This is a genomic window from Acinetobacter sp. YH12151, from assembly GCF_013418355.1.
GTDB lineage: Bacteria > Pseudomonadota > Gammaproteobacteria > Pseudomonadales > Moraxellaceae > Acinetobacter > Acinetobacter pseudolwoffii.
Genome location: NZ_VPCG01000017.1, coordinates 1 through 56,921 on the forward strand (window position 1 = coordinate 1; position 56,921 = coordinate 56,921).

The 56,921-nt window shown below is 42.8% G+C and carries 62 protein-coding genes and 2 tRNA genes (1 of these 64 running past the window's edge); 35 read left to right on the forward strand and 29 right to left on the reverse strand.

All coding sequences use genetic code 11. The features are described 5' to 3' along the window. Positions 1 to 288: 288 nt before the first annotated feature. Positions 289 to 2,031 (reverse strand): FAD-dependent monooxygenase, encoded by a 1,743-nt coding sequence (locus FTU82_RS08030; RefSeq protein ID WP_180086499.1) that lies wholly within the window; start codon positions 2,029 to 2,031, stop codon positions 289 to 291. A 171-nt stretch (positions 2,032 to 2,202) separates the two neighbouring features. On the opposite strand from FTU82_RS08030, the gene FTU82_RS08035 reads away from it, so the two are divergent. The 3 genes from FTU82_RS08035 (at position 2,203) to FTU82_RS08045 (ending at position 5,035) form a co-directional block, all read left to right on the forward strand. After that, positions 2,203 to 3,078 carry a LysR substrate-binding domain-containing protein gene (locus tag FTU82_RS08035; protein ID WP_100329052.1) on the forward strand — a complete coding sequence of 292 codons (876 nt, stop codon included), beginning with the start codon at positions 2,203 to 2,205 and terminating at the stop codon, positions 3,076 to 3,078. A 29-nt stretch (positions 3,079 to 3,107) separates the two neighbouring features. Beyond that, a complete protein-coding gene (locus FTU82_RS08040) occupies positions 3,108 to 3,425 on the forward strand; it encodes a hypothetical protein (protein ID WP_005097590.1) in 318 nt (105 codons plus the stop codon). A 140-nt stretch (positions 3,426 to 3,565) separates the two neighbouring features. Beyond that, positions 3,566 to 5,035 (forward strand): carotenoid oxygenase family protein, encoded by a 1,470-nt coding sequence (locus tag FTU82_RS08045; protein ID WP_180101222.1) that lies wholly within the window; start codon positions 3,566 to 3,568, stop codon positions 5,033 to 5,035. A 226-nt stretch (positions 5,036 to 5,261) separates the two neighbouring features. On the opposite strand, the gene FTU82_RS08050 is transcribed toward FTU82_RS08045, so the two are convergent. Continuing rightward, entirely contained in the window at positions 5,262 to 6,065 is an 804-nt protein-coding gene (locus tag FTU82_RS08050) for a nitroreductase family protein (RefSeq protein ID WP_074383348.1), read from the reverse strand. Between the two features lie 73 nt (positions 6,066 to 6,138). Next, entirely contained in the window at positions 6,139 to 6,939 is an 801-nt protein-coding gene (locus FTU82_RS08055; protein WP_180086503.1) for an enoyl-CoA hydratase-related protein, read from the reverse strand. A gap of 101 nt (positions 6,940 to 7,040) precedes the next feature. Here FTU82_RS08055 and FTU82_RS08060 point away from each other — a divergent pair, with 101 nt between their 5' ends. Then, complete coding sequence (locus FTU82_RS08060) at positions 7,041 to 7,610, forward strand: nicotinate-nicotinamide nucleotide adenylyltransferase (protein WP_005097586.1); 570 nt, start codon at positions 7,041 to 7,043, stop codon at positions 7,608 to 7,610. A 5-nt stretch (positions 7,611 to 7,615) separates the two neighbouring features. Here FTU82_RS08060 and FTU82_RS08065 read toward each other — a convergent pair whose 3' ends face one another. After that, the gene (locus FTU82_RS08065; RefSeq protein ID WP_100329049.1) at positions 7,616 to 8,521 is read right to left on the reverse strand and encodes a LysR family transcriptional regulator ArgP; all 906 of its coding nucleotides are present in this window, start codon (positions 8,519 to 8,521) and stop codon (positions 7,616 to 7,618) included. Between the two features lie 103 nt (positions 8,522 to 8,624). Between FTU82_RS08065 and FTU82_RS08070 the strand changes: the two genes are divergently transcribed. Beyond that, positions 8,625 to 9,230, forward strand: coding sequence for a LysE/ArgO family amino acid transporter (locus tag FTU82_RS08070; RefSeq protein WP_005097584.1), 606 nt, complete (start codon positions 8,625 to 8,627; stop codon positions 9,228 to 9,230). Positions 9,231 to 9,682: 452 nt separating this feature from the next. After that, positions 9,683 to 10,246, forward strand: a complete 564-nt coding sequence (locus tag FTU82_RS08075) for a YceI family protein (protein ID WP_180086505.1) — start codon at positions 9,683 to 9,685, stop codon at positions 10,244 to 10,246. Positions 10,247 to 10,412: 166 nt separating this feature from the next. Here the strand turns inward: FTU82_RS08075 and FTU82_RS08080 are convergent, their stop codons facing one another. The 5 genes from FTU82_RS08080 to dapD all read right to left on the reverse strand — a co-directional run bounded on the left by FTU82_RS08080 (position 10,413) and on the right by dapD (position 13,749). Then, complete coding sequence (locus FTU82_RS08080) at positions 10,413 to 10,871, reverse strand: peroxiredoxin (RefSeq protein ID WP_005170083.1); 459 nt, start codon at positions 10,869 to 10,871, stop codon at positions 10,413 to 10,415. An 80-nt stretch (positions 10,872 to 10,951) separates the two neighbouring features. Further along, complete coding sequence (locus FTU82_RS08085; protein ID WP_005170085.1) at positions 10,952 to 11,365, reverse strand: hypothetical protein; 414 nt, start codon at positions 11,363 to 11,365, stop codon at positions 10,952 to 10,954. Positions 11,366 to 11,381: 16 nt separating this feature from the next. After that, entirely contained in the window at positions 11,382 to 12,050 is a 669-nt protein-coding gene (queC, locus tag FTU82_RS08090) for a 7-cyano-7-deazaguanine synthase QueC (protein WP_005170088.1), read from the reverse strand. Positions 12,051 to 12,085: 35 nt separating this feature from the next. Continuing rightward, a complete protein-coding gene (gene queE / locus FTU82_RS08095; protein WP_100357449.1) occupies positions 12,086 to 12,796 on the reverse strand; it encodes a 7-carboxy-7-deazaguanine synthase QueE in 711 nt (236 codons plus the stop codon). A gap of 131 nt (positions 12,797 to 12,927) precedes the next feature. Beyond that, positions 12,928 to 13,749, reverse strand: a complete 822-nt coding sequence (gene dapD, locus FTU82_RS08100) for a 2,3,4,5-tetrahydropyridine-2,6-dicarboxylate N-succinyltransferase (RefSeq protein ID WP_005097576.1) — start codon at positions 13,747 to 13,749, stop codon at positions 12,928 to 12,930. Between the two features lie 318 nt (positions 13,750 to 14,067). Here dapD and carO point away from each other — a divergent pair, with 318 nt between their 5' ends. Next, complete coding sequence (gene carO / locus FTU82_RS08105; protein ID WP_180086240.1) at positions 14,068 to 14,793, forward strand: ornithine uptake porin CarO; 726 nt, start codon at positions 14,068 to 14,070, stop codon at positions 14,791 to 14,793. A 93-nt stretch (positions 14,794 to 14,886) separates the two neighbouring features. Here carO and FTU82_RS08110 read toward each other — a convergent pair whose 3' ends face one another. From FTU82_RS08110 to FTU82_RS08145, 8 genes are all read right to left on the reverse strand, one after another. Beyond that, positions 14,887 to 15,966 (reverse strand): outer membrane protein transport protein, encoded by a 1,080-nt coding sequence (locus FTU82_RS08110; RefSeq protein ID WP_180101223.1) that lies wholly within the window; start codon positions 15,964 to 15,966, stop codon positions 14,887 to 14,889. Between the two features lie 114 nt (positions 15,967 to 16,080). Next, entirely contained in the window at positions 16,081 to 17,004 is a 924-nt protein-coding gene (locus tag FTU82_RS08115; protein WP_005097573.1) for a CysB family HTH-type transcriptional regulator, read from the reverse strand. Positions 17,005 to 17,058: 54 nt separating this feature from the next. Beyond that, positions 17,059 to 18,120 (reverse strand): sulfate/molybdate ABC transporter ATP-binding protein, encoded by a 1,062-nt coding sequence (locus FTU82_RS08120; RefSeq protein ID WP_180101224.1) that lies wholly within the window; start codon positions 18,118 to 18,120, stop codon positions 17,059 to 17,061. A gap of 11 nt (positions 18,121 to 18,131) precedes the next feature. Beyond that, positions 18,132 to 19,025: a sulfate ABC transporter permease subunit CysW gene (gene cysW / locus FTU82_RS08125; protein WP_005097571.1), complete on the reverse strand. Its 894-nt coding sequence runs from the start codon at positions 19,023 to 19,025 to the stop codon at positions 18,132 to 18,134. Then, positions 19,022 to 19,855: a sulfate ABC transporter permease subunit CysT gene (gene cysT, locus FTU82_RS08130; protein WP_005097570.1), complete on the reverse strand. Its 834-nt coding sequence runs from the start codon at positions 19,853 to 19,855 to the stop codon at positions 19,022 to 19,024. Before cysT ends, cysW begins: the two co-directional genes overlap by 4 nt. A gap of 87 nt (positions 19,856 to 19,942) precedes the next feature. Next, a complete protein-coding gene (locus tag FTU82_RS08135) occupies positions 19,943 to 20,548 on the reverse strand; it encodes an alpha/beta hydrolase (RefSeq protein ID WP_180101225.1) in 606 nt (201 codons plus the stop codon). 29 nt (positions 20,549 to 20,577) lie between these two features. Beyond that, the gene (locus FTU82_RS08140; protein ID WP_005097567.1) at positions 20,578 to 21,591 is read right to left on the reverse strand and encodes a sulfate ABC transporter substrate-binding protein; all 1,014 of its coding nucleotides are present in this window, start codon (positions 21,589 to 21,591) and stop codon (positions 20,578 to 20,580) included. Positions 21,592 to 21,769: 178 nt separating this feature from the next. Continuing rightward, entirely contained in the window at positions 21,770 to 22,777 is a 1,008-nt protein-coding gene (locus tag FTU82_RS08145) for a sulfate ABC transporter substrate-binding protein (protein ID WP_100355699.1), read from the reverse strand. A gap of 159 nt (positions 22,778 to 22,936) precedes the next feature. On the opposite strand from FTU82_RS08145, the gene pabC reads away from it, so the two are divergent. From pabC to FTU82_RS08165, 4 genes are all read left to right on the forward strand, one after another. Further along, on the forward strand, positions 22,937 to 23,749 hold the full coding sequence (pabC, locus tag FTU82_RS08150) for an aminodeoxychorismate lyase (RefSeq protein ID WP_005097565.1): 813 nt from the start codon (positions 22,937 to 22,939) through the stop codon (positions 23,747 to 23,749). 1 nt (position 23,750) lies between these two features. Next, positions 23,751 to 24,809, forward strand: a complete 1,059-nt coding sequence (gene mltG / locus FTU82_RS08155; protein ID WP_100329040.1) for an endolytic transglycosylase MltG — start codon at positions 23,751 to 23,753, stop codon at positions 24,807 to 24,809. Positions 24,810 to 24,811: 2 nt separating this feature from the next. Then, positions 24,812 to 25,423, forward strand: coding sequence for a dTMP kinase (tmk, locus tag FTU82_RS08160; protein ID WP_180101226.1), 612 nt, complete (start codon positions 24,812 to 24,814; stop codon positions 25,421 to 25,423). Between the two features lie 84 nt (positions 25,424 to 25,507). Further along, the gene (locus tag FTU82_RS08165) at positions 25,508 to 25,924 is read left to right on the forward strand and encodes a PaaI family thioesterase (RefSeq protein WP_005097561.1); all 417 of its coding nucleotides are present in this window, start codon (positions 25,508 to 25,510) and stop codon (positions 25,922 to 25,924) included. Positions 25,925 to 26,032: 108 nt separating this feature from the next. Here FTU82_RS08165 and nadB read toward each other — a convergent pair whose 3' ends face one another. Beyond that, on the reverse strand, positions 26,033 to 27,661 hold the full coding sequence (gene nadB / locus FTU82_RS08170; RefSeq protein ID WP_180101227.1) for an L-aspartate oxidase: 1,629 nt from the start codon (positions 27,659 to 27,661) through the stop codon (positions 26,033 to 26,035). A 236-nt stretch (positions 27,662 to 27,897) separates the two neighbouring features. Here nadB and FTU82_RS08175 point away from each other — a divergent pair, with 236 nt between their 5' ends. The 12 genes from FTU82_RS08175 to FTU82_RS08230 all read left to right on the forward strand — a co-directional run bounded on the left by FTU82_RS08175 (position 27,898) and on the right by FTU82_RS08230 (position 38,202). Beyond that, positions 27,898 to 29,280, forward strand: a complete 1,383-nt coding sequence (locus FTU82_RS08175) for a Do family serine endopeptidase (protein ID WP_005097559.1) — start codon at positions 27,898 to 27,900, stop codon at positions 29,278 to 29,280. A gap of 127 nt (positions 29,281 to 29,407) precedes the next feature. Beyond that, positions 29,408 to 29,863: a thioesterase family protein gene (locus tag FTU82_RS08180; RefSeq protein WP_180000175.1), complete on the forward strand. Its 456-nt coding sequence runs from the start codon at positions 29,408 to 29,410 to the stop codon at positions 29,861 to 29,863. A 249-nt stretch (positions 29,864 to 30,112) separates the two neighbouring features. Further along, entirely contained in the window at positions 30,113 to 31,930 is a 1,818-nt protein-coding gene (lepA, locus tag FTU82_RS08185; RefSeq protein WP_180101228.1) for a translation elongation factor 4, read from the forward strand. Positions 31,931 to 31,950: 20 nt separating this feature from the next. After that, positions 31,951 to 32,778 (forward strand): signal peptidase I, encoded by an 828-nt coding sequence (lepB, locus tag FTU82_RS08190; RefSeq protein WP_005097555.1) that lies wholly within the window; start codon positions 31,951 to 31,953, stop codon positions 32,776 to 32,778. Between the two features lie 24 nt (positions 32,779 to 32,802). Next, positions 32,803 to 33,174 (forward strand): DUF4845 domain-containing protein, encoded by a 372-nt coding sequence (locus FTU82_RS08195; RefSeq protein WP_005170117.1) that lies wholly within the window; start codon positions 32,803 to 32,805, stop codon positions 33,172 to 33,174. Then, positions 33,146 to 33,844, forward strand: coding sequence for a ribonuclease III (rnc, locus tag FTU82_RS08200; RefSeq protein WP_005097550.1), 699 nt, complete (start codon positions 33,146 to 33,148; stop codon positions 33,842 to 33,844). The genes FTU82_RS08195 and rnc overlap by 29 nt, the downstream gene beginning before the upstream one ends. Continuing rightward, positions 33,844 to 34,872, forward strand: coding sequence for a GTPase Era (gene era / locus FTU82_RS08205; RefSeq protein WP_005097549.1), 1,029 nt, complete (start codon positions 33,844 to 33,846; stop codon positions 34,870 to 34,872). The genes rnc and era overlap by 1 nt, the downstream gene beginning before the upstream one ends. A 37-nt stretch (positions 34,873 to 34,909) precedes the next feature. After that, positions 34,910 to 35,104, forward strand: a complete 195-nt coding sequence (locus FTU82_RS08210) for an NF038104 family lipoprotein (RefSeq protein WP_005097547.1) — start codon at positions 34,910 to 34,912, stop codon at positions 35,102 to 35,104. Positions 35,105 to 35,115: 11 nt separating this feature from the next. After that, positions 35,116 to 35,826: a DNA repair protein RecO gene (locus FTU82_RS08215; RefSeq protein WP_074383331.1), complete on the forward strand. Its 711-nt coding sequence runs from the start codon at positions 35,116 to 35,118 to the stop codon at positions 35,824 to 35,826. A gap of 13 nt (positions 35,827 to 35,839) precedes the next feature. After that, a complete protein-coding gene (gene pdxJ / locus FTU82_RS08220; RefSeq protein WP_180101229.1) occupies positions 35,840 to 36,565 on the forward strand; it encodes a pyridoxine 5'-phosphate synthase in 726 nt (241 codons plus the stop codon). A 13-nt stretch (positions 36,566 to 36,578) separates the two neighbouring features. Beyond that, on the forward strand, positions 36,579 to 37,232 hold the full coding sequence (locus tag FTU82_RS08225; protein ID WP_159138194.1) for a tRNA-(ms[2]io[6]A)-hydroxylase: 654 nt from the start codon (positions 36,579 to 36,581) through the stop codon (positions 37,230 to 37,232). Positions 37,233 to 37,368: 136 nt separating this feature from the next. Beyond that, positions 37,369 to 38,202: a DUF4198 domain-containing protein gene (locus FTU82_RS08230; protein WP_180101230.1), complete on the forward strand. Its 834-nt coding sequence runs from the start codon at positions 37,369 to 37,371 to the stop codon at positions 38,200 to 38,202. A gap of 91 nt (positions 38,203 to 38,293) precedes the next feature. Here FTU82_RS08230 and FTU82_RS08235 read toward each other — a convergent pair. Next, positions 38,294 to 38,369: transfer RNA gene (locus tag FTU82_RS08235), tRNA-Asn, on the reverse strand. Between the two features lie 236 nt (positions 38,370 to 38,605). On the opposite strand from FTU82_RS08235, the gene FTU82_RS08240 reads away from it, so the two are divergent. After that, entirely contained in the window at positions 38,606 to 39,061 is a 456-nt protein-coding gene (locus FTU82_RS08240) for a hypothetical protein (protein ID WP_100329035.1), read from the forward strand. A 35-nt stretch (positions 39,062 to 39,096) separates the two neighbouring features. Here the strand turns inward: FTU82_RS08240 and FTU82_RS08245 are convergent, their stop codons facing one another. The 3 genes from FTU82_RS08245 to map form a co-directional block, all read right to left on the reverse strand. After that, a complete protein-coding gene (locus FTU82_RS08245) occupies positions 39,097 to 39,534 on the reverse strand; it encodes a PaaI family thioesterase (protein WP_005097538.1) in 438 nt (145 codons plus the stop codon). A gap of 285 nt (positions 39,535 to 39,819) precedes the next feature. Further along, positions 39,820 to 41,055, reverse strand: a complete 1,236-nt coding sequence (locus tag FTU82_RS08250) for a pyridoxal phosphate-dependent aminotransferase (RefSeq protein ID WP_100329034.1) — start codon at positions 41,053 to 41,055, stop codon at positions 39,820 to 39,822. A 252-nt stretch (positions 41,056 to 41,307) separates the two neighbouring features. Continuing rightward, positions 41,308 to 42,135 carry a type I methionyl aminopeptidase gene (map, locus tag FTU82_RS08255; protein WP_005097535.1) on the reverse strand — a complete coding sequence of 276 codons (828 nt, stop codon included), beginning with the start codon at positions 42,133 to 42,135 and terminating at the stop codon, positions 41,308 to 41,310. Positions 42,136 to 42,606: 471 nt separating this feature from the next. On the opposite strand from map, the gene rpsB reads away from it, so the two are divergent. From rpsB to FTU82_RS16405, 4 genes are all read left to right on the forward strand, one after another. Further along, entirely contained in the window at positions 42,607 to 43,353 is a 747-nt protein-coding gene (rpsB, locus tag FTU82_RS08260) for a 30S ribosomal protein S2 (protein ID WP_005097534.1), read from the forward strand. A 142-nt stretch (positions 43,354 to 43,495) separates the two neighbouring features. Next, positions 43,496 to 44,371 carry a translation elongation factor Ts gene (gene tsf, locus FTU82_RS08265; protein ID WP_005097533.1) on the forward strand — a complete coding sequence of 292 codons (876 nt, stop codon included), beginning with the start codon at positions 43,496 to 43,498 and terminating at the stop codon, positions 44,369 to 44,371. A gap of 446 nt (positions 44,372 to 44,817) precedes the next feature. Continuing rightward, the gene (locus tag FTU82_RS16400; protein ID WP_373685566.1) at positions 44,818 to 44,922 is read left to right on the forward strand and encodes a DUF3465 domain-containing protein; all 105 of its coding nucleotides are present in this window, start codon (positions 44,818 to 44,820) and stop codon (positions 44,920 to 44,922) included. Then, positions 44,888 to 45,031: a DUF3465 domain-containing protein gene (locus FTU82_RS16405; protein WP_347929744.1), complete on the forward strand. Its 144-nt coding sequence runs from the start codon at positions 44,888 to 44,890 to the stop codon at positions 45,029 to 45,031. Before FTU82_RS16400 ends, FTU82_RS16405 begins: the two co-directional genes overlap by 35 nt. 18 nt (positions 45,032 to 45,049) lie before the next feature. Here FTU82_RS16405 and FTU82_RS08275 read toward each other — a convergent pair whose 3' ends face one another. From FTU82_RS08275 to FTU82_RS08305, 7 genes are all read right to left on the reverse strand, one after another. Then, a complete protein-coding gene (locus FTU82_RS08275; protein WP_005170152.1) occupies positions 45,050 to 45,505 on the reverse strand; it encodes a DUF962 domain-containing protein in 456 nt (151 codons plus the stop codon). Between the two features lie 245 nt (positions 45,506 to 45,750). Next, the gene (locus tag FTU82_RS08280) at positions 45,751 to 46,365 is read right to left on the reverse strand and encodes a septal ring lytic transglycosylase RlpA family protein (protein WP_005097531.1); all 615 of its coding nucleotides are present in this window, start codon (positions 46,363 to 46,365) and stop codon (positions 45,751 to 45,753) included. Between the two features lie 290 nt (positions 46,366 to 46,655). Next, positions 46,656 to 47,657 carry a lytic murein transglycosylase B gene (gene mltB / locus FTU82_RS08285; RefSeq protein WP_180086255.1) on the reverse strand — a complete coding sequence of 334 codons (1,002 nt, stop codon included), beginning with the start codon at positions 47,655 to 47,657 and terminating at the stop codon, positions 46,656 to 46,658. A gap of 294 nt (positions 47,658 to 47,951) precedes the next feature. Further along, positions 47,952 to 48,605 (reverse strand): hypothetical protein, encoded by a 654-nt coding sequence (locus FTU82_RS08290; protein ID WP_074383325.1) that lies wholly within the window; start codon positions 48,603 to 48,605, stop codon positions 47,952 to 47,954. A gap of 18 nt (positions 48,606 to 48,623) precedes the next feature. Then, entirely contained in the window at positions 48,624 to 49,439 is an 816-nt protein-coding gene (gene queF / locus FTU82_RS08295) for an NADPH-dependent 7-cyano-7-deazaguanine reductase QueF (RefSeq protein WP_180001202.1), read from the reverse strand. Next, positions 49,439 to 50,212, reverse strand: coding sequence for an ABC transporter permease (locus FTU82_RS08300; RefSeq protein WP_005097525.1), 774 nt, complete (start codon positions 50,210 to 50,212; stop codon positions 49,439 to 49,441). The genes queF and FTU82_RS08300 overlap by 1 nt, the downstream gene beginning before the upstream one ends. Then, the gene (locus FTU82_RS08305; RefSeq protein ID WP_100357432.1) at positions 50,209 to 51,144 is read right to left on the reverse strand and encodes an ABC transporter ATP-binding protein; all 936 of its coding nucleotides are present in this window, start codon (positions 51,142 to 51,144) and stop codon (positions 50,209 to 50,211) included. Before FTU82_RS08305 ends, FTU82_RS08300 begins: the two co-directional genes overlap by 4 nt. 178 nt (positions 51,145 to 51,322) lie before the next feature. Here FTU82_RS08305 and FTU82_RS08310 point away from each other — a divergent pair. The 7 genes from FTU82_RS08310 to FTU82_RS08340 all read left to right on the forward strand — a co-directional run. Then, positions 51,323 to 51,398: transfer RNA gene (locus tag FTU82_RS08310), tRNA-Arg, on the forward strand. A 165-nt stretch (positions 51,399 to 51,563) separates the two neighbouring features. Beyond that, positions 51,564 to 52,787, forward strand: a complete 1,224-nt coding sequence (locus FTU82_RS08315; protein WP_180101231.1) for an integrase arm-type DNA-binding domain-containing protein — start codon at positions 51,564 to 51,566, stop codon at positions 52,785 to 52,787. A gap of 374 nt (positions 52,788 to 53,161) precedes the next feature. Then, positions 53,162 to 53,542, forward strand: a complete 381-nt coding sequence (locus FTU82_RS08320; RefSeq protein WP_180101232.1) for a hypothetical protein — start codon at positions 53,162 to 53,164, stop codon at positions 53,540 to 53,542. 136 nt (positions 53,543 to 53,678) lie between these two features. After that, on the forward strand, positions 53,679 to 53,984 hold the full coding sequence (locus FTU82_RS08325; RefSeq protein ID WP_180101233.1) for a hypothetical protein: 306 nt from the start codon (positions 53,679 to 53,681) through the stop codon (positions 53,982 to 53,984). Between the two features lie 88 nt (positions 53,985 to 54,072). Beyond that, positions 54,073 to 55,107, forward strand: coding sequence for a DUF932 domain-containing protein (locus FTU82_RS08330; RefSeq protein ID WP_180101234.1), 1,035 nt, complete (start codon positions 54,073 to 54,075; stop codon positions 55,105 to 55,107). Positions 55,108 to 55,324: 217 nt separating this feature from the next. After that, positions 55,325 to 56,329, forward strand: coding sequence for a YqaJ viral recombinase family protein (locus FTU82_RS08335; RefSeq protein WP_373685567.1), 1,005 nt, complete (start codon positions 55,325 to 55,327; stop codon positions 56,327 to 56,329). A gap of 176 nt (positions 56,330 to 56,505) precedes the next feature. Further along, positions 56,506 to 56,921 carry the beginning of a hydrolase or metal-binding protein gene (locus FTU82_RS08340; RefSeq protein ID WP_180101236.1) on the forward strand. The gene runs 487 nt beyond the window's last position, so the window shows 416 of its 903 coding nt (coding positions 1–416); the start codon lies at positions 56,506 to 56,508; its stop codon lies beyond the right edge, outside the window.

Consider the following 56,921-nt stretch of genomic DNA (forward strand, 5'->3'; position numbering starts at 1 on the left):
GCAAGAACGGACTGATCGCTATAAGTCGGAACTGACCGACTCAGGCTCTAGTTACACGTTTGGCAACAAGACATTAACAGAGTGCGAATTAGTCCTTGACTATGTTTGACTACATTTTAAGGAACAGGTGGTTTTTTAGTTTTGTTTCTATATTTGCTTTTGTTCGGGCATGAGGAACATTGCTCCGAAAGACAAAACCCCTTCGTCAGACTGATAGAATGACTATATCCCACAGGCTGACAGGTGACATCCATGTCGATGGTCAATTAAATATGATTGATGGAATAGTTAGATTATGAGTTGAACTTGCTTCAATACCGCCTTTAACGTATTTTCATAATCAAAAGATGCATTGGTACTGTCCTGATAACGCCAAGCCACATAACCATCTGGACGAACCAGCACCGCACCTGATTCATGAACTTCAGACTTGGCATTCCAAGTACCATAAACATCACGATACTCACGTGAACCAATCTGAATTACATCTAAATAAGGTAAATCTAGAGCCTCGGCAGCCAATCTCCAGCCTTTGCCTGATAAACCTGTCAGTAAGGTAAAACGGCCTTTACCGCTAATATCCAAAGTGGATTGCTTTTGGCCTTTGCTATTGATTAGCCAGGTATGTGGAACTTTGGCACCCGGACGAGTCGTGGCTTGCAGATAAAGCTGTTCATCTTTGTCAAAGATCTCGGGCTCAGCTTCATTCATTACCGCATTTGAGCTATAGCGCTGATTCAGTTCAACACCTTGGGCATTAAATTCAAAATGCTTAATTTCAAGTGCTTCAAATAACTTTTTACGAATTTTGGCACCTTGCTCATCTTCAGCAAAAATACGTTCCAGCATTTGTTTTTGCGTAGTGATGCCTTGGTCAAAACCAAAGACTTCTTTTAAATGCTTATAGTCAAAACGGGACTGGTTGGCACGTGCGACAATCTGCTTGCCTACAGGCGCACGTTCAGGCGTATATGAATCGAGGAGGGAAGGTGCGGCCCAACCTTTGATTGCATAGGTGAGTTTCCAGCCAAGGTTAAACGCATCCTGCATACAGGTATTTGAACCTAAACCGCTTGAAGGCGGGTGACGGTGTACAGCATCACCACCACAGAACACGCGGCCTTTAGAGTATTCAGTTGCCCAAGTCTGGTTTACATACCAGTAGGACAGTTTTTGGATTTCGACATCTTCCACTTCAGCGCCAACAAATGTATTCAGACGCGATCGAACCTGTTCTTCAGTCACTTGTGGCTCGCCTTTGGAAATGTCAAAGCCCCAGCCCATAATCCATTCATTCCAAGGCGTAATGGCACGTAGCAAGCCCATACCGAGATCACCAAAGCTGGCTTCAGGATTGACGATCCATTGCAGAATCGCAGGGCGGTGCTGAACATATTTGCTTAGATCGGCTTTAAAAGTCACATAGACTGTACCCGCACGCGCCATCACACCTTCGAGTGGTAGCTCAAGTTGCTCAACCACTTTTGAGCGTGCGCCATCCATACCAATCAGATATTTGGCTCTTAAACTAAATTCTGTGTTGGTAATCCGGTTCAGGAAAGTAGCGGTGACACCATTTTCATCCTGAACATGCGATAAATATTCAGTATTGAAGTTATAGATTGCACCGCGCTCACCGGCATTCTTGACCAGTAAGGCTTCCATTTTCGGCTGAATCAAATCCACCAATGGACATGGACTGCCTTTGATATAGTCGCCATGACGTTCATCACCTGTGCCCCAAGCGCTTAAACGGGCAATTTCTTCACCGACCAGACTGGTGGTAATCAGGCTTTCGCCCATGTGTTCCCACGGTGTCGCAATTTCTTTGACTTGTTCTTCAATGCCTAAATCACGTAATACTTCCATAGCACGCTGATTGGTAATATGTGCACGTGGACTATTGGCCAGCCAGTTAAACTGTGTGAAGAGTTGAACTTTAATTCCATAGTTTGCCAGTGCTAAACCTAAGGTCGATCCTGCAGGTCCTGTGCCAATTACCAATACGTCAGTATCGTAATGCTGTGTCATACATGACTCCATGTGTCTGTCTGAAGAACAAGATTTGAATATATTTACAATCCAGTGTAGTGAAATTCAGGCAATACAATAGGAGTATTCATATAAACTATAGGTCTATTGAGATTCTTACTACTTTCTCGTTTGGCAGCTTAAAATGCCTGAGAATATGCGGCTGAGTTTATGGAACTTCGACATTTACGTGCTTTTTTAACAGTAGCTCAGGAACAGAGTTTTACCAAAGCAGCAGATAAGCTGTTCACGGCGCAGCCTTCTTTAAGTCAGCAGATTAAGGATCTGGAGCAGGAAGTCGGTGTAATGCTGTTTGATCGTTCATCCCGGCAAATCAAACTGACCGATGAAGGGCAAGCTTTTTTGATTCATGCTGAACAGGCGCTTGAAAGTGCCAAACTGGCAGTTGCCGCGGCGCGTCAGGTGGCGCAGCAGAAAAATAACCAGATCCATATTGGCTTTTTAAATGTTGCAGAACTGAAAGTGATGCCAAATATTCTGGCCAAACTGAAGCAGAATATTCCTGATTTAAAAATTCATCTGCATAGTCTGACCTGTATGGAGCAGATTCAACGCCTGAAAAATGCCGAGCTGGATTTGAGCTTTACCCGCTATTGTCTGCAACATCCCGATTTTGACAATATTCATTTAATGAATGAACAGATTTATCTGGTGGCAGCCGAGTATTTACATCCCACAGATCGGCCATTGAAGTTACAAGAACTGAAAAATCATCAGTTGATTATGTGTGAGCAAAATGCCTCGCCAGTCTTTTATGCGCAGTTGAATCACCTGATGTCTTTTGAACAATTGCAGCATGACCAAATACTGTGGGTTACCAATGTGTTGCAACATATTAACCTGATCAATATGGGCATGGGTTTTAGCTTCGTCCCGGAATATCTGCTGCGTTTTTTAAATGAGCATGTGAAAATCGTGCAAACAGATCAAGTCCTGCCACAATTAGGACTTTATGCAACATTTAACAAGAATTCTCATAATTCTGCATTGAATATTATTACCCAGGCACTGGACAATAGATCTTAAATAAGCCATTGAAAATGTTGAAGGGAAACATGCTAAAACTCATTTATTATGTACCAGATGAACATCTTGAAGTGACTAAGGAAGCCTTGTTTAAAGCGGGTGCAGGCGGCATCGGAGATTATACCCACTGTGCCTGGCAGGTACTGGGAACAGGACAGTTTAAAGCGCAGCAAGGTGCAGATCCTTATATTGGTGAAGTCGGGGAATTAGAGCAGGTTGAAGAGTGGCGAGTAGAAATGCTGGTTGCTGATGAAAAGGCGGTCGAGGTCGCCAAAGCTCTGAAAGCAAGCCATCCTTATGAAGAGCCTGCTTTTGAGTTTATTCAGCTCCTGGATATTAAAGTCTAAACGTGCAACCTTATTGCTGCTAGAAGTAATGGTGCGCATCGTGTTTTAGCGTACCATCAGCTTATCTGTTTAAAATGATTAACCTCCTTTTATGAGTATAAAATCAGTCATCATCATAAAAATAAAACAGGAAAATAATAATGCAGTGGTCAAAACAGCTCGGCAATATCCTCAAGAATACGCTCAGTAAAACTATCAAACATGGTGCGGGAATCCTGCATAGCCGCATTCCCTATTCTCATGACAATCCCTATCTGGATAGGATATTTGCGCCACAACGACAGGAGCATTTTGCTACTCAATTGATGGTAGAAGGGCAAATTCCTGTAGAATTGGAAGGTGCGCTGATGCGGATTGGCCCGAATCCGATCACGGTAAAGAACCCACGAAATTATCACTGGTTCACCGGTGATGGCATGATTCACGCGCTGAAACTCAAAGCTGGTGAAGCACATTGCTATAAAAGTGCTTATGTCGGATCGGCCAGTGTGCAGAAAAAATTGCATAGACCACAGATTTCAGGGAAAACGCGTGGAATCGCGGATGCGGTCAATACCAATATCATCCACTTTGCCGGGAAAATCTGGGCACTGGTCGAAGCGGGGGCTTATCCGATCGAAGTAAATCGTGAACTGGAATCAAAACGGCATCAACTTTTTGAAAATGATCAGGATCTACCGTTTACGGCTCATCCGCATATCGACCCGGAAACAGGAGATATTCATGCGGTTTGTTATGATGCCTTGAATCATCATCAGGTTTTTTATTTACATATTGATGCTCAAGGCAAATTGCAACATCATGTCGAAATTCCAGTCAAACATGGCCCGATGGTGCATGACTGTGCCATTACTCAATCTCAGGTGCTGATTCTGGATTTGAATGTCAACTTTTCTATGCGTAGTGCCTTAAAAGGCTCATTACTGCCCTATCAATGGAATCCTAAACATCAGGCTCGTATAGGTATGCTGCCTTTTGGTGGCAGTGCGGCAGACATCCGCTGGTATGAGATTGATCCCTGTTTTATTTTCCATACGGTCAATGCTTATGACCTGAACACAGGTGATGTAGTGATGGATGCAGTGGTACATTCCCAGGCACTGGTCAGTTCCATTCAGGGACCAATAGAAGATCAGGAGATTCGGCTGGAAAGATTGATCTTCGAGCAGCAAACAGGAAAAGTCACTCGAACTGTATTATCCAATATCAAGCAGGAATTTCCGCGGATCAATGAAGCCTATACAGGGCGACCTTATCGCTATGCCTATAGTGTTTCCTTTGCCGGCTTTGATGATCCTTATCATGTTAGCAGTAATACACTCTTGTACCATGATCTGGAAACCGGCAGTACAGCAAGCTATTCCTTTGGAGCAAACTGGGTTACAGGTGAGGCAGTTTTTGTCGCCCGAGAAGGTGCTCAAACAGAAAATGATGGCTGGCTGATGTCTTATCTACACGCCTTGGATGGCAGTCCATCGAAAGTGGTGATTTTAGATGCGCAATATATTCAGAAGGGGCCTATTGCCACGATTCATTTACCGGTTCGTGTACCCGTCGGATTTCATTGTAACTGGATGGATGACCGGAAATTGAGAACTTATTATTCTTAGATTTTGATGATGCATAAGCACTTTGGGTGCTGGCACAGTCTCATATCGCGTGAAGATTTAAATCTTTATTTAATAGGTTGATGTTACTTTGAAGGATGAGAAGGGTAGGTCTAAATTAACCGAGATCCCAGGTTAGGCAGAAAATTCATTTCTGAATCTCTGCCTAAGAGTGGTATTCATATCGCCAAGAATATCAAATCAAAGATTTATTCTTCTATTGCTACTGTTAAACTTTCTGGATAAATAACTCACGATCAAAACGGTATTGCGGGAAGAACACGCCGTCTTTGGCGCGTTCACCTGCACCAATCACCATGACTGGATATTGCTGATCATTTAAGCCCAAGATATCGCGTACCATCGGTTCATCAAAACCTTCCATCATGCAGCTGTCAAAACCATAAGCACGTAAGGCCAAGACCAGATTTTCGCAAGCCAGTGCCGTTGTTTTGGTTGCCCAAAGTTTGGCATCACTTGGACTAAAGGCAGAAACAGGCATCTGTTTATCTAAAGTGCGGGCAACTTTGAAAGCCACTTTTTTAAAGTTGCCAAAGACATTTAAATAACCGGTTTTATAGTTATATGGAATGTATTTATAGTATTTTTTGATGGCAGCTGGTGCTTCCGGATATGGAAATTCATTGACATTCCGTTTGGCCATTTCATCAATACGGTCGGTACGTGCCACACAGATAATCAGCTCAGAAGCCGTTTTTGCTGCCAGTTGGCTCATGCAGGCTTTGACCAGTCGCTTTTTCTTCGCCGGGTTTTGTACCACATAAAATGTCCAGGGCTGCAAGTTTGACGAATTGGGAGCCAGCAACGCCAGATCCAGACAAGCATCAAGTACATCTTCTGGAATTGGTTTTTTGGTAAATTTACGCACTGAACGACGACTTTCGATCACTTTACGGAAATTATCGACATCAATATCCTGTGGAGCAGGTTCATAATAACGTTTTTTATCAGGATTGGCGCTATCAATGGTTTCAGGAGACTGGGCAATAATGGATGAATTTTCAGTAGACATATTCTTTATTCTTACAGGTAAAGGAATCAATGAGGCAGTCTAAACCAGCTCATTGAGATCCTAAGTTTGAAAATTAGTTGAATTGTGTGAAATCAGGTTTACGTTTTTGCATAAAAGCTTGTACGGCTTCCAGCATTTCCGGAGAGCCAACGCGCTGCATGAAAATTTCTGCTTCATGGTCGATGCAGGCCACAATTTCATCCAGATTATGTTTCATCAAGGCTTTGGTTTGCTTCAAAGACGCCAAAGGTAATGCTGCTAAAGTCTGCGCCTGTTTTTGTGCAGCCGCATAGGCATCTTCTTCAATACTATTCACCAGACCGGCACCGAGTGCTTTTTCGCTATTGAATTTTTGTGCAGTCAGCAATAATTCAGCCGCTTTATGATAGCCCGCCTGCTGAATCAGCAATTTGCTTGAAGCGCCTTCAGGCGATAGGCCCAGACTGACAAATGGAATCTGGAACAGGGCAGTATTGTCACTATAGACCAAGTCACAATGCAATAAGATGGTTACCCCAATCCCGATTGCAACGCCACGTACCGCTGCAATTAAAGGCTTGGAAAACTTGGCAGCCGCTTTGAGTAAAATAAAGGGCGGGCCTTCAGCCGCAGGGGCCTGACCTTTCTTGGCAACAGATTTCATGAAATCCTGCATATCATTGCCCGCGCTAAAGTCCGTGTCCTGACCGCGTAACACCACCACACGCACCTGATTGTCCTGATCTGCTTCATCGAGCGCTTGAGCAATCCATAAATACAGCTCGCTGTATAAGGCATTTTTCGCTTCCGGGCGATTGATGGCTAAAGTGAGTACGCCATGTTCTAAATTCGCATGCAAATGCTCATGAGGTTGTTGAATACAGTTCAGTGTCATCGTACTATCCTTGCTTTAAAACTTAATTTGATTTTATGAGATTGATTATGTCGCATATTTATTGGGGCGGCACAACTCATGAGTCATAAAAATGATCTGTTATGAACTATACATTTGATTATCTGGTTTTCATTGGCCGTTTTCAGCCTTTTCATCTGGCGCATATGCAAACCATTCAGATTGCTTTGGAACACAGTCAAAATGTGATTTTGGCCCTTGGTTCTGCGCAGAATGAACGCAATATCAAAAATCCATTTCTGGCTTCGGAACGTGAAGCCATGATCCTTGCAAATTTTAGTCCGGAAGATCAGGCGCGGATTCAATTTGTAGAAGTCATTGATGTTTATAACGATGAAAAATGGCAAAAACTGGTGAAATCGCTGATAAATCAGGCCATAGAACCGAATGCCAAAGTCGGACTGATTGGACATTTTAAAGATGATTCTTCATATTATTTAAAATTTTTCCCGGAATGGGAAATGGTCGAACTGGAAAGCCTGGAAGGTGCTTTATCCGCTACGCCGATGCGTGAAGCTTATTATCGCGGTGAAATTCAACGGGATAAATTTCCACAAGGCACGATTGAGTTTCTAGAGCAATTCCAGCATACCGAAACCTATCAGCAACTCAGTCAAAAATTTGTCCAGAAGGATAAAAGCAATCTGGCCTGACTCGATCAGATGGCTAGAGGCTGATTCATGGTGGTCTGAGCATGCTGTTTTAAACATTCACCCAGAATCGCCAGAGCAGGAGACTGCTGTTTCCAGTGATGCCAATACAAGGGGACTTCAATTCGCATTTCACCGGAAAGTTCAATCAATTGTCCTGATTCCAGCAAATGCCGGGTTTGATAATCCGGCAACCAGCCATAACCCAAGCCCATGACAATGGCATCAAAAAATGCATGCGTCGATGGAATAAAAAAGTGAGGATATTGTGCCGGACTCAGGCCAAATTCTTGCTGGATATACTGGGTATGCAACTGGTCTTTTTCATTAAACAGAATCGCCGGTGCGTGGCGTAAGGCATCACGATGTATTCCTTGTTGAAACCAGTTCCGGGCAAATTCAGGCGTGGCAACCAGACGGTAGTGCATTTGTCCAATCCGCTCGGCCAGACAGCCTTTCATGGCTTTGGCTTCAGTGCTCAAACAGGCATTGACCAGTCCGGCTTCCAGTAAATGATGGGTTTGTGATTGGTCATCCAGTTGAAAATGCAGCACAATTTTATGCTGGATCAGTTGGGCTTGTAAGGTCGGCAATAACCAGGTCGCAAGTGAATCGGCATTGGTGGCAATATTCAGACAGTAAAAACCTTCCTGTTGTACCTGTCCGCCCAAATCCTGCATCAAATTCTGTTCTAGCAAACGCTGATGCTGTAAATAATGCAATAAAGTTTGTCCAGATTGAGTCACGCGACAAGGCCGGTCTCTCACCAGCAGCAAGTGTCCCAATTGTTTTTCCAGACTCTGAACACGAAGGGTCACTGCTGAGGCAGTAATATTGAGTTGTTCTGCCGCCAGATCAAAACTTCCAGTTTTTGCAACCGCGTAAAAAGCATCACATTGTTTCGCATTCAGCATCGCTACAATCTAAGAAAAATTTAGTTAAATTGATATTAACTTAGTTTTAATGAATAGCTTCCTTTTTGTTGAATAATTCATGTATTCAAAAAAGGGGAATGTGATGTTCAGTTATATGGTCAGTGGCTTTGCTGTAGGTATGAGCCTGATTGTCAGTATCGGGGCGCAGAATGCCTTTGTACTAAAACAGGGTTTAAAACAGCAGCATATCTTCCTGGTCTGTTTGACGTGTGCCTTGTCTGATACTATTTTGATATTATTAGGTGTTTTTGGTTTTGCTCACATCATTGAACATTATCCAAATGCGGTTATGTTTTCTAAATATATTGGCGCAGGATTCCTGTTTTATTATGGTCTGCAACATGCAATCAATGCATTTAAATCAACAGAAGTTTTGGCTCCAAGTGATCAAGTTACAGCACATTTTTTACAAGTGTTGATGATCTGTCTGGCATTTACTTGGTTAAACCCGCATGTTTATTTAGAAACCGTCATCCTGATTGGTTCAATTTCAACGCAATATAGCCTAGGAAAATGGTGGTTTGCGCTTGGTGCGGTCTGTGCATCCTGGTTTTTCTTTTTTAGCTTGGGCTATGGGGCAAAGATATTGACACCCTGGTTTCAGCATCGCCATGCCTGGAAGGTTCTGGATGCTCTCATTGCTTGTACCATGTGGATCGTCGCAGGGTCATTAATTCTAAGCATTTAATTCAACTGGTAATATAAAAATCCTCAATTGAGGATTTTTATATTTTGAACAAGAGAATGCGAGTAAGGTCTGTAATTGATATTTGTCTAAACATTCTGTTTAAACATTTTTCAAAGAGAATCACAATAGAAAATGGAGTTTGCAGTGCTCGCTGTGTAAGCAAATTTTACTTCAGATTTTGTTGGAATATATGATCATATTTAGGAGATGAATTTTAAAATCAAAGTATTAACAGTCTCCATTCGATGAGCATACTTCGATTAAGCCATTTCTTAAAAATAAATACTAACGATTATTTTTTCCATTAGTCACTAAGGGTTTTACAAAAACTTCAGTTAACTGGTATAAAAATAACGAAAAAAAAATTCTAAAACTGAAAAGAAAATTTAATTTCAGCTTGAAGCGTGTATCTAAATCCGATCAATAAGAAATTAAACAAGGTGGATTTAAAATTGAAAACAACAATAAAAACTGGACTGATTGGCCTGGCAATCTGTTTATTTTTCAGCAGTCAGGCTTTTGCAAAATCATGGACGCTCACTCCTAAAAGTGATGTCGGCTTTGAGATCAAGTCAATGGGACTGACTGTGGTCAAAGCCAAGTTTAATCAGGTGCAATCCAGCATGCAGTTTGATGCCAAAGCACCGCAAAATGCTTCAACGCATCTGGTCATGGATGTGGAGAGTTTGAGTTTTAATAAACCGTTATTGAAACATATGATTTTGGGTGAAGACCTTTTTTATGTTGAAAAATACAAAACGGTAAGTTTTAAAAGTATCCAGTTTAAAGACCTGGGCAATGGTAAATACAATGTTTTAGGTAATTTGACTTTGCGTGGTGTGACCAAACCGGTGATTTTTGAAACAACCTTTAAGTCGAGTCTGTCTAATGACAACTTGCTCGAAGTCCAGGCATTTGCAGTGATTAACCGCAGTGATTTCGGCATGAGAAAGGGGATCGCAGGCGTAGGGGAGAAAGTGAATCTGCATCTCTCGGGTCATTGTGAAGTTAATTAAGGGTGTTTGAATACAGTCTTTTTTCAGATTAATAGACTGCTGCATGTCTATTGCTTAGCTTTAAAAATTGAAGCATAGAAGACATATAAAATGCTTGTATTACATCAAAGTAATCACAAAAAAAGCCCGATTTTTTCGAGCTTTTATCCTTGCAGGAAATAGTCAATTAAGCACTTTGCAGAGCTTTTAAATCTTCCAGGACTTGTTCGGCATGACCTGCGGCTTTGACTTTACGATATTCTTTGACCAGTTCGCCGTTATGGAAAATAAAAGTCGAACGCTCGATCCCCATGACTTGTTTGCCATACATGTTTTTTTCTTTAATCACATCAAAGTGATTACACAGGATTTCTTCTTTATCACTGATCAGATTAATACTCAGATTCTGCTTTTCAGTAAAGTTTTGATGGGCTTTGACCGAATCACGAGATACGCCAATAATGGTGGTATTTAAAGCATCAAACTGATCTTTTAAACAAGAAAATCCGACGGCTTGAGTGGTACAACCCGGAGTAGAATCTTTAGGATAAAAATAAATCACCAGCCATTCTGTATCCAGCTGGGTTAAATTGATTTCAGCTGTCGTTGCAGGGAAACTCTGGTCAAGCAAACTGATGGCAGTCATATTAACTCCTGTTTTATTTAAATTTTTCAAAAAAATAAGCCACATTATAGTGGCTTATTTCATCAAAGAATAATGAGATATTATTTCTTCGGCGCAGCTTGAGCTGATTTCATTGCTTCTTCAGTCAAAGTTTTCAGTTTGCCTGTTAACTGTGGACCAAAACATGCTTGCAGGTCTTTATTCTGCTTCTGTACAAAAGCTAAAGTTCCAGGACTTTTCTTCTGATTAATGGTGCTTTGGATTTCCCATTTTTGTGCATTGGTTAGTTTACCATCTGCTTCAACAGCGCAAGTACAATATTTACTGACTTCAGCAGCGGTCAGTTTTTTACCTTTGCCAGTTTCATCTTTACAAACATTGATCAATGCAGATTTTACATTGGTGCTTTTATAAGCTTGTTGTAATTTGTCATCAGCTGCCTGAGCCGTTGTTGCGAACATAGCAGCAGCTGAAACAATTGCTGAAAGCACGATGCTTGATTTTAAATTCTTCATAAACTCTACCTTGTTATTACGGTATATAACGTGTCGGGTCTTCAACACCTGCGTCCGCAAAACCCTGTTTACGTAAACGGCAACTGTCACATTTGCCACAGGCACGTCCTTGGTCATCTGCTTGATAGCATGACACCGTTTGACTGTAGTCTACGCCATGTTCAATACCTAAGCGAATAATATTTGCTTTGGATAAATGTAACAAAGGTGTTTCAAATTTGAGCGCCTGACCCTCTACGCCAACCTTGGTCGCAAGGCGTGCCATGTTGGCAAATGCGTCAATAAATTCCGGTCGGCAATCCGGATAGCCCGAGTAATCAACCGCATTAATTCCGATCACAATTGCTTCGGCTTTAAATACTTCCGCAGCGGCTAAAGCATAAGACAGGAAGATGGTATTACGTGCCGGAACATAGGTAATCGGGATACCGGCTTGTTCATGATCAGGCACCTCAATGCTATGATCGGTAAGGGCTGAGCCACCCAGATTGCCCAGATCAATATTAATCACACGATGTTCCACACCGGCAGCTTGAGTCAGTGCTTTGGCTGCATCCAGCTCTGTGGTTGAACGCTGACCATACTTAAAACTGATCGCGATACATTCGTAGCGTGCCTGTGCCCAAGCCAGACATGTAGTTGAGTCTAATCCGCCAGATAACAGAACAATGGCACGAGGGCGCATAAGCTGATTCTCCAAAAAAGTAACTTTACAAAAAATTAACGACCAGTTTCATCATTCCATAACAACTTGTGCAGCTGTAACTGGAAACGAACAGGGAGATGGTCTTCTAAAATCCACTGAGCCAAATCACGCGCCAGTTGCGGTAAACGAACCGCGCCTTTTTCAACCGCAAATGCAGGCGAGAACCAGACTGTACTGACTTTCTCTTGAAGCTGATACTGTTCAAGCTGCTGCTTTGACCATTCATAGTCTTCACGGTTGCAGATCACAAACTTGATTTGATCATGTGGCGTTAAATGATCCAGATTGGATAACAAATTTCGTGCAACTTCACCTGAAGTTGGGGTTTTTAAATCTAGAACTTTGGAAACGCGCGGGTCTACTTTAGCAACATCTAAAGCACCACTGGTCTCTAAAGAAACCTCACAACCTAAATCAGCAAGGCGCTGCATTAAAGGCAGGGCATTCGGTTGAGCCAGTGGTTCACCACCGGTCACACAGACATAGGGTGTTTTAAAATCGAGCGTGGTCTGAATAATTTCATCCAGAGACTGACGCTGACCACCTTCAAATGAATAGGTGGTGTCACAGTATGTACAGCGTAACGGGCAGCCGGTTAAGCGGATAAAAACCGTTGGCAAGCCCGCAGCATTGGCTTCACCTTGTAATGAATAGAAGATCTCCGTAATGCGTAAACCCGCAGACGGATCAGAAACTGGAATTGCGGAAGAACGAAGCGTATTCATAACAAAACTAACCACTGAGAAATAAATAACCGGGTATAAAAATAAAAATCCCTACGATCATGACTGATCGTAGAGACGGGGAGCGCTTGAAGCTCCGAGGAACACCAATGTGCCCTCTAAGTTAAGACATATTAGTCTTCGCGTAATAGATCGTTCAGGCTGGTTTTAGAACGAGTTTGCGCATCTACTTTTTTCACGATAATCGCAGCATAAAGGCTGTAAGTACCACATTTAGAAGGCAGACTACCTGCAACAACGACTGAACCTGCTGGTACGCGACCATAGTGAATTTCACCAGTGGCACGGTCATAAATCTTGGTCGATTGACCAATGAATACGCCCATTGAAATTACAGAACCTTCTTCAACGATCACGCCTTCAACGATTTCAGAACGTGCACCGATAAAGCAGTTATCTTCAATAATAGTCGGGTTGGCCTGAAGTGGTTCAAGTACACCACCAATACCAACACCACCAGACAAGTGAACATTTTTACCAATCTGTGCACATGAACCCACAGTTGCCCATGTGTCCACCATCGTACCTTCATCTACATAGGCACCGATGTTGACATAAGAAGGCATCAAGATCACGCCTTTGGCCTGGAATGAACCTTTACGCGCCACCGCGGGAGGGACTACACGTACGCCAGCCGCTTTGAATTGTTCTTCAGTCCAGTCTGAGAATTTAGTATCTACTTTGTCATAGAAACGAAGATCACAAGCTTGCATTGGTTTGTTGTCGTTTAATTTAAATGATAACAATACCGCTTTCTTAATCCATTGATGAACAATCCATTCACCATCGATTTTTTCAGCAACACGTAAAGTACCATTGTCTAGACCAGCAATTACGTCCTCAACTGCTTGACGGATTTCAGCAGGGCAATCTGCAGCTGTGAAATTCGCACGATCTTCAAACGCTTTTTCAATGATTGTTGAAAGCTGCGACATGATCTTCCTTCCAGAAAAAATTTTCTAGATTTTACACTATATTGCATTAAAAATAGTTGAGCAGACTGAAAATAGATGAAAAATAGCCAAAAGTGTGGGAAGTTTGAAATAATGAACATGATAAGTGTTATTTTTCATTATTTTAAAATGTAGTAGAAGTGTTAGAAAAAGCCAGGTTATCAACAAGAAAAACTAATTTGTATCAAAAAATAACAAAAGATCAGCAAAACATGAATAAAAAATATTTTTTAAGTCCTTTATATTGAACCCATCACGAATAACTAATGATCAAAATAAGTTCTTTTGAGGAGAGAAATAATGAAGTCTTTACATAAAATTTTAGCAGTTTCCATTTTGGCTGCAGCAGCTGGCTCTGTTATGGCTGCTGATGAAACAATCGTAACAGATGAAGGTGTGGCATCTTTTTCTTTCTTTAAACCCGCAGCTGTTCGTGCTGAAGTCGGTACTACCGGTTATGGTGGTGCACTTTCATGGAACGTGAACCCATATGTCGGCGTGACTTTAGGTTATAACGGTGGTGACATTTCCTGGTCTGATGATATCTCAGTAAATGGTACGAAATATGACCTAGATATGGACAATAACCTGACCTATTTAAATGCTGAAATTCGTCCTTGGGCGAACTGGTTCTATATGGCAGCCGGTGTTGCATATATTGACAATGATTATGGTTTACGTGGCCGCCCTGGGACAGATGGTGAAATCAGAATTGATGGTTCAACATTTGGTGCAGATGTAGGAGATGTAGTAGGTAGTTTATCTTACAAAAATAATATCGCACCTTACTTAGGTATTGGTTTCTCGCCGGCAATTACCAACCGTTGGGGCGTGTTCGGTGAGATTGGTGCCTACTATAATGGTAATCCTACTGTAGATTTATATAATACAGGTAGTCAGACAGCAACAAGTGTAAATCGTCGTCCAATTACAGATGCAATTGATACAGAAAGAGATAAAATTCGTAACGACAATGAATACGAATGGCTTCCAGTAGCCAAACTGGGTGTAAGCTTCCGCTTCTAAGCTTGAGCTGCATAAAAAAAACGAGCTTCGGCTCGTTTTTTTATATTTTCTAAAAATACTTTAAAAGTGATAACCCAGTTTTAAGCCCACGATCTAGGCACTATTGTCAGAAACAGCAGATAAACCCGCTATCTGAGGCGTAAGTGACTCAAATGTTGAGACCTCAGGTTTTTGAAATTTTAATGTCGAAGCCGGATTTCCTGTACCGGAATCCCATAAAAGCTCGATAGAATTTATGCCAAAAGAGGGCCATTGATGGGCAAGCCCAATTTTTGCCGACCATTGATCCTCACGATAATCAATCATCCTGAATGTTTGTACTTCTGGAAACTCTAAAGCAGCATAGTCAATCACTGCAGCGAATTCAGGAGGCTGAATTACAAAATTCTGCCAGTTTAACCAGCGTAAGGTGGCATAAAATGCATTCTGATAAGGCAAACCGGTTTGAAAATCCAGATTGACGGATTGAGGGGTTTGAATCTTGGTATAGGGAGATGGATGGGTACCCACTACAATAGATTCGGTCGTTTTATTCTGGTGAGTAATGCCTGAACGGTATGTCAGCGCAGTTCTGAAAAAATATTCCGGAATTTGATAACTCAATCCTGCAAGCCAACCCCAGGCAGGATCTTGTTCAAATGCAGCCTGATAACCATTAAATACATAAAAGGTTTGCCCGGATAAATACAAGCTTCCTTCCAGGCTTTGATAACTTAAACCTGTATAAAAATTCCAGGCATCATCCGGTTGAAAACCGATTAAAGAAGTGAGATTGTGGCTATTAAACTGAATGGTAGCCGCTTCAACAGGCAGCGTCTCACCTGCAAAAACCGGATTATAAGCATAGGCAACATCTACATGATAGGGCTGATCATAAATCAGTCCCCATGATAGCTGAGGGTGCAATTGCAGTTTGAGTGCAAGATTGGCGATCAATTGTGTACTGGCGAGTTGACCGGTAGAAAAGTCAGTAATACCCAGTTGTTGCAGCTGCTCGGTATGCTGTACCTGACCGCTAATATCAGGGCGAACCCAAGCCAATGAAATTTCAGCATAATGATTTTTTTCAAAAAAAGACTGAATACTTTGATTGGACTGTTCAAAAGCAGCACTATAACCTGACCCAGAAAAAGCGCAGCCCATACAGAAAAGAGCAAATTTGCTGTCGATCATATTGGTATAATTCAATTTATTATTAATGTGATTATGCTTGATATTTATACAGAGTATCCACTTAAAAATAATAAAGAGGCTCGCTGGCCTCTTTGATTGAAAACTTATATATTTTTATTCGTCTGGATAGGCGACTTTTTTAAGCGCTTTAATATCGGCATCCGGCGAGCACAGGGAAATAAACTCGTAGCCATAACCACGTAGTAAATGTCCTTTACGTACCGCAATCCAGGTGGTATTCATGCCAAAAATATCCGTTTTAATCTGCTTTAAACGGTAATCACGCTCCGGGTCATAAGCGACATCGTTGACAATGCCGACGCCCATATTCATTTCCACATAGGTTTTAATCACATCGGCATCGAGTGCGGACATGACGATATCGACATCAAAGCCGGCTTCTTCAAAGGCGGTATCAATCTTGGAGCGACCGGTAAAACCACCATGATAGGTAATAATCGGGTAATGGGCCAGATCTTCGATCCGGATCTGATCTTTAGTTGCAAGTGGATGATTTTGCGGCGTAATAATACTATGTTGCCAGTTATAATAAGGTACGCTGGCCAGATTGTCTTCAGTCGTCAGTGCTTCGGTTGCAATACCGATATCGGCTTGACCTTGCAGCAGCATTTCCGTGATTTCTACCGGGCTGGCCTGTTGCAGAATCAAATGTACTTTAGGAAATTCTTTTTTAAATTGGCTGACAATCGGCGGTAGCACATAGCGCGCCTGGGTATGCGTGGTGGCAATGGTCAAGGTACCTTCATCAACTTTATTAAAATCATCAGCCAGACGCTTAATATTATCGGCATCGACCAGCATGCGTTCTACAATTCCTAATAGTGCCTGACCCGGCTCGGTTAAACCCAGTAGACGCTTACCCTTACGGATAAACAGCTGTACGCCAAGCTCATCTTCCAGATCTTTAATATGTTTACTTACTCCAGACTGCGAAGTATAAAGTGCAGCTGAGGCTTCAGTTAAATTAAAGTTCTGTCTAACCGTTTCTCGTATAATTCTTAATTGTTGGAAATTCATAATTCTCTTTACCCTAGAAGAGGATGGGGCATTTCGAAGCCCCATCTTTTGGTCTTAAGCGACCTGATTTTCAAATAAATGCAAGTTCACCGCACTTAACCACACGGTTTGATTGGGGCGGAATTGGTGTGCTCTTGCTTCATCAGGTGTCAGTAAAATTTCAATCAAGTTACCCTGACGGTCATTCAGTTCTGCAACGACTTTACCCGCAATCCATAATTCACGTATGAAGGTGGCCTGAATGGCATTGTCTTGTGGCTGTGCATGAATGCGCAGCTCATCAGGACGTGCGAATAAAATCACTTCACCTTGAACAGCATTTTTTGCGCCATCAAAGTGAATGCGATCTTGCCCGAGCTGAATAATGCCGCCGTTGTTCTGGCCTTCAAAACGATTGGCTTGACCCAAGAAATCAAACACAAATGGGGTTGCCGGCGTTTCATAGACCTCACGTGGCGAACCGATCTGTTCGACATTACCTTTGTTCATCACCACAATCTGATCGGCCACTTCCAGCGCTTCTTCCTGATCGTGGGTCACAAAGATCGAGGTGATGTGCAACTCATCATGCAAGGTACGTAACCAGCGACGTAATTCCTTACGGACTTTGGCATCCAGTGCACCGAAAGGTTCATCTAGCAACAGCACACGCGGTTCAACGGCTAAGGCACGTGCCAACGCAATACGCTGACGCTGACCACCTGAAAGCTGAGCAGGGTAACGGTCAGCCAGAAAACCCAGCTGAACCAAATCAAGTAAACGCGTAACACGTTTTTTAATTTCCGCTTCAGATGGACGGGTTTTACGTGGGCGAACACGCAGACCAAAAGCAATATTGTCAAATACCGTCATATGACGAAACAGGGCATAATGTTGAAACACGAAGCCGACTTCACGTTCACGTACATGAACATTGGTCGCATCCTGACCTTCCAGAATGACCTGACCGCCATCTGCAGATTCCAGACCGGCAATAATCCGTAAAAGCGTGGTTTTGCCGCAACCTGATGGGCCGAGCAGGGCCACCAGTTGACCATCTGGGAAATCCAGCGAGATATTTTTAAGTGCATGGAATGCACCAAAGTGTTTTTCAATATTTTGTACTTGAATACTCATGTTGGCATTCCTTAAGAAACTGTAGAATCTTGATTACGTTTGTCCTGTTTTTCCTGGCGCAGTTCCACCCATGTTTTTAAAATCAGGGTGACAATTGCGAGGAGAGCCAGAAGCGAAGACACGGCAAACGCAGCACTAAAGGTATATTCGTTATAAAGAATTTCGACGTGTAGCGGTAAAGTATTGGTTTCACCGCGGATATGACCGGATACAACCGATACTGCACCAAACTCACCCATGGCCCGTGCATTACACAGAATCACGCCGTAAATCAGACCCCATTTGATATTTGGCAGGGTCACTTTCCAGAAAGTTTGCCAGCCAGATGCACCGAGCACAATCGCAGCTTCTTCTTCTTCCGTGCCTTGTGCTTCCATTAATGGAATTAACTCACGAGCCACGAAAGGTACAGTAATAAAGATGGTCGCCAGGACAATGGCAGGCACTGCATAAAGGATCTTGATGTCATTGTCCATTAGCCAGGACCCCATCCAGCCTTGCGTACCGAAAATCAGTACCAGCATTAAACCGGCAATCACGGGAGAGACCGAAAATGGCATATCAATCAAGGTGGTCAGGAAGGATTTACCCCGAAAGTTAAACTTCGCCACTGACCATGCCGCAGCCACACCAAATACCACGTTCAGCGGTACGGCGATTGCAGCAGTCAAAAGTGTAAGTTTGACCGCAGATAAAGTATCTGGATGCACCAATGCCTGTGTATAAACACCAATTCCCTGTTTAAAGGCTTCCACAAAAACCAGAATCAAAGGCAGGATCAGGCAGCTCAAGAAAAAAATCAGTGCAATAGTGATCAGGGTATAACGTACCCAGGTTGGCTCACGGGTTGCATCACGGGATTGCAGTTTTTCAGCCAGTGCATTGCTGTTGGTATTCAAACTCATCGTGCAGTTCTCCCGGTACGGCGGCTGGCCCAAGCTTGCAGTAAGTTAATCAGGAACAGCAGGACAAATGAAATCAGCAACATCACCACCGCAATTGTGGTTGCACCGGCATAATCATATTCTTCTAAACGGGAAATAATCATCAGTGGGGCAATTTCTGTTTCAAAAGGCTGATTCCCGGCAATGAAGATCACCGAACCATATTCACCAACACCGCGAGCGAAAGCTAACGCAAAGCCAGTGATAAGCGCAGGAAGTAAAATCGGGAAAATCACCTTGGTCACAATTTGCAAACGATTTGCCCCGAGTGCAGATGCAGCTTCTTCCAGTTCAGTTTCCAGATCACTGAGTACCGGCTGTACGGTACGAACCACAAAAGGCAGGCCAATAAAGATTAGAGCCAGCGTAATACCAATCGGGGTATAAGCAACCTGAATACCAATCGGTTCAAGATACTGACCAATCCAGCCAGTCGGCGCATATAAAGAGGTCAAGGCAATACCGGCCACCGCTGTTGGCAGCGCAAAAGGCAAATCGACCAAGGCATCGACAATACGTTTGCCCGGGAAGCTATAACGTACCAGACACCAGGCCAATAACAGGCCAAACACCACATTCACCAGCGCAGCAATAATGGCTGCACTGAAACTGAGTTGTAGGGATTTTTGAATACGTTCAGAGCTCAGGATTTCCCACAAGCCTTCCCAGCCAATGCCCAGTGATTTAATAAAAACAGCAGACAGCGGGATTAAAACGATTAATGATAAATACGCTAGGGTAAAGCCTAGAGAAAGACCAAATCCTGGCAGCACTCGGGATCGCTGCGACATGATGACTCCTCAAAAGAGAGAAAGCTGGTTAAAACTAACCAGCGAAAATTAAAAAAAGAAATTGGACACAAGCATAATTTGCAACGACTAAAATGCAAATTTGAAATAATACTTGCTGTCATCAGTATTGCTGATATGTTGCATAGTCTTTTCTGAAATCAAATACTGGGCAAGTTCAGGAAAAGGGCCAAATCCTGAAGCGACATTGACATGCCCCACCTGTCCGAGATTAATCGGTTTGAGTTTCCAGGCTTTGGCCAGAAACTGGGCGTCTGCATAGCTTAACCAGGGATCATTTTCACTGATTAATAACGTGGCCGGAACCTGAATCTGCACTTGCTGAAAATAATGGCTGTAATCGGTCTGGTTGTTACGAACAAAACCATTTTCCCCAAAACGTGCCGGATTGGCCGGCGCGACCAGAATCAGCTTTTTAACTTTAGCAGTCAATTCTGGATGTTGTGCCAGTGCTGCGACCGAGGTTAAACAGCCAAAGCTGTGCGCTACAATCTGTACATCATCTTGAATATCTTGCAGGGCTTTGACAAATTCAGTGATCCATTCCTGCAAAACGGGATGATTCCAATCTTTTTGTTGCACACGAGAGCATCGACTGAGCTGATGTTGTAAGCATGTTTGCCAGTGATTGTATTCGCTACCACCTACACCTGGAACAATAAGCGTATGTATCATGTCGATGCTCCTGTCAGATCAGCTGCGAATTACTTCGCGCTGTTTGCCTTCACAATCTGGTCGAAAATACCGCCATTCTCAAAATGCGCTTTTTGCACTTTTGCCCAGCCGCCAAATTCCTGATCAATCGTTACCAGTTTGAGTGGTTTGAACACATGATTATATTTCTTTAAAGCTACTTCACTGCGTGGGCGATAATAATGTTTGCCTGCCAGATCTTGCCCCAGTGGTGAGTACAGGAAGTTTAAATAACCTTGAGCCAGATGCTTATTGCCTTTTCTCGCTGCATTTTTTTCTACAATCGCCACTGGCGGTTCAGCCAGAATAGACAGACTTGGCGTGATAATTTCAAACTTACCTGGTTGCTCACGAATCGCTAAGTACGCTTCATTTTCCCAGGCCAGCAAGACATCACCGATCCCGCGCTCGGCAAAGGTGGTGGTTGCACCACGCGCACCTGAATCCAGGACTTTGGTGTTTTTATAAATTTGGCGAACAAATTCTTGTGCAGTTGTGTCATTGCCACCGGCCTGATGTTTGGCCCATGCCCATGCCGCCAGATAGTTCCAGCGCGCGCCACCTGATGTTTTCGGATTCGGGGTAATAATGCCGACACCCGGTTTCACCAGATCGCCCCAGTCTTTAATCCCTTTGGGGTTGCCTTTACGCACCAAAAATACGATTGTTGAGGTATACGGTGTCGAGTTTTGTGGCAGTTTCTTTTGCCAGTCTGCTGGCAACAATTTGGCTTTTTCTGCAAGCACATCAATATCGGCTGCGAGGGCCAAAGTCACCACATCTGCATTCAAGCCATCAATAACAGAGCGGGCCTGTTTACCAGAACCACCATGGGATTGCTTGAAGTTAATTTTTTGACCCGTACGGCTTTCCCAATATTTGCCAAAACTCTTGTTGACATCTTCATACAATTCACGTGTCGGATCGTAGGAAACATTCAGAAAATCACGTGCTGAAGCACCTAATGAGGTTGCCGAAATCACAGCAGCCAGAACCCCAAGTTTTATTGTTTTTGAAATACTCATTAGAAACCTCAATTTCTTACACGTTTTGTAACATAGCTGCAGAATAAACCTATTCTTTATGCGTAAAAAATAAATAAAAACGAATTTTATATGAAAAAAAAAGATAAGACGGAGCTGAAGTTATTGAAATGAGAATGGCCTTATCAATAAAGGCCATTGTTTCTGCTGGACTGCCTCATTATTTCGTATGATTTGCCTTTACAATTTGATCAAAGATCCCGCCATTATCGAAATGTGCTTTTTGTACCTTGGTCCAGCCACCAAATTCTTTGTCGATGGTGACTAACTTTAAAGGTTTAAATACGCTGCTATATTTCTTTAATACTTCGCTATTACGTGGACGATAGAAATTCTTCGCAGCCACAGTTTGCCCCGCAGGAGAATACAGATAATTCAAATAAGCTTTGGCCAGGTTTTCATTGCCATCTTTCTTGGCGTTTTTCTCTACAATTGCCACCGGTGGCTCGGCCAAAATTGACAGACTTGGCGTGATGATTTCAAATTTACCCGGCTGTTCACGAGTAGCGAGATGGGCTTCATTTTCCCAAGCCAGTAATACATCACCGATCCCGCGCTCAGCAAAAGTGGTGGTGGCTCCACGTGCGCCTGAGTCCAGCACTTTGGTCTGTTTATAAATTTGACGCACAAAATCTTGTGCTTTGCTGTCATTGCCACCAGGTTGATGTTTGGCCCATGCCCATGCCGCCAGATAGTTCCAGCGTGCACCGCCAGAAGTTTTCGGGTTTGGCGTAATAATTTCTACCCCAGGCTTCACCAGATCGCCCCAATCTTTAATCCCTTTTGGATTGCCTTTTTTGACCAGAAAGACGATGGTGGAGGTATAGGGGGTCGAGTTTTGCGGGAATTGTTTCTGCCAGTCTTTAGGCAGCAGACCTCTCGCTGCAATTTCATCAATGTCGGCCGCTAGCGCGAGGGTCACGACGTCTGCATCCAGACCATCAATCACAGCACGGGCCTGTTTACCTGAACCGCCATGCGACTGTTTATAGTTCACGTCCTGACCCGTGGTTTTTTTCCAGTATGCGCTGAATTCCTTATTAAAATTGTCATATAATTCGCGGGTTGGGTCATAAGACACGTTCAGGAAATCTTTTGCAGACACACTGAAAGCAGTGGCCGAAACCAGTGCAGCCAATACCCCAATTTTTAATTTACCAATATTCATTTTTGCCTCAATTTTTTTAGCTTTTGTTGGATAAGGCAAGAATAGCTGGAGATATTTTGCATAAAAAATAATTAAAAATGCATTTGATGTGAGTAAAAGAGATAAATCGATGGAGCTTATCTCTCAGTACTCAATTGTTGATTTGAGAGGCAATAAAATATGCTCTGTTTGAAAAATGCGAAACATGTCAGTGAGATAGAAGTACTCGATCGGGCCTTTCATTATGGTGATGGCTGTTTTAGCACGGCCCGGATTCGACAGGACCGGGTGGAATTATATGATCGTCATCTGGCACGTTTGCAGCTCAGTAATCAAAAATTAAGTTTGCATGCTGATTTAGCTCTGATTGCAGAAAGTTTGGAACTTTTACGTGAATCAGAAAGTCAGCTGAATGGAACATTAAAGATCGTGCTGAGTCGTGGAGTCGGCGAGCGGGGCTATAGTTTGCCAGAGCATCCGGCGGATCTGTGGGTATTTTATTATCCTCAAGCCCTACATGATTTAAAGTATGAACAGATCCAAAGTGGGGTATTACAGCAGGCACTGGGATTGACCATGCCGGGTCTGGTCGGACTAAAAACCTTGAATCGCCTGGAGCAGGTTTTGCTCAAGCAGGAGGCGGATCAGCGCGGTTGGTCTGAGGCACTGGTGACAGATGTACAGGGCGGGGTTGTCGAAGGGGTGAGCAGTAATTGTTTCATTTGTATAAACAATACATGGATTACGCCGGAACTTCGTTATAATGGCGTCTTTGGGGTGATGCGTGCAGAAATTCTACAACGGATGCAAGATCAGGGAATTGCCTGTCAGCAACGTTACATCGATATGGAGGAAATAGCCCATATTCAGAGTCTGTTTTTTTGTAATGCGCTAAACCCGATGAAAATTGTCACTCAATTTGAGCAGCGATCCCTGGATGGCGATGCTTGTATTGAACTTTTTAACCGTCTTCGATTAAATCAGATGTCTTAATATGTCAGCTTCCAAGTCTAAAGCCAAAAAGAACAATACAGCCAAATTTTCGTCACTTTTCAAAGGAATTGCCTTCGTCCTGATTGGACTTGCCTTGATTTTGGTACTGGTCTTAAAAAGTAGTTTGTGGAAAGACTATCCTGTAGACGGACAAAAACAGCTGCTGGCGATTGGGTCAGGGGAAACCTATTCTGGTTTTATTGACCGTCTGGCCAAAGGAAAACAGGTCAGTTTCCCGATTATTCTCAAGCTTTATCAGCGCATCCTGATTCATGACACCATGAAAGCTGGCGTATATGAAGTGCGCCAGGGCATGAGTATTCGTCAGGTTCTGGATATGATCTCCAATGCTGAAAATGCCCAGATGAACCGGATTTTGGTGATTGAAGGAACCACATTCAAACAGCTGATTGATGCTTTGAAGAAAGATGATCTGGTGACCAAAGAAGTGTCACATTTGCCAACGGCACAACTCCTTAAAGAGCTCAATATTCCATTTTCACATCCTGAAGGTCTGTTTGCACCGGATACATACTTCTTTGCTAAAGGTGAAACTGACCGTAAAATTTTAACCAATCTGTATCAGCGCCAGATGAAGGCACTGGATCAGGCCTGGGAAAAACGCGTGACTGATCTGCCCTATCAGAATAAATATGAAGCGCTGATCATGGCGTCGATCATTGAAAAAGAAACCAGTGTGGATAGTGAGCTAGAACAGGTTTCTGGAGTGTTCGTGCGCCGTTTAAAAATTGGCATGCGTTTACAGACCGATCCTACCGTGATTTATGGAATGGGCGATGCCTATAATGGCAATATTACCCGCAAGGATTTACGTACGCCGACGCCGTATAACACCTATACCATGTCTGGTTTGCCGCCAACGCCAATTGCACTGCCAAGTAAGAAAGCCATTGAAGCAGCCATGCATCCGGATAATTCTGACAACCTTTATTTTGTCGCCACGGGCAATGGCGGACATACGTTTACGACCAATCTGAATGATCACAATAAAGCAGTGCAGGAGTATCTGACCATTTTACGCTCGAAGAATAAGGAATGAGTATGTTTATTAGCTTTGAAGGCACAGAAGGTGTAGGTAAAACCACACTCATTCGTTCGATCTATGACGATTTTATGGCCCAAGGCAAAGATGTGATGCTTACGCGCGAGCCGGGTGGTACGCCGATGGCCGAGCAGATCCGAGCACTACTTCTGGCTGTGAATCATGAAGAAGCGATGGCGCATGATACCGAATTACTATTGATGTATGCGGCGCGTGCCCAGCATTTGGCACAAGTCATTCTGCCAGCCTTAGCAGCCGGAAAAATTGTACTCTGTGACCGTTTTACTGATGCCAGCTTTGCCTATCAATGTGCAGGTCGTGGACTCAGTGAAACAAAGCTGCAGTTATTAAATGATCACTTTGTGGCACGTATGCCGGACATCACCTTCTGGTTAGAAGCACCGATTGAACTGGGAATAAACCGGGCACGCGCGCGTGGCGCACTGGATCGCTTTGAACAAGAGAAAGTCACTTTCTTTGAGAAAGTAAGAGCCGGCTATGAAACGTTGTGGCAGCGTCATCCGGAACGGATCAAACGTCTGGATGCAACCCGTACACCGGAGCAGGTATTCGAGCAGGCTTTAAGTTATTTGAAGTCTGGTTTAAATTGAAATCCTGTTTATTTTAATTTTCACTAGGTAAATGTGTGAAAAATCTTCTATATTGAAGGCAATATAGAAGATTTTTTTAATAAGATGAAAACGACCAAAACCGAAATCCAACAATTTTTACAACAAGAATTTCCACAAAGCCTAGAAAAATGTAGGATCGAAGCCGTTGTTCCACGCGGCGCAACTTTGCTGTATCAGGTTAGCGCACAAGAGTTGCGTCCGGGTGGTACTGTTTCTGGCCCAACCATGATGACCTTGGCCGATCTTGCCTTATATGTCGCTATTCTGGGCGAAATTGGCCTGGTGGGTTTGGCTGTCACCACCAATCTGAATATCAATTTTCTCCGTAAACCTTCAGGTGGCACGGATTTGCGAGGAGAGTGCAAGCTTATTAAAGTCGGTAAAGTTCTGATTGTCGGGGAAGTCTGGATTTATTCAGTAGACCTTGATGAGCCAGTGGCGCATGTTACTGCGACTTATGCCATTCCACCTCAACACTAAACACCTGAAGAATAGAAGTTCAGTGATATAAATAGCCTAAGCTTAATTAAGTAGGTGAGCGCTAAAAGACAGGGAGATATGATTTAAAAATCATATCTCCCCAATAATCTAAATATTGACCAAGGGTGTTTCTACTTCAAAATTCACCGGATTTAGAATGGTCTTGCGTAATTCAGGCAATAATTCCGGATAGTCCAGCGTGAAATGCAGGCCACGAGATTCTTTACGCTGCATGGCACAGCGCACAATCATTTCTGAGACCAGCACCAGATTGCGAAGCTCGATCAGGTTTTTGCTGACCTGATAATCTTGGTAATACTCGGTGATTTCTTTTTTCAGCATTTCAATACGATGCAAGGCACGTTCCAGACGTTTGGTGCTGCGCACAATACCGACATAGTTCCACATGGTCTGACGTAGCTCATCCCAGTTTTGCAGAATCACCACATCTTCATCCGGATTGGTTACCTGTGAGTCATCCCAGATGGGTACGGGCGGAAAGGCATAGTCAGCATTGAAATGAGATTCGATATGCTTGGCTGCACTCATGCCATACACAAAGCATTCTAAAAGTGAGTTACTGGCCATTCGGTTAGCACCGTGCAGACCAGTATAAGAGGTTTCCCCAATTGCATATAGACCTGCGATATCAGTCTGGCTATGTTCATCGACCACAACGCCACCACAGGTGTAATGGGCTGCAGGTACCACTGGAATCATATCTTTGGTGATATCAATACCCAGTTCCAGCAGGCGGGCATAAAGCGTAGGAAAATGTTCTCTAACAAAGCTTTCATCCTTATGGGTAATATCCAGCCAGACATGCCGAATACCCAAGCGCTTAATTTCATAGTCGATTGCGCGTGCGACAATATCGCGTGGTGCAAGTTCGGCGCGCTCGTCAAAACGCAGCATAAAGCGTTCGCCATCGGGCAGACGCAGATAAGCCCCTTCGCCACGCATAGCTTCAGTGATCAGGAAGGAGCGCGCTTGTGGATGATAGAGACAGGTCGGATGGAACTGGTTAAATTCCATGTTAGCCACCCGGCAGCCGGCACGATAGGCCATGGCAATGCCGTCACCCGTGGCAATATCCGGATTTGATGTATAAAGATAGGCTTTCATGGCACCGCCACAGGCAAGGGCGGTAAAGGGCGCTAAAAAAGTATGTACTTTTTCATTTTTTTCATCCAGCACATATAAACCTAGCGCGCGGTTTTCACCGTCTAGGCCAAGTTTATGTGAACAGATCAGATCAATCGCAATATAATTTTCAAAAATAGTGATATTTGATTTTTCTTGGGCGCGTTGTACCAAAGTAGTCGAAATTGCACGACCTGTGGCATCGGCAGCATGAATAATCCGGCGCTGTGAATGGCCGCCTTCACGGGTGAGATGCAACTGTTCCTGTTCATCCAGAGTAAATTGCACACCGTGTTTTAGCAGAAAGTCAACTGATGGTTTGCCCCCTTCTACCGTCTGTTTGACTGCGTCCATTTCACATAGCTGTGCACCTGCAATCATGGTGTCATCAATATGCTGTTCAATCGAATCCATTTCATCGAGTACTGCAGCAACACCGCCTTGCGCATAAAAGGTGCTGGCATCTGTCAGGATGGATTTCGCTAAAACTGCAATATTAAAATGGTCCGGGAGCGATAAGGCTAAACTTAAACCGGCACCGCCACTGCCCACAATAATGACGTCAAATTGATGGGTAAGGGATGAATTAGACATGTCCATCAGCTAATTTTAAAAAAAGTTTGGTAATAACAGCGCTTTTTTGTGCAAAAGGCAAGCGTTGAAACGCTCATTTATTAATGAAAAAAATTAATCAAAGCCTTAACTTAGTGTTTTAATAATGAGATATTGTCCAGATTGAAGCATTGAAACATATTATTACTTAAACTTTACAATGTTTGTGATAAAACCTATTTACATAAATTTATCAACAATTTGAGTGAATAATTTATATGAAAATTCTAGACTTAAAAAAAGGATTATTTGCAGCGACCCTGACCATGAGTGCTGCACAGTTGCAGGCTGTCACACCGGTTGATTTTTCAAATCTGGTCGAGCAGGTCAGTCCTGCCGTGGTCAGTGTCAATGTCGTGAAAAAAATGAGCGAAGAAGAACTCTTACAACAACAAGTTCCGGAAATTCTGCGTCGCTTCTTTGGCAATCAGGTGATTATCCCGCAGCAGCGCATGCCACAGGAAAAAACCGGCTATGGCAGTGCATTTTTTATCAGTAAAGATGGCTATCTGCTGACCAACCATCATGTGGTTGAGGATGCATCTAAAGTCACCATTACCCTGAATGATCGCCGTGAAATTGATGCTACTGTGGTGGGAAGTGATGCACGTACCGACGTAGCTTTACTTAAGGTCACAGGTTCGAATTTTCCAGAATTGCGTACCGGGGATGTAGGCCGCTTACGTGTCGGTGAGCCTGTGCTTGCGATTGGTTCGCCATTTGGTTTTGATTATTCGGCCTCTGCCGGAATCGTCAGTGCCAAAATGCGCAACATGATGGGTGAAACAGCAGTGCCTTTTATCCAGACAGACGTGGCCCTCAACCCGGGTAACTCTGGTGGGCCTTTATTTAACCAGCATGGTGAAGTAGTCGGGGTGAACTCGCGGATCTTCAGTGGAACCGGCGGTTATATGGGGCTATCCTTCTCAATTCCGATTGATGTGGCCATGGAAGTGGCAGAGCAGCTGAAAAAGAATGGTAAAGTGACCCGTTCTTATCTGGGGGTCAGCTTGCAGGATATCGACCGTAATCTGGCAGAGTCCTACAACCTTTCTAAGCCCGAAGGCTCCTTAATTACTCAGGTTGCACCAAATTCACCCGCTGCACGTGCCGGTCTACGTGTCAGCGACGTGATTTTAAAATATAACGGCACTGCGATTTCACGCACCAGTGAATTATTAAACTATCTCAACCGTACTGCACCTCAGCAACAGGTACAGCTGGAGGTTTTACGTGATGATAAGCGCCGTAATATTTCAGCAACCTTAAGTACCGCACCGGATGATACCCCTGCAAAAGCCGGAGCACAGGCGCAGCCGAGCAAAGGACCTGTAATTGGTGTGGCTATTCGTGATTTAAGTTCGCTAGAAAAGGATCGACTGGAGATCAAAGGCGGGGTCATGATTCAGGATGTTCGTTCAGGTGGCATTGCCGCACAGGCGCGTATCATGCCAAACGATGTGGTGACGCATATTAATAACAAGGCAGTATTGAACGCAGAGCAATTTGTACAAGAAGTTTCTGAGTTGAAGAAGGGCAATGTGGCACGCGTTACGCTCATGCGCCAAGGGCAGCGTGCGATTGTCGGAATGCGTATCTAATTCTATTCAGATTTTTAAATATAAAAAACCGCTTTTGATGGGCGGTTTTTTATTATTTGCAATTTACCCAGCCTATAAATTCGGTAGACTCTATTCAGTTGAAAATCATGGAAAGGATAAGAGAAAAGTGACAGCTATTTTTGATCTTGCGTTAAAGGTGCAAGCTGAACATATCGATGGCTTGGGCCATGTCAATAATGTGGTCTATGTACAGTGGATGCAGGAGGTCGCCACAGCCCATATTGAAAAATTGGGATTGGGGTTAAAGGAATATGTGGAACTGAAACATGCCATGGTGGCGGTTGAGCATCAGGTACAATATCGCAAGGCCGCTTTTGAGGGCGATGAAATTATTTTGCGAACCTGGCTGAACGATATCAATGCACTGTATTCATTTCGCCAATATGCATTTTATCGACCACAGGATCAAACCCTGTTATTTACAGGTAATACGCAGTGGGCCTGTATTGAAATGGCCACTGGACGTCCTAAACGCATGTCGCCTACCTTTACCCAAGCCTATCAACCTCTTTCTGAGCAGATCAATCCTTATGATTTTTCAATAGTGTATCTAGATCAATAAGTGCTCGCTTCTTTGGCACAGAGTTAGATATTTCAATCAGGTTTAGCAAAAATATGGCGTGATTTTCAAAGCTTCATTGCAGTGATTGAGCTTGAGATCGCTGGACAGGTATTTTGGCAGAGTGGACAAAGCTAAAAATATAATTCTTTTTCTAGATCACCATTCTGCTATAATCCTTCGCAATTTCTATTCGGCTTTTGTTATGTAATATTTTTAAATTACATAGCGCGTTTTTTCTCAAGGTAACCCATGGCGCAAGCTAAAAAATCTATTGATATTAAAAACATTCGTAACTTCTCGATTATTGCGCATATTGACCACGGTAAATCGACCCTCGCAGATCGCTTTATTCAGACCTGTGGTGGTTTGCAAGATCGTGAAATGCAGGCTCAAGTCCTCGATTCTATGGAGCTTGAGCGCGAACGTGGGATTACCATTAAAGCCACTTCGGTGACGCTAAACTATACCCATCCAAATGGTGAAGTTTATCAGCTGAACTTTATTGATACGCCGGGACACGTTGACTTCTCGTATGAAGTGTCGCGATCGCTCGCAGCCTGTGAAGGTGCTTTATTAGTCGTTGATGCGGCGCAAGGTGTGGAAGCACAGTCTGTCGCCAACTGCTATACCGCGATTGAGCAAGGTCTGGAAGTACTGCCCGTACTGAACAAGATCGATTTGCCGCAAGCTGAACCTGAGCGTGTGATTCACGAGATTGAAGAAATTATCGGCATTGAAGCGACAGAAGCACCGACATGTTCAGCCAAAACCGGTCTGGGCATTGAAAATGTTTTAGAAACCCTGGTGAATGTGATTCCGGCACCGGTCGGTGATCGCGAAGCGCCGTTGCAAGCCCTGATTGTAGATTCATGGTTTGACAACTACCTTGGGGTAGTTTCTCTGGTACGTGTAAAGCAGGGTCGTGTGCGTAAAGGCGACAAGATGTTGATGAAATCAACAGGTCAAACGCACATCATTACTTCTGTTGGGATCTTTAATCCGAAACATACTGAAACAGGCATGTTGGAAGCAGGCGAAGTCGGCTTCGTGATTGCCGGTATTAAAGATATTTTCGGTGCGCCGGTGGGTGATACCATTACCTTGGCAACCACACCTGAAGTTGCAACGCTACCGGGCTTTAAAAAAGTAAAACCGCAGGTTTATGCCGGTTTATTCCCGATTGATGCCAGTGACTTTGAACCGTTTCGTGAAGCTTTACATAAACTGCAAATTAATGACTCGGCCTTGTTCTTTGAACCGGAAAGTTCGGATGCACTCGGTTTTGGTTTCCGCTGTGGCTTCTTGGGCATGCTACACATGGAGATTGTACAAGAGCGTTTAGAACGCGAGTATGATCTTGATCTGATTTCTTCTGCGCCCACCGTAATTTATGAAGCGGTGATGAAAAATGGCCAGACGATTTATATCGACAGCCCGTCTAAAATGCCGGATGGTTCAACCGTAGAAGATTTACGTGAACCGATTGCCGAATGTCATATTTTAGTACCGCAAGAATATCTGGGTAATGTCATGACCTTGTGTATCGAGCGCCGTGGCATACAAAAAGACATGAAATTCCTCGGCAATCAGGTGTCGATTACTTTTGAAATTCCAATGGCAGAAGTGGTCATGGATTTCTTCGATAAATTGAAGTCTTGTTCACGTGGTTTTGCATCCCTCGACTATAACTTTGTCCGTTTTGAAAGTTCTTCATTGGTAAAAGTGGATGTGCTGATCAATGGGGAAAAAGTCGATGCTCTGGCGATGATCTGTCATCGTAATGACGCGCGTCATCGTGGCATTGCGCTGGTGGAAAAAATGAAAGACCTGATTCCGCGTCAAATGTTTGATGTGGCAATTCAGGCGGCAATTGGTGCGCAAATCATTGCACGTTCCACTGTAAAAGCCATGCGTAAAAACGTATTGGCCAAATGTTATGGTGGTGACGTGTCACGTAAGAAAAAACTTCTGTCTAAACAGAAAGAAGGTAAGAAACGCATGAAGCAGGTGGGTAGTGTTGAAATCCCGCAAGAAGCGTTCCTCGCTGTGTTAAAAGTCGAACGCTAGAAGAATAAGGATATAAGCCCATGGATTTTGATTTTAATTTGATTCTTGTTCCTGCGACGCTGTTTTTTGTCGCACTGTGGTTGCTTGACAAGTTTGTCCTGAAACAAAGACAAACTCGCGGCAAGGGCAATGAAAATTTTATCATTACCTGGGCTTATGACTTTTGGCCAGTACTGACGATTGTACTGGTGCTGCGTTCGTTCTTGTTTGAACCGTTTAATATTCCATCGGATTCAATGGTGCCAACCCTGGAAACTGGGGACTTTATTCTGGTGAATAAATTTGACTATGGGGTGAAACTGCCTATGGTCAACACTAAAATTATTGATACTGGCAGTCCAGAGCGTGGTGATGTGGCAGTATTCCGTTATCCACCACAACCGACCATCAGTTATATCAAGCGTATTATTGGTTTACCCGGTGATCATATTGTCTATGATCATGGTCAGTTGAGCATCAATGGTGAACAAGTAGCGAAAGTTCCAGTGGAATTTAGCCGTGAAAAAGATCGTCTGGATACACCCAATGCCATTTATCATAAAGAAACTTTAGGTCAGCATAGCTTTACCATGCGTGAGCTGGAAGGGGTCAATGTCGCGCGTCAGGCGCCTTATATTAACTTTGTGGAAAATGGTAAATATTCAAGTGAAAATGGTTTATATTGGGAAGTAAAGGTGCCAGAAGGTCATTACTTTGCGATGGGGGATAATCGCGATCAGAGTGCTGACAGCCGTTTCTGGGGGCTTGTTCCGGAAGAAAACTTAACAGGTCGTGCATTCTATATCTGGATGCATAAAGAACCTGGCTTTAAATTGCCATCGTTTGGTCGCAACGGGACAATCGATTAATTGTTTCAATCAGGAAAATAAAAAATGAGACATCAACAAGGTGCTTCGTATATTGGGATTTTATTTGCAATCGTGGGGTTTGCATTTCTAGCCAAAGTAGCGATTGCAGTGTGGGGACCCTACTTTGATGATCGTATGGTCGATGGTGAAATTGAGGCGCTGTTAAAAAGTGCGCCAGCCAATATAACACCAGAAAAATTCCGTCAGCAGATGGATCAGCGTTTATCAATGAATAATATTCGCGATCTGAAGTTTGATGAAATTGCCAAAGTTATCCATACCGATGGTTTGCAGATACACAAGAATTATGAAATTCGTAAAAATTTCATAATGAATATCGATTTAGTGATGAAGTTTGAGAAAAATTTTGATCAAAGCGCAGTCAAAACTCAATGATGAACGTCTTGCCAGACGGATCGGTTATCAGTTTAAACAAGCTGAACTGCTCAAGCTGGCACTGACCCATCGTTCAGTCAGTCATAAACAAAACTATGAACGCCTAGAATTTCTAGGCGATTCTCTTTTAGGGATGATCATTGCGAATTATCTCTTCACTGCCTACCCAAGCGAAAACGAAGGCCGGCTGACGCGTATGCGTGCCACCTTGGTTCGACAGGAAGCATTGGGGAAAATCGCCAATGATTTAAAACTCAGTCAGAGTTTAATTCTCAGTACCGGTGAATTGAAATCTGGCGGTCATCATCGCGAGTCTATACTGGCAGATACTGTAGAAGCCATTATTGGCGCAATCTATGTGGATTGCGCTGATCTCACTGTGTTAGAGCCGATTGTGTTAAAATGGTATGAACCGTATTTGGATCATATTGAGCCGACCGATCAGCTTAAAGACCCTAAATCACGTTTACAAGAGTATCTACAAGCACGTAAGAAACCTCTCCCAGTTTACGAGGTTGTAGATATTCAAGGTGATGCCCCTAATCAGCATTTTAAAGTGGAATGTGAGATTGAGGGATTACCGACCATGCAGGGTGAAGGCGCCAGCCGACGTTTTGCTGAACAAGCCGTTGCGGCAGATATTTTAAAACTTTTGGAGCATAAGTCTTAATGACTACTCATTCCGATCACATTGATGCTGATCACGAGTCGCAAAGCGACAGTCACGACCTGGTAAATCAATTTTTTAGCGCACAAGGCACCGAAATTCCGTCGGATTATCGCAGTGGTTTTGTCGCTATTGTAGGTCGCCCGAATGTGGGTAAATCTACCTTAATGAACCATATTTTGGGTCAGAAACTCTCAATTACCTCACGTAAACCGCAAACTACACGGCATAAAATTGTCGGGATTGATTCGCGTGAAAAGTCTCAGGCGGTATTCGTGGATACGCCGGGGATGCATAAAAAGGAAGTACGTGCCATCAATAAAATGATGAACCGTGCTGCCCATTCGGCTTTACGTGATGTGAATCTGGTTTTGTTTGTGGTGGATGCACAGAAGTGGACGCCGAATGATGATCTGGTACTGGAAAAGCTGAAAAATGCTGAAATGCCGGTGATTCTGGTGATCAACAAATTAGATACTTTTGAGAACAAGAACGAAGCTTTACCACTGATTCGTGAGCGCGAAAAGCTGATGAACTTTGCGGAAATCGTACCTGTTTCTGCACTTCGTGGTGCCAATCTTGAGCATTTACGTGACACGATTGCCAAGTATCTGCCGTTCCAGCCGCCATTGTACTCCCTGGATCAACTAACTGACCGTTCAGAGCGTTTCCTGGCTTCTGAAATTATTCGTGAAAAGATCATGCGTCAGCTGGGTGAAGAACTGCCATATGATTTAACCGTGCAGATTGAATCATTCAAAACTGAACAGCCAGTGATGAATGAAAAGACTGGTCGTATGAAGCCGGCCTGTACCTATATTGATGCTACGATTTTTGTCGATCGTCCAAGCCAAAAAGCCATTGTGATTGGTGAGAAAGGCGTTAAGCTGAAAAAAATCGGTATGGATGCACGTCTCGACATGGAAAAAATGTTCGAACAGAAAATCATGCTGACCCTTTGGGTGAAAGTCAAAGGCGGCTGGTCTGATGATGAACGTGCATTGAAAAGCTTAGGTTATAGCGATATCTAAGTTATAAAATTAATAAGCCCCTTTAAGGAATTTCGTGATGATGAAAGTGTTGGCAGTGCTTGCATGTGTTTTATTCTTGCAAGGCTGTATCCATAAAGTGGTCACGGTTCCTGTCAAGGTGGCTTATAAAACCACAAAAGTCGCAGTCAAAGGCACTGCGGCTGTTGTGGGCGCAGTCATCCCGGATGGAGATGACGACGATGATAAAAAATCAAAAAAAGATAAGGATTAAAGTGTCCGCTTATGCGTAACGAAGTACTGCATGGTTATCTGATTCATCATCGTAAGTACCGTGAGCGCAGCCATATTGTGCATTTATTTACCCAGGAATACGGTCGTATGGATGGCATTCTCCGGCAAACACCGCCGCCGCAATATCAGCCCATCAGTTTGCAAGCCACCGGAAAATCAGAACTCAAAAACTTTACCAAACTGGAAATTGTCAATCAGCCGATTTTCTTTTTTGGCGATGCCTTTTTTTCAGGCTTTTATCTGAATGAAGTCCTGTTGCGTTTGTGCCCCCTAGAAGTGGAAATGCCGCAAACCTTTGCCAAATATGCAGAGACATTAACTGCATTGCAGCAATTATCAGAACAATCTAATCCCAATTTATACTTAAAACAGATTTTGCGGCAATTTGAACATATCTTGCTGGAAGAACTCGGTTATGGTCTGGATTTTTCCCTAGATGCTCATCAGGTACAAATCGATCCGTTACAACACTATTATTTTCAGCTCAATGCCGGTTTTATGCCATCGGCCAAAGCATTACGCTCTACCATGTCAGGTCAGCAGATTTTAAGTATGCTAGATCATGAAAATGGTGGGGATTTTAATCCGGAACAGTTACAATTGTTGACGAAACTGTATCGACAGGTGATCACGGCCTTATTGGGTGATCGACCATTAAAAAGTCGGCAACTCTGGATTCAAAACTCTCAATCTCAAACGTAGTTAGGAAAAAATTATGGCTGCATTACTTGGTGTCAATATTGACCATGTCGCAACATTAAGACAAGCACGTGGTACAACGTACCCAGACCCAGTCAATGCTGCATTGATCTGTGAGCAGGCCGGGGCAGAGGGCATTACCTTGCACTTGCGTGAAGACCGTCGTCACATTCAGGATGAAGATGTGCGTCGTATGCGTCCTGCACTGAAAACCCGTATGAACCTCGAGCTGGCGGTAACAGATGAGATGGTCGCTTTTGCCAAGGAAATTAAACCGCATCATGTCTGTTTTGTCCCTGAAAAACGTCAGGAAGTCACCACTGAAGGTGGTCTGGATGTGGTGACCCATTTCGAATCAGTCAAAGCAGCTACGCAAGAACTGGCGGCGATTGGTTGTGATGTGTCTTTGTTTATTGATGCCGACTTTGCCCAAATTGATGCAGCAGTTGCTTGTGGTGCACCGACCATCGAGATTCATACTGGGGCTTATGCCGATGCAGAAACGCCTGAAGCCCAGCAGACTGAGCTTGAGCGCATTATTAAATGCGCTGAATATGCCGCATCGAAAGGTCTGGTAGTGAATGCCGGTCATGGTTTAAACCTCGATAATGTAACGCCAATTGCGGCGATTCCACAAATTCATGAACTTAATATTGGCCACTCATTAATTGCAGATGCTGTATTTGTAGGTCTGGCACAAGCTGTTCAGCAAATGAAAGCTGTGATTAAGTCAGCACGTTAAGATCAGAATCGTTATGTCAAATATTAATTATGATGAACTGATGCAGCCGGTGATTGCTTTCCTGGGGTGTGAAACGCCCAAGGCATGGCTGAATGTGGCAGTCGAAAATCTTGAAATCTTGATGCAAGATCATGCTAATTGTGAGAAAAAAGCAGCCAGCACGGCCATGAACCTGATGTTTCGCTATAGTTACTTTGTCGATTTACAGGTGAAGCTTGCGCAGTTAGTGCGTGAAGAAATGCTGCATTATGAACAAGTGCTTGAACTGATGAACAAGCGCGGTCAGGCCTGGCAGAATTTGAGTGCAGGGCGTTATGCCGGTGGCTTGCGCAAAGAAATCCGGACTTTTGAACCTGAAGCCTTGATTGATGTCTTGGTGATTGGTGCTTTTGTGGAAGCACGCTCTTGTGAGCGTTTCTACGCGCTGGCTTCGCGTGTGGATGATGAGTTGGCACGTTATTACCGTTACTTGCTTAAGTCTGAATCTCGTCACTTTGAGGACTATCTGGCTTTGGCGATGGATGTGGCGACCACGGCAAAATTGAAAAATCCGCAAGAGGATATTCAAAGCCGGATTGATCATATTCGTAACGTTGAAAAGCAGCTGATTCTGACACCAGATGACACTTTCCGTTTCCATAGCGGTGTTCCGGCTCAAGCGGCTTAATTGCAGTGAATATTTAAAAATCCTCCATTCATGGGGGACTTTTTATATCCGGAGCAAATATATAAATGAGAATTATTTACATCTACAGGCTTAATCCATAAAATACAGCAGATTTCTTAATAACGATGATGAAATAATGAATAAGCTGGTAAAAGTCATGCCTTTTTTGATCTTGGGAGCGATCAGCAATACAGTCTTTGCACACTATCCTTATGTTGCCCCACTAAGTTATCAAACTTTTAACAATCACACCGCGATTGTATCTGGCTTTTATGACAATCCATTTGCCTCGGAAGTGGCGATTAAAAACTTTAAGTTTCATTATCATACGCCTACAGGCCAAAAGATTTATCTTGCAGATGATGCATGGACCAAAACACAAACCCTAAGTAGTTATAGTCTGGAAAATAAACAAGAGGGTACCTATCGGATTCGTGGCGAGAAACAGGGGAATAGCCTAAAGTATGCACAGGTTGCTCAAAAATGGAAAATGGTTCTAAGTGCTGTCCCAAAGGCCAATCAAGCCACCAATCAAAATGTGATTTATCAGCAAGCGCTGAAGAAAAACATGCCACAGAAAACTGTGCAGACTATCGATATTATTGAAACCTTTGTCTCACGGCGTGTGACGTCGAATCAGGTCATTCAGCATATCCATGCTGGCTTTGATGTTCAATTTATCACGCATCCAAATGCATTTAAAAAATCTCAAGCGATTCAATTGAAAGTACTGGATGATAAAAAAGGAGTTGCGAATTTAAACGTTGAGATTTTGGCACAAACGACAGATTTTAGTCGTGATAAAAAAATCTATAAAGCGCTCACAACAGATGCGCAAGGGTTACTCAACTTTAATATGCAGGAAAAAGGCCAGTACTTAATGAAAATTGATTATCAGCAGCCTTTCGAAATAAAAAAGAATGATTTAAAGCATTATAAATATACCTTGGCTTTTAATGTGATGGATTAAGCCAAAAACGAGCCTGAAATCATTCAGGCTCGTTTTATAAAATATTAAACGAAAAAAAGCCCACTTCGTTATGAGTGGGCTTTTTAGTATTTGGCTCTCCAACCTGGGCTCGAACCAGGGACCTGCGGATTAACAGTCCGTCGCTCTACCGACTGAGCTATTGGAGAATCTGAAAGCGATTATAGAGGGATTTTGACAGGGGTCAAGCAAAAACTGTCATATTTATAACAAATTCAGCCTGTCTGTTTTTAATTTAGACAATTACATAAATTTTACGAAAAATACTTGTCAGAATAAATTTCACTTGCTAGATTAAAACCATAAAGTCGTTTGACCAAATGGTCAAACAGTGTGGATTTAAACCTACTTGCCAGCACAAAAATGGCTAAACCGGAGACAGCGAATGAATACGCTCAGCATCCCTCAAATTTTCTCTCAACTCACTTATTATCAAGAAAACTATCTGCAGATTATTGCAGATCCAGCACAGTATTATATTCCTGTTACAGATGCTCATATCAAGCTATGGCCCTTGGCGCAAAAATCCTTGTATCTAGGTGATTTGCTGCAATTATGGTTTGCAGAAAAATGGTTGGTAGAAACTGAACGTCAATTTAGCTTTGAAGTGTTTTTAAATGCCGATTATCTGAAAGAGCAAAGCAAAGAATTATATATCTATGCCATTTCAGGTAATCTTTTGACCGGTACCAATCAATCCAAAGCTTGGCAGGCATCGACAGCGCAAATACAAGATGTAGAGCTGGCCAATGTGTCCAAGCATTATTTTGAGTTTCAGGGCTTAAGCCGACCACAGATCGCCTGTGTTCAAGCCGGACAGACGAAGGGCAATATTGCTTAGGTCATCGATTGAATGCTGGCCACAGGTTCTCTTGGTTATTCAGGGCGAATAATCATACAGGTCGCAGTGGCATGGGCATATAAACGGCCTTCTTCATCCAGAATCCGACCTTCAGCAATACCCAGATTTTTACTGAGGTTAATTGATTGTCCGGTCGCTTTAAGCTGCTGATCTCGAGGAATTGGTCGGCACATTTTAACATTCAGATCAATCGTGCCATAACCGACCTCTGCTTCGAGTAAAGTATGAATCGCACAGCCTGTCACCGTGTCTAAAACAGTTGCTGCAAAACCACCATGCACGCCACCAAGCGGATTTAAATGCCGGTGATCGGCTTTGACTTTAAATTCTACGTATCCGCTTTGGATAACGGCAGGTTGCATCGACATGGTTTCGCTAATGCTTGGAGCGGGAATTTTCCCATCTCGCATCGCTTGTAATAAGGCCAAACCGTTCATTTCTTTTGGATTCATTCTGCTTTTCCTGTGATTATTCTTTAGCTGTTTCGATTTTATTTAAAAGTGAAACATCAATAATAGCAAGTGACATATTTTTTAATGAGATGTTGCCGAAGGTAATTGTTATCTTGGAGGGTTAAAAGTTATTTTGTTTAAAATAATTACTTTTAATCCGATATGTAGGATAAGAATTTGGCTGCGATCATTTGTTTGATCTGCTTAAAATACGTTATCAAAAGCATCTTGGAATGGCATAAAAAAACCCGCGATCAACGCGGGTTTTTAAATCAAGCGAATTGATTATTGTGCCGCTTTTTCAGCTTTGATTGAAGCAATCGCAGCGTCAACGCCTTCGATTGAATCAGCAGCTTTCTTGATACGCGCAAGTGCATCAACCAACACTTCATCCGCAGTTGCATAAGAAATACGCATGAAACCGCCTAGACCGAATGCATCGCCAGGAACAACGGCAACGCCAGTTTCTTCCAGTAACCAAGCAGAGAATTCTGTGCAAGATTTAAGACCTTTGGCACGAATCAACGGCTTGATGTTTGCGTATGCATAGAATGCGCCATCCGCAGGTAAGCAAGAAATACCATTGATGTCATTCAAGCCTTTCACAACCAAGTCATGACGACGTTTGAATGCTTCAATCATTGGCTCAAGTACATCTTGAGGACCATTCAATGCAGCTTCGGCAGCAACTTGTGAAATAGAAGTTGGGTTAGAAGTAGATTGTGACTGGATTTTTTTCATCGCACCGATCAGTTTAGCAGGGCCCGCTGCATAGCCAATACGCCAGCCAGTCATTGCATAGGCTTTAGACACACCGTTTAACACGATCGTACGGTCATACAGGTCTGGTGCAACAGTGGCGATGTTATAGAACTCATCTTCCCAACGAATCGGTTCATACATGTCATCAGACGCGATGAATACTTCAGGGTATTTACGCAGTACCTCAGCCAAAGCAAGAAGTTCTTCTTTGGTGTAGATCATGCCAGTCGGGTTAGAGGGACTGTTCAATACCACTAAACGTGTTTTGTCGGTGATGGCAGCTTCTAGTTGTTCAGGTGTGATTTTGAAACGCTGTTCTTCACCACATTTCACAATCACAGGTACGCCTTCAGCGATGATCACCATATCCGGGTAGCTGACCCAGAAAGGTGCAGGAATGATAACTTCATCACCTTTGTTCAACAAAGCCAAAGACAGGTTAAAGAATGATTGTTTACCACCACAAGAAACCAGAATCTGGTTTGCTGCGTAGTCTAGGTTATTGTCACGTTTCAATTTAGCAATAATGGCTTTTTTAAGACCTGGCGTACCGTCAACAGCGGTGTATTTGGTGAAACCGTTGTTAATCGCTGCAATTGCTGCATCTTTGATGTGTTGCGGTGTATCAAAATCTGGCTCACCTGCGCCCAAACCAATAACATTATGACCTGCAGCTTTTAATTCAGCAGCTTTGTTGGTCACAGCAAGCGTTGGGGACGGTTTGATGGCATTTACACGATCAGAGAGACGTACGTCCACGGCAGTATTCCTTCTTATAGGGATTAAAAAATAAAAAGCACATTATCTTAGCTTAAAATGCGAGGCATGGGGCAAAAGAATTTGGAAAACTTTGAGGAAAAAATGGTGTACTTGCAGAGCTTTATCTTGAACTCCGATGCCAAGGGACAACAGTTAAAAGGCTTGAGTTATCAAGTAAACCCCCATAAGCCAGTCAATATAAACTAAAAATGGCCACTTTATAGTGACCATTTTGTGGTGTTGTCTTGGTACTTATTTATTAAAGCGTGACAGATCTTCATCCGGACGCGCGGTTAAGATTTCAACCCCTGTTTTAGTGACGAGCAGGGTATGTTCATACTGTGCTGACAATGAATGGTCTTTGGTGACCACCGTCCATTTATCACCCAGTAATTTGGTTTTCCAGTCGCCACCATTCACCATAGGCTCAATGGTAAAAGTCATGCCTTCTTCTAAAATCATCCCGGTATCTGGCTGGCCGTAATGCAATACTTGCGGTTCGTCATGGAAAGTCGTGCCAATTCCATGACCACAATATTCACGTACCACACCAAAACGTTCAGATTCGACATATTTTTGAATCACGTGGCCAATATCACCAATGGTTGACCCTGGTTTTACAGTTTCAATACCCCGGTACATGGCTTCTTGTGCTACTTTACATAGACGGTTAGCAAGAATAGACGTTTCACCACCGACGATGTACATCATGTTGGTATCGCCATGATAGCCATCTTTAATCACAGTGACATCGATATTCAGAATGTCACCTTTTTTCAATTTTTTGCTATCCGATGGAATGCCGTGACACACCACATGATTCACAGAAGTGCAAATCACATGCTGGAAAGCAGGCCGACCTGGTGCTGCACCATAACCTAAGCAGGCTGGAATGGCTTGTTGTTGGTTAACAATATAGTCATGACAAATCGTATCAAGTTCTAGCGTAGTAACACCTGGAACAATATGCGGTTTGATCATATCCAATACTTCTGCCGCCAGTCGCCCTGCCACACGCATTTTTTCAATTTCGTCAGGGGTTTTGATAAGTCGACGTGGCGCTTGGTAAGTGTTGTTCATGATCTCTAAAAACTTTTGGAAATTTGTGTGTGACTATGGTATAAATAGCCGCCCATTTTATCAAATGCTTTTTCGTGAATAAATTTCACGGGCTTTGTGCGATGGGACAAAAAATCCGCACATATATCGACACATTACTCTGGGTGCTTCTAGGGATTGTTGTCACTTTATATGTGAGTTGCGTTGTCAGCTAAAATTTCGTCATGCGAGGCATGAAACGATGGTAATGGTATTCCCTTATCGAGTTTCATAACGAAGTATGAGGGGATTTTAGCTACAACCCTTCGGGACAGGGACGTTTTTTGACGCTACTGCGTTATGAATAGTTTATTTAGAATGTTAAATCTCACTATTCATGCCTTGTATCGCTAAAAAATGTCCTCTGTCGCAACCACTGATAAAATGACAGCAATCCCTTGGGTGGAGAATGCGGGTATATGGAGGCCTAACCCAAACTTTAAGGTAAAGAAAATGGCAGATTACAACGTAGGCATGCGCGACCTTCTACAAGCAGGCGCACACTTTGGTCACCAAACACGTTTTTGGAACCCAAAAATGCGCGATTACATCTTTGGTGCGCGTAACAAAATTCACATCATCAACCTTGAGCACACTGTTCCTGCGTTAAATGATGCTTTGAACTTTGCTAACAACTTGGCGAGCAAAAAGAACAAAGTTTTGTTTGTTGGTACTAAGCGCGCAGCTTCTGCAATCATCCGTGAACAAGCGCAACGTGCTGGTCAACCATATGTTGATCACCGCTGGTTAGGTGGTATGTTGACGAACTGGAAAACACTTCGCCAATCTATCAATCGTCTAAAAGACCTTCAAACTCAATCTCAAGACGGTACTTTCCTTAAGCTAACTAAACGTGAAGCTTTAGAACGTACTCGTGAGATGGAAAAACTTGAACGCGGTCTTGGCGGCGTGAAAAACATGGGTGGTTTACCTGACGCATTATTCGTAATCGACGTTGATCACGAAGCAATTGCAATCAAAGAAGCAAAGAACCTTGGTATTCCTGTAATCGGTATCGTTGATACAAACTCTAACCCAGACAACGTAGATTACGTTATTCCGGGTAACGATGATGCGATCCGTGCAGTAACACTGTATGCTTCTGCTATGGCTGATGCGATTCTTGCTGGTAAAGAATATGCTCAATCACAAGCGAATGCACAAGCTAAAGCAGAAGAAGCTCCAGCTTCTGAGGCTTAATGCGTTTGACGCAAGCTTGTCATTTTTGCGACATGTGATGGTGGCAAAGTAAGCGTTATGTATGCAGGCGGCCCATGAGAACTCCTCTGGGCCGTTTCTGTTCTAAAAAGAATTCATTTTCTACCGAATTTAGGAGATAAACATGACTGCAGTTACAGCAAGCATGGTTAAAGAATTGCGCGATCGTACTGGTCTTGCAATGATGGAATGTAAAAAAGCTTTGACAGAGGCGGGCGGCGACGTTGAATTAGCGATCGATAACCTACGTAAATCTGGTCAAGCGAAAGCTGCTAAAAAAGCGGGTAACATCGCTGCTGATGGCGCGATCACGATTGCTCAAGAAGGCAACAAAGCACTTCTTTTAGAAGTAAACTGCCAGACTGACTTCGTTGCAAAAGATGAAAACTTTGCTGGTTTCTCTGCGAAAGTTGCGGCTGCTGCACTTGCTGCAAACGTAACTGATCCTGCTCAAATCGCTGAATTGAAACTAGAAGATGGTGCAACTGTAGAAGAAGCGCGTATCGCTCTTGTTCAAAAAATCGGTGAAAACATCCAAGTACGTCGTGCGAAAATTGTTGAAGGTGCTAACCTTGCAGTTTACAAACACGGTCTTCGTATCGGTGTTGTTGTTTCTTATACTGGTGATGAAGCAACTGGTAAAGGCTTGGCAATGCACGTTGCTGCGTTCAACCCAGTCGCTGTAAATGCTGAAGGTGTTTCTGCTGAGCTTATCGCGAAAGAGAAAGAAATTGCTGAAGCGAAAGCACTTGAATCTGGCAAGCCAGCAAACATCGTTGAGAAGATGGTTGTGGGTTCTGTTGAGAAATACTTGAACGAAGTTGTTCTTGAGCGTCAAATGTACGTAATCGACAACGACAAGAAAGTTGCTGACGTTCTTAAAGCAACAGGTACTACTGTAGCTGAATTCGTTCGTTTCGAAGTTGGTGAAGGTATCGAGAAGAAAGCTGAAATGAGTTTCGCAGAAGAAGTTGCTGCTGCTCAGGCTGCTGCTCAATAATTCGGTAACGAATTATAAAGAAGCTCCACTTTGTGGGGCTTTTTTTATATCTGCATAAAAATACAATAAGTCGAAAGCGGTAGTTTTTCTTGGAAAATGCGAGTTTGCTTAGAAAGTACGCGTGATAAAATCAACGAAATTTAAAGAATTGAAAATCATTAATAGCGCATATAAAACCGACATGGGTATTGGGGCGATGATTGCTTATTGATTGCTGTATATCTGTGTTGATACCTAGCAAAACCAGTTTGAGTGGAGCTCCTTAACACAAAGTCAGCCAAGTCGCCACACCGACACTCATTTTGAAGCTATGTCTCAAGATGATCTCAATAAAATTTAGACTGCTTTTCAACATCATCAGGGTGCTATTGGGGTTCGATCTTATCGAACAATGATTGCAACGTTAGGTGATGATCATAAAGGATCACGCTATTAAGAGTTCATGCTTGAATGATCAAATTGTATTGGTGACATATAATATCGATTCCGCACCCGGCATTGGTTCGATTCAAAAAGATGATATTGTCGAATTTTATAGTGAATATAAATAGCGAGAAGGGGGATGTGGCGCACTGGATGCATCATGATTGTGCCCGAAAACATGTGTATGGCCGGTTAAAACATCAAGGAAGAACCTATCAAGAAGGTTCTTCTCATTAGAAAAAATGAAGAATGCTGCTAAATGCTCTTCATGTCTCGTATCTGGCGACTTTTCCAGGAAGGTGCTACTTTAGCTAAATAAGCATCCATGCACCAAATCGGGCCAATAAGAAGGAATTGAAGGTCTTTAAAGAAAGATGGCTTTTTGCCTTCCACTTTGTGGCCATAAAACTGACCAATCCAGGCAAAAACAAATAGGCCAATATAAAAACCGGCACCGACTGGCAGAATCCAGATTAGCCAGGCCATGATCAATGTTAAAGCAGCCATTGCAACTGCCAAAACAATATCTAGTCGGGCATAGAAAATAAAAGCCAGAGCCAGCAGAAGGGCGGTCAGTAAAGCACTAAAGTGCGCAATAATGCCAATAATCGAAAAATAGATAGTCGGTACGCAGACCCAGTGAATCAGCTTATTGGTTTTGTTTTGATGACTGTCACTATATTCATCCAGCCATTCAGATATTGTTTTCATTATTCGCTCCATTCCATGAATACGTTGTGCTTGCCTGAAAATATAAAGCAGAATCTAGGTTTGGTCAAAAGTTAATCGTGCCAGAACGTGAATTTTATTTGGCGAATTTGCAACATTCAAGCTGTAATGGACAGGTAGCCGGAGATAAGAGGAACTATAGATTGATTGTCATTTTTCTATAACTTGAAGTTAATAAAAAAGCCACATTACTGTGGCTTTTGGTTAAATATATTGCAAGTTAAATCTTAAGAATTTGGACCAGCGACACGCTCAATACTGACATTGCCAACACCGGCATTGGTAATGCCGAGTTTCTTCGCTGCGCCATAAGATAAATCGACGACACGGTTACCATGGAATGGGCCGCGGTCATTGACTTTAACCACTACGCTTTTACCATTATTTCTATTGGTCACACGAATATAACAGTTCAATGGCAGGCTACGATGAGCAGCAGTCATTGCATTCATGTCAAAGGTTTCACCGCTTGCAGTTTTACGGCCGTGGAACTGGCGACCATACCAAGAGGCTGTACCTGTCTGACTGAACTTGCGTACAGTATTAGAAGCCACGGTATTCAGTTTTTCAATCACTGAAGGCTCTTCTGCAGGAATTTCAATTTTCGCTGCAATGGTTTCACGGCGAACTTTATCGCCAGAACGCTCAGTGATTGAAAGGCTGTTCAAATTGGTGAAATTTGAATTGAAGCTTTGAGCTTCTTTATTTAATACACGCGTTGCAAGGCGCGAATTGTCATTTTCGTGATTAAACGAAGATGACGGAACCATATCTGCCTGCGATTGCGTCAGTGTGACTATCGTGGCAATAGCCATAAAATACTTCAAAATTGAAGAATGCATCGAATCAACTCCTAACAGCATATCGCATGGATTTGTTCATAAGTAACTGAAAAACCATGTAAACACGCCTGATATTTAACTTATGCAACTACATTTAACGAAATGGATAATATTCATGCCTGCAATATCCTGTCTAGTATTTAATTAAAATAGTTTAAAAAAGAACTTAAAATAAACAATGAGTGATTAAAATATGATCAATATTGTAACACAATATTAAAATTGATCAATATTTGCTCATAATCACTCATAAAAATGTTGACTTTAATAATTTGTATTAAATTCTCATGTTAACGGCTAGTAATTTCTGTACCTAATAACCACAATGCAGTGGCATACATTCGGCTGCGATTATAAGTAGTAATCACTTGAAAATTTGGATAAGTAATATAGTAAATATGCCCATAATTTTCTTGTAATTGAATTACATTGACCAAGTCTAGATCGTCAATTTGAACAATAGGATTCATTGGGCTAATCCCTTGTGTTTTTAACAAACCATATGGGCTAGGTTGAGTCAGATCTTTGGCAATTACCGCATCCGGGTTCGAGCCACTATAACGGGCCGGAAAAGCAATCGGTTGATTACGCTGCCAGCCATGCTGGGCTAAATAGTTGGCAATCGAGCCAATCGCATCTACTGCTGAATTACGCAGGTCAATATGTCCGTTACCATCGTAGTCCACGCCGAATTTTGGAATATTACTTGGCATGAATTGTGGATAACCGACCGCACCTGCATAAGAGCCGACGATAGAAGAAGCTGAAACGCCATCTTTATAAGACCAGGCAATTAATGCCGCCAGTTCATCTTGAAAATACTGGGCACGACGCTCATAACCAAAACCTAAGGTGGCCAGCGCATCACGGGTGACAAAAGAACCCTTATTGGTTCCAAAGCCGGTTTCTACCCCTAAAATTCCGAGAATGATTGACTGTGGTACACCAAACTGCTGTTCAGCGCGATTCAGCGTTTCCGCATATTGCTGTTTAAAGCGCACACCGCGTTGAATGGTCGACTCAGCCAGAAAGTTGGTTTTATAAGAATACCAAGGCTTGCTTTCACCTGGACGATTCATAATATTGATGATATTGGGCAGGTTACGCGCCCCGTTCATGGCTGAATCGACTTGCTGGGCACTCAGCCCATAATTTTGCATGGCAGTCTGTTTAAAACTGGCATAAGAGGGATGAGATTGGAAATCGTTGGCCAGACTGAAACTGCTGAGACCTAATGCGGTCAATGCGATTGAAAGCTGTTTAAATTTTTTATAAAAATTCGATTTCAACATCTTGGTACGATTTCCAATTTTTGATAAGTTGCGGGCAATGTTATTTGAATCATGCCATGAAAAAGATTGAGAAATTTTTTCAATCATGAGGCTGTAAAAACCAGATTAAAGATAACATTCGGATGATTAAGAGACCTAGATGCATATACAAAAATAGTGAAAGACTGGTTGTTTTTGCGTCAGTTTGCCTTGTGGAGCTGCTTATCTGTAACAAGCTATTTCATTGAACATAAAAAAGCCTGACCGAAGTCAGGCTAATTTCAAAAAATCACTCTTAGATGATTCTATGCAGACCTATTCTGTATAGAACAAGGTGTCATGATATTCAGCCATGGCGCGAAGCTCATCCTTGTTCAGATTGAGAATGATTTTATCTGCAGCCATATTGATGGCCTTAATCACAGCAGAAGCACCAATATCTGCTGCCTTGCGTTTGATCATGCCGAGATCTAAGGTTTTATTAAAATCGACCATAAAGTGACGTACCGTCGCTTCACCAAACTGCTTATACAGGTTGCTAAACATTTGTTTGTCGATACTCTGACCGGCTCTTAGTTCCGCATAATGATGTTTTAAATTGGTCACCAGATTGGCATCCAGCGACTCACCAATACGGATTTGTCCTTCAGGGTCTTTAAACAGACTACGTTCAGAGAAAGCAATAGATTGCTTCACCACATCATTCGGCGCTTTGCTCAATAACTGTTTCAGCAATACCGCCACAGTTGACTTGATATAGCCCGCCAGTTTTTCCGCAGTATCGCGCTTATCACTTGCAGGAAAACGACGCACCAGTTCCGTGAGAATCGCATCAATAATTTCATCATTAATCATCAATGCGGTTTTATCACGAAGTGGGTAAAGCGGCTCATTTGAATTTTTATTTTGTTGTGCAGTCTGAATTGTATTTAAAAGCTCTGCAGAAGGAATAAAACCAAAAAATGGCATTGTTAAACCTCAATGTTTTTATTGTCGCGCTAATCGAATAGGGCGAGGCATCCATGTTAAATCCGATACACGGCAAGGGTTAATATCCAATCCACCGCGGCGTGTATAGGTTGCGTAGACCATCAGCTTTTCCGGTTTCAGTTGTTGCCAGAGATCGGCAAACATCTGCTCCACGCATTGTTCGTGAAAACCGTTATGCTGACGATAAGAAATAATATAAGCCAAAATACTCTTATAACAAGGTTTTTTGCCCTGATAGCGTATAAATACTGTACCCCAATCCGGTTGTCCAGTGACTGGGCAGTTACTTCTTAATAAATGTGAATACAGCTGGATTTCGACTTCTTCGGTATGGTTCGCATCCAGAGCCAAAAGACTCGCATCAGGATGATTTTCCAGACGTTCCGGAATTAGTTCATCAATGCAGATGCCTTCAGGCTTGGCAACTTCCAAGTCATCAACCTGAAATAAATCTAACGTAATCTCTGCACCAGCCGCAGCAGATAAATCTTTTTCCACCGTGGCGATAAAGTCAGCTTGAGATTCAAATTTGGCAAAATTCAAACTATTAAAGTAGAGCTTGAGTGATTTGGATTCAATCAGATTCGGCGAAGAAGCAGGCAGGCTGATCCGTCCAATTGCGACTTGCGGCACACCGGCTGAATTTAACCAGGAAATTTCAAAAACATGCCACCAGTCGGTGCCTTGCTGAATCGCTTCAACATGTGCGTATTGTTCACGGGCAGGCGCGCGCGAAATTGGAAACAGAACATCCGGCTGATATTCTGTCGGGTAATTGGTGTCTTTACCAAGGAGAGATTGTTCTACACTCATTATTCACGCATTCCTGAACCACGGGAGAGTAAATGATAGGCCAATGCATAGAGCAGGCCGCAACATAAGGTGACCACTGCAAGTGAAACAGTTACATTGACATCGCTATGTCCTAAAATGCCATAGCGGAAGGCATTGACCATATACACCACAGGGTTGATCAAAGATAAATTTTGCCAGAATGGACTTAAGGCAGAAATTGCATAAAACACACCGCCTAAATAAGTCAGTGGCGTTAAAACAAAGGTCGGGATAATCGAAATATCATCAAAAGATTTGGCATAGACGGCATTGATAAAACCACCCAGAGAAAACAGCAGGGAGGTAATCAATACGGTATAAATCGTCACAAACCAGTTGGTAATGTATAGATCCGCAAAAAACAAACTTACGGCACTAACAATAATCGCCACCAGTACTCCACGAATCACACCGCCCAGCACATGTCCCCAAAGAATGGCATGCATCGGTACCGGACTCATGACCAGCTCTTCAATACTCTTTTGAAATTTTGAACTGAAAAAACTGGAAGAGACGTTGGCATAGCTGTTGGTAATCACGGCCATCATGATCAGACCGGGCACAATGAACTCCATATAGCTATAGCCGCCCATGTCTCCAATCCGCGAACCGATCAGATTGCCGAAAATCACGAAATACAAGCTCATGGTGATGGCAGGTGGTAACAAGGTTTGCGGCCAGATCCGCATAAAACGGCGGACTTCTTTATATACAATGGTATATAAAGCTACGCTGAGTTGATTAATGTTCATTGCGCAGCTCCATCCAGATTTTTTTCGACCATTTTGACAAAAAGCTCTTCCAGACGATTGGATTTGTTACGCATACTGCGTACCTGAATATTCTGTGATTCCAATAGCTGGAACAGATCATTCATGCTATGTGCCTTGTCCATGGTAATTTCTAAGGTCATCGGGTCGATTAAATTAAAACGTACCCCGATAATCTCCAGATGCAAAGGTTCAATCGGTGCTGCAAGATCAAAAATAAAGGATTCTTCATTCAGCTGACTTAGGAAGCTCTTCATGCTGGTGTCTTCTTTAATCACACCACGATCGATAATCGCAATGCGGCGACACAGCATTTCGGCTTCTTCTAAATAGTGGGTGGTGAGAATGATGGATGTCCCTTGCTCATTCATCTCGTTCAAAAACTCCCACATTGAACGACGTAATTCGATGTCGACACCCGCAGTTGGCTCATCCAGAATCAAAAGTTTCGGTTCATGCATCATGGCACGTGCAATCATCAAGCGACGTTTCATACCGCCCGACAGCATACGCGCCTGCGTTGCACGTTTTTCCCATAGGCCCAGCTTGGTCAGATAGAGTTCAGCCCGTTGCTGTGCAATTTTTTTAGGAATCCCGTAATAGCCGGCTTGCGTCACCAGAATGTCGAAAGTTTTTTCAAACTGGGCGAAGTTAAATTCCTGAGGAACCACACCTAAACACTGTTTGGCTTGGGAGGGGTGGGTATCCAGGTTGTGACCGAAAATTTCGACTATGCCGGCGGTTTTTTTTGTTAATGAACTGATAATACCGATGGTGGTGGATTTTCCGGCGCCATTTGGCCCCAGAAGTGCATAAAACTCACCTTCTGGTACATTTAAGTTGATTCCTTTTAATGCCTGAAAGCCATTGCGATAGGTCTTTGACACATCTCTTAAGATCAGTGCATCAGTCATGAATATCTCAAATGGTGAAAAGTTGAGATATTGTGAGTGATCTTGGAAAATAAGCCAAGTGATTCACATGGAATTCTGTGTTGCTGTTTTGGAACATTGTATAAAGTCTAAGCATAAAATGACGAAGTTATAGATAGTTGCTTTACCTTATGATTTTTTTTGTTATGATGTGCATCGCGCGCTCATAGCTCAACTGGATAGAGTACAGGTCTCCGAAGCCTGTGGCGTGGGTTCGAGTCCCGCTGAGCGCACCATTTTCCCTTCCTGTGAAGTCCTAATTCATCCCAAAAATATTGATAATAAAGGGTTTTGGCTTTAGTATTGTTATATGATGTCCAATGGTATCCTAGATCTACCGTAATTTTTAACGGTACTTTTTGCGGTACATGTTAATTTACTCTAAAAATATACCGTTAAAAATGGCTAAAACTGTTCTACCGCTTACTGATACGAAGATAAAATCAGCAATATCGCAACAAAAAAAGGTATTGGAAAAAAATATTAAACTTTCTGATGGAGATGGTCTTTATCTTTTATTGGATAAAAAAGGTGGTACATATTGGCGATTTGATTATGTAAGACCAATTTCTAAAAAAAGATCAACGATGGCCTTGGGGGTTTATCCTGAAGTCACTCTTGCAGATGCCAGAGTGAAGCGAGCAGAATTTAGGAAATTAATTGCCCAGAATATTGATCCTGGTGAAATAAAAATTAAGGAAAAGGAACAAGCCTTATTTGTTGCAGATAATACCTTTAAATTTATTGCAGAAGAGTTCAGAAAAACTGAAGAGCTCGAACCAAGCACGCAAAAACGAAATGCATTTGTTTGGGAGAAACTTTATTTATCGATTGGAGATTATCCAATTAGTGAAATTACTGCAGCACAAATTTTAGATGCTTGTAGACTTTATGAAAAACAAGGTAAAACTGACTCTGCTCGACGTATGCGTAGCAAAGCTTCACAGGTCTATCGCTATGCAATTGCTCTAGGGTTATGTCAATTCAATATAGCTGATCAAATTAGCGGTATATTGAAAACTGGCACTAAAACCCATAGAGCAGCAATAACAGATTCAGAAAATCTTGGTCAGCTTCTAACAAATATTGATGAGAATTTTGGGCGTGGAGAAATCACAGTAGATTATGCAGTTAAAATATTACCTCATGTTTTTGTTAGACCTGGAGAGCTTAGATCAGCTAAGTGGGCCGATATAGATTTTGAAAAAAGATTATGGTCATACACTCCTCCTAAAACCAAGAACCAAACGGCACTTCAGCATATTGTTCCTTTATCTAATCAAGTTTATGGCTTACTTAAGGAGTTATATCGAATCACTGGAAATAGTGAATACTGTTTTATATCCATGAGGAATTCTAACCAAATAATCAGTGATTCAACTATTAATAAGCGTCTTAAGCAATATGGATTTGAGAATGGTGAAACTACTGGTCATGGCTTTCGAGCGACGGCGCGAACGTTGTTAGATGAAGTACTGAAATTTCCAATTGAGAGGATTGAACAGCAGCTTGCGCATCAGGTTCGTGATATGCATGGTAGAGCTTATAACCGAACAAAATATCTGGAAGAGCGTATAGTGATGATGCAAGCTTGGTCAGATTATTTGGATAAATTGAAAACTTAATAATGAAAATTATATTGATGAGAAAGGAAAGGTTAAATATGAAGCCTTTCCTTTCTCATCAGCTGGATCACAATCAAGAACTGATGCGTAGTGATTCTATTTGGGCTGTGATCAAACGATCAGGTTATACAGGACGAATACCCAGACATAGTTTAGATTTATGTTCAATGCAGTGGTAAATGAATCTAATTTATTTAATTCAAAGGCATAGGTATGTCTACAACTTTCTAAGAATAAAACTTTTTCAATTACATATTACCGATATGAAGATGAATCTCTAATACTGTTTTGAGCTAAGTAGATCAATGTACTTTATCGTCTATAACAAATTCAAAAAAATTAGATATTCATTAAAACATTGAAGGATAAGTTTTATGAATGCATTTTTTAAATCGACCTTGCTGGCAGTTACAGCTGCTGCGGGTATGATGTTGACAGGATGTGGCTCAAGTCTAGAGCCGAATACGTTTACTGTAGAAATGAATGTTGAAGATACCAGTAACTGGTATTCGCAAAATGAAACAGCGACAGTGCTGAGCATCCGTTCCAATATTTCAGAACCCATTAATGTAACCAATGTTTTAATCAATAATGGTGAGTGCAGTTATGAAGGTTACCGTAGATCACTTGAGTACCCACAGCATTTTAAAATGGGGCTGCGCTTAAAACTGAAATTAATAGGCTGTGGCTACGATAATGTGGTACGAGTGGATGTTGAAACTGAAAATGGTACAGCAAGCTATAGCTTCCAATAATAATGCACACTACTGAGTTTTAATCGGCTCAGTTTAAGCTGAATCCAAATCTAAACCGTGTCCCGAAAGGGATGCGGTTTTTTTATGCCCGCAGCTTAGCTGTTAAGCGTTGCACTTCATCAATAGGAAATACCGAATGTCCTTAATTCACTGCCCCTACTGCCAGTCAACTAATGTTAGGCAGGTAGATTCAGGGAACACTCAATCAGACTATTTTAAACAAATTCAGCGAGCTATCTCACCTGCACATATGGCTTTTTGGGGTATGCGAATTGCCAAAAAGCTAGGAGCCCCACCGATCGCGGGTGCAGCTGTCGGTGTGGTCATTGGCGGTGTACTCATCGTGGTCAGTCAATTCTATTTTGAAAAATACTACGGGAATGCCACGCATTTTGTCTGTCAGGATTGCCAGCAGCAATTTGCCTGGGTCGAGGCAGACTAACAGGTGGTTAATAGCTTGAAATCCAACTAGATTGAAATTAAATTTTTAAAAAATTCTATTCATTCAATTATTTATAAGGAATAAAATCATGGCACATCAACTTGAACAAATGGCGTATGTTGGTGATACCCCTTGGCATGGTCTAGGGAATCAATTGACGCAACAACAACCGATTGAAGTCTGGGCGAAGCAGGCGGGTATGGATTGGCGCATTGAATCCTCTGATGTCAGCTACATGGCAAAGAATGAACGTGGTCAAAGTATCATCATGCCTTATGAAGAACAGCGAGTGCTGTATCGTTCTGATACACATGCACCCTTGTCAGTGGTCAGTCAGCGTTATCAGGAAGTTCAGCCTAAAGAAATTTTAGAGTTCTACCGGGATCTGACTGAGCAATCTGGCTTTGAGCTGGAAACCGCAGGCGTACTGAAAGGTGGGAAGAAGTTCTGGGCATTGGCACGTACCGGGCAAAGCACAGCACTCAAGGGCAAGGATGTCAGTAATGGCTATATTCTGCTGGCGACAGCCTGCGACGGTACACTGGCTACTACGGCACAGTTCACCAATATCCGGGTGGTATGCAATAACACCTTGGCAATTGCCTTACGCGGGCAGAGCAGTAGTGCAGGTGTGGTTAAAGTGCCACATAGTACTAAATTTGATGCCGATAAAGTCAAGCAGCAGTTGGGCATCTCAGTTCGTGCATGGGATGAACACATGTATGAAATGAAACAGCTGACTCAACGTAAGGTCACTCAAGGTGAAGCGGCTGCGTATTTTGATGCGGTGTTTAACAACACTAGCCTAAGCATTGCAGATCAGGAGGAGAACATCATTCAGTTCTATCGTAATGTCGCCAATCCAAATCCAGCTAAAGAAAAGTCTGAGCCGAATGGACGAGCTATGAGCAAAGCCATGAATATGTTTAATGGACAAGGACGTGGCGCAGAACTCAGCTCAGCGAAAGATACCGCCTACGGTTTACTGTGCAGTATTACAGAGTTTGCTGATCATGAACGTCGCGCCATGAGTACCGATCATCGTCTCGATTCTGCTTGGTTTGGTGCAGGTGCTGCTTTGAAACAGCGTGGACTTGATCAGGCCCTTAGACTAGCGGTTTAAGCTTTATTTAATCCACTGTAATTGAATTTTCTGCAAGTGGTCAGTCACATGACCCTTTAGCAATATCCAGTCAATGAACCCCCTTTGCCACATCTTCGGATGTGGCTTTTTTTATGCCGAAAATTTTACAGACCTCACTATTTATAAGGATTAAAGCATGAATCAGATTGCACTGATAAATATCCCTCAACGAACTCATTTCCCAATTCCGAATGAGATGAATGAATCAAATACAGTCGCTAAACGAACAACGACTGCCAAGCGTTTAGCCAATACCAAAAATATGGATTACCAGGAATGGCTGGAAGTACGTAAGCAAGGGATTGGCAGTAGTGATGCCGCAACCGCATGTGGATTGAATCCTTACATGTCGATGCTGGAACTGTGGATGATCAAGACCGGTCGAACTCAGCAAGATATAGATGATGACAGCTCAGGCGTTGCACCGCTGTATTGGGGTAAACAGCTAGAGCCATTGGTGGCTGAGTACTACAGTCTGCACACCAATAATAAAGTGAGACGAGTGAATGCCGTGCTTCAGCATCCTGATCCAGACAAAGCCTTTATGTTGGCCAACTTGGATTATGCCGTGGTGGGGAGTGATGAAGTCCAGATCCTGGAGTGTAAGACTGCCGGAGAGCATGGTGCCAGACTATGGCGAGATGGTGTGCCTTTATACGTACTGTGTCAGGTACAGCACCAACTTGCAGTGACAGGTAAGCAGGCAGCGCATGTTTGTGTTCTGATCTGTGGGCATGAAACCAAGATATTTAAGGTGACACGGTCTGAATCAGTGATTGAACACATCGTTAAGGCAGAACGTTATTTCTGGGAGTGTATTGAAAAGGATACTCCGCCATCTGTGGATGCCAGTGAATCCGCAGCTAAAGCCATCCTGCAACTGTATCCAGCGCATATCCCACTGATAGTTGAAGATCTCTCACAAAATGAAAATGCCAATTTGATGTTCGATAAGCTCATTAAAATGAAAGAAGAGATTCAGCATAAGCAGGAACGCTTTGATCAGCTGAAGCATCAAATCCAAATGCTGATGAAAGATGCTGAACGAGCCACCTTTGCCAATGGCTCAGTGGTCTGGAAGAAAGCCAAGGACTCCATCAGTCTGAATACCAAAGTATTGCTTCAGCATCAGCCTGATCTGATTCAGCAATATCCATTAGAAAGGCAGGGTAGTCGTCGATTCAACATCTATACCGACTAAGCCTGTTTCAGTCCATTCAAATACCGATGCGCAAAAACCGCTCCCCGCCCTCCATTCGCTAGGAATAGAGGGTAATAGGGTCGCGACTTTTATAGCGAGCTATATACATATTTATTGAATCAGGTGATCTACATAAAGGTGGATGATCTGTAAAAAATCAAGTTGAGGAAAATAGAATGATTAAAGGTTTAGCGATTACACCACCGGCTCTTGGACGTATCAGTATTGGCCGTATGGTAGAAAAGAATGGCAAACGTCTACCTGAAAAAGATGATCAGTTCACCATTACTTCCCAGATTCAAAGTAAAGAGAGTGGTTGGATAAAACATCCATTAGATGAACAACTTCGGGCGCAGGCACCCAATCAAAAACTTAGAACCATTCCAGTTAGAATGATCTTTAATGATCCTGATTTAAACTTACGTGCGGAGTACAGCCTGTTTGACCGACAAACAGGACGGCCAGTGTGTGTAGGGAATGGTGAAACCTGCCAGCGTTTAACCAATCAAGGGGTGGAACAGCATCCCTGTCCATCACCAGATTTATGTCCTCTGGCTCAAGGAGGGAACTGCAAGCCCTATGGTCGCTTGCA

Coding starts and splice junctions, on each gene's coding strand:
- FTU82_RS08030 (WP_180086499.1), bottom strand. CDS start 2,031: ATGACACAGCATTACGATACTGACGTATTGGTAATTGGCACAGGACCT.
- FTU82_RS08035 (WP_100329052.1), top strand. CDS start 2,203: ATGGAACTTCGACATTTACGTGCTTTTTTAACAGTAGCTCAGGAACAG.
- FTU82_RS08040 (WP_005097590.1), top strand. CDS start 3,108: ATGCTAAAACTCATTTATTATGTACCAGATGAACATCTTGAAGTGACT.
- FTU82_RS08045 (WP_180101222.1), top strand. CDS start 3,566: ATGCAGTGGTCAAAACAGCTCGGCAATATCCTCAAGAATACGCTCAGT.
- FTU82_RS08050 (WP_074383348.1), bottom strand. CDS start 6,065: ATGTCTACTGAAAATTCATCCATTATTGCCCAGTCTCCTGAAACCATT.
- FTU82_RS08055 (WP_180086503.1), bottom strand. CDS start 6,939: ATGACACTGAACTGTATTCAACAACCTCATGAGCATTTGCATGCGAAT.
- FTU82_RS08060 (WP_005097586.1), top strand. CDS start 7,041: ATGAACTATACATTTGATTATCTGGTTTTCATTGGCCGTTTTCAGCCT.
- FTU82_RS08065 (WP_100329049.1), bottom strand. CDS start 8,521: ATGCTGAATGCGAAACAATGTGATGCTTTTTACGCGGTTGCAAAAACT.
- FTU82_RS08070 (WP_005097584.1), top strand. CDS start 8,625: ATGTTCAGTTATATGGTCAGTGGCTTTGCTGTAGGTATGAGCCTGATT.
- FTU82_RS08080 (WP_005170083.1), bottom strand. CDS start 10,871: ATGACTGCCATCAGTTTGCTTGACCAGAGTTTCCCTGCAACGACAGCT.
- FTU82_RS08085 (WP_005170085.1), bottom strand. CDS start 11,365: ATGAAGAATTTAAAATCAAGCATCGTGCTTTCAGCAATTGTTTCAGCT.
- queC (WP_005170088.1), bottom strand. CDS start 12,050: ATGCGCCCTCGTGCCATTGTTCTGTTATCTGGCGGATTAGACTCAACT.
- queE (WP_100357449.1), bottom strand. CDS start 12,796: ATGAATACGCTTCGTTCTTCCGCAATTCCAGTTTCTGATCCGTCTGCG.
- dapD (WP_005097576.1), bottom strand. CDS start 13,749: ATGTCGCAGCTTTCAACAATCATTGAAAAAGCGTTTGAAGATCGTGCG.
- carO (WP_180086240.1), top strand. CDS start 14,068: ATGAAGTCTTTACATAAAATTTTAGCAGTTTCCATTTTGGCTGCAGCA.
- FTU82_RS08110 (WP_180101223.1), bottom strand. CDS start 15,966: ATGATCGACAGCAAATTTGCTCTTTTCTGTATGGGCTGCGCTTTTTCT.
- FTU82_RS08115 (WP_005097573.1), bottom strand. CDS start 17,004: ATGAATTTCCAACAATTAAGAATTATACGAGAAACGGTTAGACAGAAC.
- FTU82_RS08120 (WP_180101224.1), bottom strand. CDS start 18,120: ATGAGTATTCAAGTACAAAATATTGAAAAACACTTTGGTGCATTCCAT.
- cysW (WP_005097571.1), bottom strand. CDS start 19,025: ATGAGTTTGAATACCAACAGCAATGCACTGGCTGAAAAACTGCAATCC.
- cysT (WP_005097570.1), bottom strand. CDS start 19,855: ATGTCGCAGCGATCCCGAGTGCTGCCAGGATTTGGTCTTTCTCTAGGC.
- FTU82_RS08135 (WP_180101225.1), bottom strand. CDS start 20,548: ATGATACATACGCTTATTGTTCCAGGTGTAGGTGGTAGCGAATACAAT.
- FTU82_RS08140 (WP_005097567.1), bottom strand. CDS start 21,591: ATGAGTATTTCAAAAACAATAAAACTTGGGGTTCTGGCTGCTGTGATT.
- FTU82_RS08145 (WP_100355699.1), bottom strand. CDS start 22,777: ATGAATATTGGTAAATTAAAAATTGGGGTATTGGCTGCACTGGTTTCG.
- pabC (WP_005097565.1), top strand. CDS start 22,937: ATGCTCTGTTTGAAAAATGCGAAACATGTCAGTGAGATAGAAGTACTC.
- mltG (WP_100329040.1), top strand. CDS start 23,751: ATGTCAGCTTCCAAGTCTAAAGCCAAAAAGAACAATACAGCCAAATTT.
- tmk (WP_180101226.1), top strand. CDS start 24,812: ATGTTTATTAGCTTTGAAGGCACAGAAGGTGTAGGTAAAACCACACTC.
- FTU82_RS08165 (WP_005097561.1), top strand. CDS start 25,508: ATGAAAACGACCAAAACCGAAATCCAACAATTTTTACAACAAGAATTT.
- nadB (WP_180101227.1), bottom strand. CDS start 27,661: ATGTCTAATTCATCCCTTACCCATCAATTTGACGTCATTATTGTGGGC.
- FTU82_RS08175 (WP_005097559.1), top strand. CDS start 27,898: ATGAAAATTCTAGACTTAAAAAAAGGATTATTTGCAGCGACCCTGACC.
- lepA (WP_180101228.1), top strand. CDS start 30,113: ATGGCGCAAGCTAAAAAATCTATTGATATTAAAAACATTCGTAACTTC.
- lepB (WP_005097555.1), top strand. CDS start 31,951: ATGGATTTTGATTTTAATTTGATTCTTGTTCCTGCGACGCTGTTTTTT.
- FTU82_RS08195 (WP_005170117.1), top strand. CDS start 32,803: ATGAGACATCAACAAGGTGCTTCGTATATTGGGATTTTATTTGCAATC.
- era (WP_005097549.1), top strand. CDS start 33,844: ATGACTACTCATTCCGATCACATTGATGCTGATCACGAGTCGCAAAGC.
- FTU82_RS08210 (WP_005097547.1), top strand. CDS start 34,910: ATGATGAAAGTGTTGGCAGTGCTTGCATGTGTTTTATTCTTGCAAGGC.
- FTU82_RS08215 (WP_074383331.1), top strand. CDS start 35,116: ATGCGTAACGAAGTACTGCATGGTTATCTGATTCATCATCGTAAGTAC.
- pdxJ (WP_180101229.1), top strand. CDS start 35,840: ATGGCTGCATTACTTGGTGTCAATATTGACCATGTCGCAACATTAAGA.
- FTU82_RS08225 (WP_159138194.1), top strand. CDS start 36,579: ATGTCAAATATTAATTATGATGAACTGATGCAGCCGGTGATTGCTTTC.
- FTU82_RS08230 (WP_180101230.1), top strand. CDS start 37,369: ATGAATAAGCTGGTAAAAGTCATGCCTTTTTTGATCTTGGGAGCGATC.
- FTU82_RS08240 (WP_100329035.1), top strand. CDS start 38,606: ATGAATACGCTCAGCATCCCTCAAATTTTCTCTCAACTCACTTATTAT.
- FTU82_RS08245 (WP_005097538.1), bottom strand. CDS start 39,534: ATGAATCCAAAAGAAATGAACGGTTTGGCCTTATTACAAGCGATGCGA.
- map (WP_005097535.1), bottom strand. CDS start 42,135: ATGAACAACACTTACCAAGCGCCACGTCGACTTATCAAAACCCCTGAC.
- rpsB (WP_005097534.1), top strand. CDS start 42,607: ATGGCAGATTACAACGTAGGCATGCGCGACCTTCTACAAGCAGGCGCA.
- tsf (WP_005097533.1), top strand. CDS start 43,496: ATGACTGCAGTTACAGCAAGCATGGTTAAAGAATTGCGCGATCGTACT.
- FTU82_RS16405 (WP_347929744.1), top strand. CDS start 44,888: ATGATATTGTCGAATTTTATAGTGAATATAAATAGCGAGAAGGGGGAT.
- FTU82_RS08275 (WP_005170152.1), bottom strand. CDS start 45,505: ATGAAAACAATATCTGAATGGCTGGATGAATATAGTGACAGTCATCAA.
- FTU82_RS08280 (WP_005097531.1), bottom strand. CDS start 46,365: ATGCATTCTTCAATTTTGAAGTATTTTATGGCTATTGCCACGATAGTC.
- mltB (WP_180086255.1), bottom strand. CDS start 47,657: ATGTTGAAATCGAATTTTTATAAAAAATTTAAACAGCTTTCAATCGCA.
- FTU82_RS08290 (WP_074383325.1), bottom strand. CDS start 48,605: ATGCCATTTTTTGGTTTTATTCCTTCTGCAGAGCTTTTAAATACAATT.
- queF (WP_180001202.1), bottom strand. CDS start 49,439: ATGAGTGTAGAACAATCTCTCCTTGGTAAAGACACCAATTACCCGACA.
- FTU82_RS08300 (WP_005097525.1), bottom strand. CDS start 50,212: ATGAACATTAATCAACTCAGCGTAGCTTTATATACCATTGTATATAAA.
- FTU82_RS08305 (WP_100357432.1), bottom strand. CDS start 51,144: ATGACTGATGCACTGATCTTAAGAGATGTGTCAAAGACCTATCGCAAT.
- FTU82_RS08315 (WP_180101231.1), top strand. CDS start 51,564: ATGGCTAAAACTGTTCTACCGCTTACTGATACGAAGATAAAATCAGCA.
- FTU82_RS08320 (WP_180101232.1), top strand. CDS start 53,162: ATGAATGCATTTTTTAAATCGACCTTGCTGGCAGTTACAGCTGCTGCG.
- FTU82_RS08325 (WP_180101233.1), top strand. CDS start 53,679: ATGTCCTTAATTCACTGCCCCTACTGCCAGTCAACTAATGTTAGGCAG.
- FTU82_RS08330 (WP_180101234.1), top strand. CDS start 54,073: ATGGCACATCAACTTGAACAAATGGCGTATGTTGGTGATACCCCTTGG.
- FTU82_RS08335 (WP_373685567.1), top strand. CDS start 55,325: ATGAATGAATCAAATACAGTCGCTAAACGAACAACGACTGCCAAGCGT.